We start from the raw sequence: 57,081 nt of genomic DNA on the forward strand, positions 1-57,081 counted from the left end.
TTTTTTATCTTGAGGAATGTTCGTGTGTACAACACTAGTTCTTGTTCTCCCTTGTTGCGCATCATACAATTGCGCGAGTTTTACAGCGTCACGTTGCGTTTGATTAACAGGTGGCATTAGCCCTGAATTGGTCGATGCAATAACGGTTTTATTCGTCAGCGTGTTATTTGTTGACGCGCTTGCCCGTTCCACTTCATTATCAGGTACGCCAACCTGCGCTGAAAATGAATTATTTTTCAATTGCATGGACTTCAGCCTTCCTAAATCGGCTGATACAGTGACATCCTGCCCCTGCATTAATCGCCCAGCACCTAATACCAAGTGGTGATTACCTAAACTTTCTGTCGGATGAGCCGCTGGTACAGAATAGGTGTAGGGCTTTTGCAGTGTTAATACCTCTGGACTTAAAGCCCTACCGCCCCTAATATCCGATAATGAACGCTGGATGGATTCTTTTAAATCTTTGTTGTCGCCTAACACATCTTCCTGTTCCGGCAGATGTGTTAACACTACTTCCGGTAAATCAGTCTCCACATTCGTCTTTAACCCCCAATACCCCACACCAAAACACAATAACACGGCCGCAGCAGCACTCCAGTATTTCCAATTCGAAGAACGATGTGCTGAAACGCCATAACTAGAGGCAAATTTCTCCCAGGAACCTTCTTTATAAGGTAGTTCATGGTCTTTTAATTGTCCAATGATCTCTTCTATCAATTCCTTTTTCTTATTGTCTTTCATCGTAACAATACTATTTATCTTATTTCTTGAACTACGCCTGTATAATCCAAGTATAATTTTCTAAGTTTTTGTTTCGCTCGCGTCAGATAAGTCCTTGACGTACTATCTGGTATGTTAAGCATTTGGGCTATTTCATCATGTGAATACCCCTCAATCTCATAGAGATTAAAAATAGTTTTTTGAATTTCGGGGAGCTGATCGAGCAGACGCATAATCTCATTGACCTCTAGTCGACTGTCCAATTGTACTGCCGGAGTATGCATATCCCCTTCTCCTAAATCTTCAACCGAATAAAACTGCTTTTTACTTCGTAAAAAATCAATCGAAATATTGGCAGCAATTCGTCCTATCCAGGCTCTAAACGATTTTTCGAGATTTTCATCATCAATATCCCTATTAAATGACTCCAATTTCCGAAATACCCTAACAAAGCTCTCATTCACAAGCTCTTCCGCATCCACGTCCTGTTTTACATAACGAATAATAATAGCCATGAGATAACCATAATACTTCTTATAAACGAAGGCCTTGCCATCCTCACGATCGCGTAAGCAACGTTCTAAAGCATCCTGTAAAGATGATAGCTTCTTGTTATAAAAATATGACCGAATTATACCCACTTAAACCATTTAATTATTAAGTTTCAAACTTAGACAAATTGCCTTTCATATGCAATCAATAGCACATCCTATGTAAACAATCTATCGAATCCTCCCCTTCATGATGAACGTCTTTTTTCGAGGAGATTACGAAATTAAAATTATAAAACTCAACATCAAATAGTCGAATGTCCCCTTGTAATAATATCACTATTTAACTATTTTTATCCATATAACGAAATGCCATTTCCTTTCGCTACAGCGTTTTCAAAAAAAATCCATAAAAAGAATTGAAAAAAATGGCTATTTTTGCGTGATTTTCACATTTTAAATATTATTCATACCGAATGAGTACTGTATTATCCGAACAGGAACAACTTAGAAGACAAGCGATGCAATCGTTGTTGGATATGGGAATTGATCCATTTCCAGCAAACGAATTTGTCGTCAATGCACATGCTGCTGATATTTTAGAAAATTACGATAGAGATAAATTGAATTATAAGAACATCACCATTGCGGGACGTATCATGAGTCGTCGTGTGATGGGTAGTGCTTCATTTTTTGAAATTCAAGACTCCACCGGACGTATTCAAGCTTATATAAAGCGTGACGATGTCTGTCCTGATGAGAATAAAGACCTTTACAATGTAGTTTTCAAAAAGCTATTGGATATTGGCGATATCGTTGGTATCAAAGGCTATGTCTTCACGACACAAACCGAGGCCATTGCAGTACACGTAGAAGAATTTACTGTTTTATCCAAATCACTGCGCCCCCTACCTGTTGTTAAATCGGCAGAAGGTAAAACTTTTGATGCCTTTACAGATCCAGAACAACGCTATAGAATGCGTTATGTAGATTTGATCGTAAATCCAAGTAACAAAGACATATTTATCAAACGTACGAAGCTTTTCAATGCGATGCGTCAGTTCTTTAACGACGCTGGATATATGGAAGTAGAAACACCGGTCCTGCAATCCATCCCAGGTGGTGCTGCAGCACGTCCGTTTATCACGCATCATAATGCTTTAGATATTCCATTATATCTTCGTATCGCCAACGAGCTTTATCTAAAAAGACTAATCGTTGGTGGATTTGATGGTGTATACGAGTTTTCTAAAAACTTCCGTAACGAAGGAATGGACCGCACCCACAATCCGGAATTCACCGCAATGGAAATTTATGTAGCCTATAAAGACTACAATTGGATGATGAATTTTACAGAACGTTTGTTAGAACATTGTGCGTTGGCTGTAAATGGTACGACTGAAGCAACCTTCGGTGAACATAAAATTGACTTTAGAGCACCATATAAACGGATATCGATGACAGATTCCATTGAGGAATTCACTGGATTTGATATTACTGGAAAATCTGAAGAAGAAATCCGTATCGCTGCCAAAGGAATGGGCATCGACGTAAACGAAACCATGGGTAAAGGCAAACTGATTGATGAAATTTTCGGTGCAAAATGTGAAGGAAACTATATCCAGCCTACATTCATTACGGATTATCCAAAAGAAATGTCTCCTTTAACGAAGAAACACAGAGATAATCCTGATTTAACCGAGCGTTTTGAGCTGATGGTTTGTGGAAAAGAGATTGCCAATGCTTATTCAGAACTTAATGATCCAATTGATCAACGTGAACGATTTGAAGATCAATTACGTCTTTCTGAAAAAGGTGATGATGAAGCCATGTTTATAGATCAGGATTTCCTTCGTTCATTGGAATATGGAATGCCACCGACCTCTGGACTTGGAATCGGTATGGACCGTTTAATCATGTTCTTGACCGATAATGCGTCAATCCAAGAAGTTCTTTTCTTCCCACAAATGAGACCTGAAAAAGTTGTCAAAGTAGCAGAAGTAAAAGATTATGAAGAACAAGGTATTCCTGCAGCTTGGGTTCCCGCATTACAAAAAATGGGCTTTACAACCATTGAAGCTTTAAAAGAAGCCAATCCGAACAAGGTTTTTAATGACCTTGGTGGTATGCGTAAAAAACTTAAACTGGATATCAATATGCCAACGAAAGACGAAGTATTTGCTTGGTTCAATTAAATCGGTATTTATGCTAGCTAAAAAAGCTGTCTCAAATTTTATTGAGGCAGCTTTTTTGTTTAGGACAAATTTGTAAAAGTATTTACAACAGTGCATACGCCCCACAAACCCGGAGATTCTTTTCTGTAGTGTCCCTCATTCGATCAGATTTTGTATAGTGCGCCCATCAGTTCCTATGTTATCAAGGGTATTACTGGGGGTTAACAGGGGGTTAACAGGGGTATAACAGGGGTAAATCCCTGCTAACCCCCTGTTACCTCCCTATAAACCGTATAATAAATCCCCATCAATTTAGAAACTGTTAAGCGGGAAGAACGATGCTGTCCAAAGTGATACAGCGAAATAGATTCGCTATGCATTGAAGCACAGGATCGCTGACAATTGTCACCAATATATGACTCCTGCCAATTGTAGACATTTATTATATTTACATATCGTTAACTAAATCAGTTTTTAGCTTATGAAGAATATTCTCGCGCTTGACGGCGGTGGTATCCGGGGTATCATTCCTGCAATGGTTCTTGTGGCTCTCGAAGAGAAGTTGCAAAAGCAGACGATGGATCCTAATACACGGATTGCCTCCTACTTTGACTTTATTGCGGGTACAAGCAGCGGCGGAATTCTAACGAGCATTCTCTTGTATCCGGAAGAAGGCAATCCCACGCATCCTAAATTTTCAGCTCGAGATGCGTTAAACTTATTCGTCAACCATGGAACTGAAATTTTCACGGCCTCCAAATGGCGTCGATTTCTGAGTGGATTTGGCCTGGTCAGTGAGCTGTATTCGTCGAATCCATTATCGAATGTCCTGGATGAATATTTTCAAAATGCACAATTGAGCCATCTTATCAAACCATGTATCATCACTGCATATAACATTGAATTACGGAAAAATCATTTTTTCAGGCAGCAAAAAGCAATTACGCATGGCGAAGCACGGGATTTCTACCTCAAAGACGTCTGCAAGGCGACATCCGCTGCGCCCACATTTTTTCCTGTTGCAGAGATCTATTCCCTTTCAAAAACAAGATATCCGTTGATTGATGGCGGTGTGTTTGCTCAAAACCCCTCCATATGTGGTTTACTTGAAGTTTTAAAGGCTTTTAACAGCACGCAGATAAACGACATGTTTATGGTATCCTTAGGTACGGGAATGTCAAAGACAGCTTATAACTACGAACATTTTAAGAAGAAACTTGCTATACAAATCGGCCCCGCTTTAGTTGACATTATGACAAGTGCATCTTCCGAGAGTACCGAATTTTTTATTCGGCAACTATTCCAAAATAATGGCAAGCAACAAAATTATCTGCGCATAGAGCCTTCCAACTTGTCTAGTATCAATGCGTCGCTAGATGCAGCCTCGCCCAATAATATACAGAAGTTGATTTCCCTATCCGATAAAATGATCAGTGAGCACGAGGATACATTGGATTATATCGTTGCACACCTCATTAAGGAAAAGAGTCAAAATAAGAAGAAAAATCCATGGAGCCAGTTGATGGATAAGTTCTAAAAGATTACTTTTACGCATATTTTAAATCTATATGGCATTAAACTACGTTTGGGTTGCATTTTTTTTAATCACATTTGCCGTAGCCCTTGTAAAACTAATCTTTTTCGGAGATACGGAAATCTTTCAGCAAATTGTAAATTCAATCTTTGACAGTGCAAAAACGGGGGCGGAAATCTCTTTAGGGCTGATCGGCATGATGAGTTTTGCCCTTGGAATTATGAAAATTGGCGAAAAAGGCGGTATGATCAATATTTTTGCAAAAATCGTGGGCCCTTTTTTCCATAAACTATTTCCGGAAATACCCAGAAATCACCCGGCACTTGGCTCAATTCTGATGAATTTCTCGGCTAATGCGTTGGGATTAGATAATGCGGCAACGCCATTGGGCCTTAAAGCGATGAAGGAACTCCAGGAGCTCAATCCCAATAAGGAAACCGCTACCAATGCACAGATCATGTTTATTGTCCTCAATGCATCTAGCTTAACCCTATTGCCTATTTCAATTATGGCTTATCGGAAGGAAGCTGGTGCTCCAGACCCTTCAGATGTATTTCTGCCAATTTTGATCGCAACCTTCTTTTCCACATTGGTGGCTTTGATTCTCGTTTCCATCTATCAAAAAATCAATTTATTTAACCGTGTAATTCTAGGATACCTGGGTGCAATGGGATTATTTATCGGTGGACTACTTTATTACTTTTCGGGACTGCAACAAACAGAAATTGAAATATTCAGCAAAGTATTTGGTAATGTTATTTTATTCAGCTTATTTACCTCTTTCATAGGTTTGGCTCTTTTCCGTAAAGTAAATGTGTACGATTCATTTATTGAAGGTGCCAAAGAGGGCTTCGAAGTTTCTGTAAAAATAATCCCCTATCTTGTCGCCATGCTTGTTGGTATTGCGGTATTTAGAGCATCAGGAACGATGGACTATATGGTCGCTGGAATTTCCAAAGCCATCGCATTATGTGGTCTAGACACATCTTTTGTAGACGCTTTACCGGTAGCCTTTATGAAACCGCTTAGCGGCTCCGGTGCACGTGGACTTATGGTCGATTTGATGAATGCCAAAGGTCCAATGGACTTCGCAGCCAGGGTTGCTTGTGTTATACAGGGATCGACAGAAACTACTTTTTATGTCCTCGCCGTATATTTTGGTGCAGTGGGCATAAAACGTACTAGGCATGCCTTACCATGTGCATTATTAGCCGAATTAGCCGGTGTAATCGCAGCAATAATTATCTCATACATATTTTTTAAATAACATACTTATACTACAGAAAGGTCTGCTGTTATAACAGTGTCAACTATTTACAAATTATTATATTGTGATGAAAAAAACAATCGCACTAATAGCCCACGACGGCAAAAAACCTGAAATGGTCGCATTTGTCAAAGACCACCAGGAATTATTGGAGCGCGCCAATATCATTGCCACAGGTACTACAGGCTCTTATGTCAGGCAGACAGGACTGCCTGTAGAATTAAAATTAAGTGGCCCCATGGGTGGTGATGCACAGATCGCAGCTTTAGCCGCCGAAAGAAAAGTGGACGGCATTATTTTCTTTCGCGATCCACTAGGAAAACATGCACATGAACCAGATATTCAAATGCTTATGCGTGTATGTGATCTTTACAATGTCCCTTTGGCAACAAATCCTGCAACTGGGAGCCTTATCATTGAAGGTCTATTAGAAGACGTTGAATCCTAATTTCTATCGCTTATGGACAATGAAGTAATCGTTTCAATAGGGAAAATCCCCTATACAACTACAGTACAATACGGAAAGCATCAAATAACGGTCGATGAACCTGAAGATATAGGCGGTGAAGATCAGGGCATAAACCCTACTCCATTACTGTTATCATCCTTAGGGAGCTGCAAAGCCATTACCGTCAAAATGTATGCGGACCGCAAAAATTGGCCGCTGGAAGAAGTACAGGTGCGTTTATCTTATGAGGTGCAAACAAGTGAGCAGCAGCAAACGACCTATATACAATGCTTTATCAGCTTTAAAGGAGATTTAGATGAGGTGCAAAAGCAACGGTTGTTCAAAATTGCTGAAAAGTGCCCCGTTCATAAGATATTATCAAATCCTATTGTAATAACTTCAAATCATTTATAATGTTTCTTGGGATAACGGATAACACTATTTATATTTGTCCGCGCAAAAAAGACCTTTAATAGCTCCTAGAATCGAATAGAAAAGGTTACTTGTCCTGCAATATAGATAATTGGAATAAAAATAAAGCAAACAATGCAATTGGATCCACAAATAGCAATAGACTCGCCTTTTAGATCGATCAAACGTGAAGACTGGAAAAATTTAAACGGAAAAGTATTGCACAATTTCAGTGTCGAAGATCTGGAAAATCTCCATGCACTGAATGAGCCCTTGACAAATCAGGAAATAGAAGAAGTCTACTTTCCCTTGAGTCATCTACTTGAGATTCATATTGATCGTTTCCAAAGTCTTCATCAGCGTACAAACCGCTTCTTTGGCAAGGAAGTGAGCAAACTGCCTTATATCATCGGTATAGCTGGGTCGGTTGCTGTGGGAAAAAGTACGACAGCCCGTGTGCTACAACGTGTGCTTAGTTTACTCCCGTCCAAACCGAAGGTCGATTTGGTGACCACAGACGGTTTTCTTTACCCGAATCAATATCTTATCGAACGTGGTATTCTAAACCGAAAAGGCTTTCCTGAAAGCTATGATGCTAAAAGATTGATTCATTTCCTTTCAGCAGTGAAATCAGGAGCTCCAAAAATTACGGTTCCAGTATACAGCCACCTGGTCTATGACGTGTTGCCGGACGAACAGCAACAAGTGATTGAACAACCCGACATCCTTATTGTAGAAGGGATAAATGTATTACAAGTCAATTCCCAGCGACCACGAAAGGGACATAGCGTATTCGTTTCCGACTTTTTTGATTATTCAATCTATGTACATGCCAGCGAGAAAAATCTTATTGAATGGTATACCAATCGATTTGAGTCACTGCGTGCCACTGCATTTCAAAATCCGGCTTCATTTTTCCATAAATATGCTAATATGACAGCTGATGAAAGTCACACCATGGCTGTAAATATCTGGAACGAAATTAATAAGCCCAATCTAATTAAAAACATTTTGCCAACGAGATATCGCGCCGATCTTATTTTGGAAAAAGGAAGCCACCACTTTGTTAAAAATGTCAAAGTAAGAAAGATTTGACCCTACAGTCTCGTAAACTGCAGGATTTCATTTAATATGCTGCTTTGTACCTGTTGATGTACTTTATTGCTGGACGAGATTGCACTAACCTCAACTTTATACTTGATATAATCTTTAGTCATATCGGCGACCTTAATTGTAAAACCTTGGGAATGATCTAAATTTGGATTTTTTTGTAATAATGGACTTAAATACTGTTCCAATTCCGCCACTGCAAACGAGCGATCAATCGGCAATTCGAATTTTACAACAATTTTATTTGACTTTTGGGAGGTCTTATTGACCAACGTTGCAGTAAACACCAAATTATTGGGAATCATCACAGCGTCGTCATCTTCATCGCGCACAACCAGATTAGCCAACGTAATATCCACAATTTTCCCCTGATATTCGCCGATTTTTAGGCGATCTCCTACAGAAAACTGATCCGAAAACATAATAATCAAACCAGATATCATATTCGTGATGTATTCTCTAAAAATCACAGCAATGGCCATTGCGACAATTGTCATGCTGGTGATAAAATCTTTTGGGTTAATCCCAACCGCTATCATTAGGCTGACAATAATGAAAAAGACATTGCCTACCGTGGCGACACGCGTAATTCCGAGCACAAAATTACCCCGTACAACCTGCTGCTCATTTCGGCTATTGTATAGTTTTACAAGGATAAAATGACCAATGGAGATCAGGACACTAGCTGTTAGAAAAGTATTTAAGCCGTATGCCATATTCTGGATGATCTCCCGCTGCTTATAAAAGGTTTCAAATTGAACAAAGGATGCCGTTAGCGCAATTAACAATATAATTCGGACGATAAAAGAAATTGAAATCGGTTTTGTCATTTTTTACACAAGCTTAAGTTGTCTATCTAGTCAAATTTAATGTTCTCCCATTCACTATTCACGATATTTCATATAAAATGGCTTCAAACAGGCTTGCTAAACTAAACAATTTTACTTTACGTAAAAAGCATTATCAGGAAATAGCTATCTTTGCCTAAAGACATTACATGCTATTAAATGAAGGAATCGAACGTGCAAACTGAACTTAACGTAAGCGGAATGCACTGTGCAAATTGCGCTATTTCAATCCACAAATACCTAGAAAACAACGGTGCTAAGGATATCTATGTCGATTTTGCATCAGATGAAGTGAAATTTTCGGAGATACCGCTGGAACAAATACCTGTGCTGGTCAAAGGCATTGAGTCTTTGGGTTACAAAGTTATGGAGGGTAAGGATAAGAAACCTAGCTTTTGGAAATCTATCGAGCTTAAGTTCCTCTGCTGCCTCATCTTTACGATACCCTTGTGGAGTCACATGTTTACGAATTTACCTATTCTGCATGATCCCTTTATCCAACTCGCGCTTTGTGCCCCAGTTTACATCATTGGTTTTTCCTATTTTGGCATCAGTGCATTTCGTTCCATCTGGAACAAAATGCCCAATATGGATGTACTCATCTTTATTGGATCTACAGCTGCTTTTGCCTATAGTCTCATTGGTACATATTATAATCTAGGACATGATTACCAGTTCTACGAAACATGTGCAACAATCATAACATTGGTATTTTTGGGAAATGTCCTCGAAAAAAGAGCCGTTACCAAAACCACATCAGCCATCAAAGAGCTGGTTAAATATCAAGATATACCCGCTATCAAAATTGAAAATGACCAAGAAGTCGAGCTATTAGCCCGAGAAATTAAATCCGGTGATATTTTAAAGGTAAATTCTGGAAATCTCATCCCCGCTGATGGCGATATTTTGGAAGGACAGGCTTGGGTGGACGAATCTATGCTAACCGGAGAAAGTCTACCTATTGAAAAACTTAAGTATGATGCCGTCATTGGCGGTACCTTACTAACCGAAGGAAATATCAGAATCGTGGCGACCAAAGTTGGGTCTAAAAGTGTACTGTATCAGATTATCCAATTAATTAAAGATGCGCAGAGTAAAAAGCCACCTATTCAAAAATTCGGTGATAAAGTAGCTGCTTATTTCGTTCCAATCGTTGTGACGATATCATTTTTCACTTTTTTTGTTACTTATTTTATCGCACAATTGCCGCTGCAGCAATCCCTCATGAATGCCATAGCTACCCTTGTTGTATCCTGTCCATGCGCCATGGGGCTAGCCACACCTACTGCCGTCATGGTTGGCCTGGGAAGAGCTGCAAAAAGTGGAATACTGATCAAAGGCGGAAGCACCATCGAGGAGATGTCCGATCTCAAACAGATGGTATTTGACAAAACGGGGACCCTAACGACAGGCGATTTTAATATCAAAGCGATTCAGACCTTTGGTATCGAACAATCGCAAGTCGAATCGATCATCGCACAATTGGAGAGTTATTCGAGCCATCCGATCGCCAAGTCGATCCGAAAACAGCTCAAGGAGATAAAATCTTACCGCATTATCTTTAAAGAAGTCAATGAAATAAAAGGGAAAGGAATCTTTGCGACCGACACAAATGGAAATAACTATTCCATTTGTAATGCAAAACTTGGCGAAAAAGATTACTCCAATCGCTACGACCTTACCTTAACCATCAATGGCGTTGTAATTGCAGGCATTGTCCTCGAAGATCAGATTAAGCCCTACGCAAAGGAACTGATCCAATACCTCAAAGATAGAGGCATACGGCCTATTCTTTTGAGTGGGGATCGACAAAGCAAATGTGAACGCACAGCACAGAAGCTTGGTATTGCGGATGTATATTGGGACAAATCGCCAGAAGAAAAATTAGCAATCTTGTTCAAACTCAAAAAGAATGGCCCTACCGCAATGGTTGGTGACGGTATCAATGACGCTCCTGCATTAGCTGCTGCCGATGTTGGCATCTCGCTTGGCGATTCGACACATATTGCCATCCAATCGGCAAAGGTGGTTTTATTAAACGATGAGCTCAAATCTATTGAAAAGCTGCTGAAAATTGGTCACCATACCCTATTGACGATAAAGCAAAATCTCTTTTGGGCGTTCGCGTACAATATTGTGGCCATACCGCTTGCTGCGGTTGGCTTTCTCGGACCTATGCTTGCAGCCCTAAGCATGGCCTTTTCAGACTTAATTGTCATCGGCAATTCGATTCGGCTCCGCTTTAAAAAAATCAAATAAAAAGGATACCCCATAAGTACCAAGACAATCCATAAAAGATTGTCTTTTTTGTGTATATTAGGGCTTAAATCATTCGCTTTTGAGGTTAAATTTTTGTAACTTCGCATGCGTGGCAAGCCAGTTTAGAGGGCTTGCATACTAGTTTTATTGAAACCAAATTCATATGGCTGAAGAAACAGAAAACGACAACAATCTTGTTCCGGCAAACGACCGGATTATCCCAATTAACATCGAGGATCAGATGAAGTCTGCCTACATTGACTACTCCATGTCTGTCATTGTATCAAGAGCACTTCCTGATGCGCGTGATGGCATGAAGCCAGTACACAGACGTGTTCTTTATGGCATGCTGGACTTAGGGGTTACCAGTGGCAAGCCTTACAAAAAGTCTGCCCGTATCGTTGGTGACGTATTAGGTAAATATCACCCTCATGGTGATTCATCCGTTTATGACACCATGGTTCGTATGGCTCAAGATTGGAGTTTACGTTATCCTTTGGTAGATGGTCAAGGTAACTACGGTTCCATCGATGGCGATCCACCTGCGGCGATGCGTTATACGGAGGCAAGATTAAAGAAAATTGCCGAGGAAATGCTATCTGATATCAACAAAGATACGGTTGATTTCCAAAATAACTTTGACGATTCCCTACAAGAACCAACAGTCCTTCCCACCCGTATTCCAAATCTCCTGGTCAACGGAGCTTCGGGGATTGCAGTGGGTATGGCTACAAATATGGCCCCACATAACCTATCCGAGGTTATCGATGGTACAATCGCTTTTATTGATAATCGTGATATCGAGGTTTCGGAATTGATGCAGCACATCAAAGGTCCAGACTTCCCTACAGGTGCATTAATCTACGGCTATGCTGGGGTTCAAGATGCTTGTAATACAGGTCGTGGCCGTATTGTTATGCGTGCAAAAGCTGAAATAGAAGCAACCAAATCGGGTAGAGAGCAGATTATCGTCACCGAAATTCCTTATCAAGTGAACAAGGCGAATATGATCGAGCGTACAGCCGAATTAGTTAACGAAAAGAAATTAGAAGGAATTTCTGCTATTCGTGATGAATCTGACCGTACCGGGATGCGTATTGTGTACGACATCAAGCGCGATGCAAATGCAAATGTTGTTTTAAACAATTTGTTTAAATACACAGCGCTACAAACTTCATTTTCAGTAAACAACATTGCTTTAGTTAAAGGAAGGCCAATGCTGTTGAATCTGAAAGACATGATTCACGAGTTTGTGGAGCATAGACATGAGGTAATCGTTAGACGTACACGCTATGAGCTGGCGGAAGCTGAAAAACGTGCTCATATTCTAGAGGGGTATTTAATTGCCTTAGATCATTTGGATGAAGTCATCAAATTGATCCGTAATTCGGATACTCCGGAAGATGCACGCCTTGGATTAATGGAGAAATTTGGCCTATCCGATCTTCAGGCTCGCGCGATCCTTGATATGACTTTACGTCGTCTAACAGGACTAGAACGTGATAAGATTAAAGAGGAATATGCTGAATTGATGAAAACAATTGACTATTTAAAATCGATATTGGAAGACGAGGGACTTCGTATGAAAATTATCAAAGATGAGTTAATTGAAATCAAAGAAAAATACGGTGACGAACGTAGATCCCAGATTGTACACTCTGCTGAAGATATGCGTATGGAAGATTTTATTGATGATGAAGAAATCGTTATCACAATCTCCCACAACAGTTACGTAAAACGTACACCATTATCCGAATACAAACGTCAAGGTCGCGGTGGCCGCGGATCAATTGGCACAAATACACGCGAAGAAGATTTTACCGAACATATCATTACAGCCTCGGCACATAATTATATGCTGCTATTTACAGAGGCAGGTCGCTGTTTCTGGTTGCGTGCATTTGAGATTCCTGAAGGAAGCCGTACTTCTAGAGGTCGAGCACTTCAAAATATCATCAACGTTCCAAAAGAAGAGAAAATAAAGGCCTTCATCCTGGTGAAGAACCTGAAAGACCAAGATTATTTGGAAAACAACTTCATTATTATGTGTACCAAAAAAGGTACGATTAAGAAGACGTCTTTGGAAGCCTATTCTCGTCCAAGAGCAAATGGTATCAATGCGATCAATATCAATGAAGGCGATCAATTGATTGAGGCTTGTTTGACTACTGGAAGCAGCGAAATTGTCATGGCACTCCGTTCTGGTCGCGCAATTCGTTTCAATGAATCTACGGTTCGTCCAATGGGCAGAACGGCAACAGGTGTACGTGGTATTACCTTGGCAGCGGAAAGCGATGAGGTGATTGGCATGATTAGTGTGAATGATTCGGAAACTACCGTGTTGGTCGTTTCTGAAAAAGGATACGGAAAACGTACAGATATCGAGGATTATCGCGTAACGAATCGTGGTGGTAAAGGTGTGAAAACAATTAATGTCACCGATAAGACAGGCGAACTCGTTGCAATTAAAGGCGTTACAGATAACGAAGATTTAATGATCATCAACAAATCTGGTATTGTTATCCGCATTGCTGTAGAAGAATTAAGAGTAATGGGACGTGCAACACAAGGTGTAAGGCTCATTAATTTGAAAGATAACGATGAGATCGCGTCTATTACGAAAGTCGATCGTGAAGAAGAGTCTGAAGAAGAGTCTGAACTGACCGAAGAGTCAACAGAAAATGGCGATTCGACTTCTGAAGAAAACACGGACTTAAACGAAGAATAAATAGTCTAATGAAAAACTTACTGATATCATTGTTAATATCTGCAAGTAGTTTAACTGTTGTTGCCCAATCCAATTTGAAAGAGGGCAGCAACAGTTTTGCTTTATATACCAAAACTGGCGAGTTCAAAAATCTCGAAAATGCGCGAAAGTTTGCAGACGCTGCCTTCCAATCGAAAAAAGATTCAGCTTCTGTCAACAATAACCTTCTGAGAGCCTTGGTATATAGCTCCTTGGCAGTTGCAGATTCGACAAGGAAGCAGTCGTATAAAATGGATCCTATCGACGTATCCATCAAATCACTCAAGCTTCTGGATCAAAAAAAAGCACGTCGAAACTTTCCTGCGGAGATGGATTATATTCGTCAAAATCTTGCTGGAGCGATCTCCTATCAGGGGGCTTTGGCTTTAAAAGATGGCAAATTTGATAAAGCTTATAAAGCTTACCTTCGAATAGATTCACTTGGCTTCAAAAATAATGATCTCAAATATAATCTGGCCGTACTCTCCGGCAAGAATAAAGATTATATGAATTCGATCAAATATTATGACGAACTCATTAAAAGTGAACATCCAAAGCCTAATTACTTTCTTGAATTAGCACAGATTTATTCGCTCGGAGGTACTAAACAGGATGTCTTGAACGTTCTTGAAAAAGGACATGCTATATTTCCTGAAAATAAACAGATACTTTTTAGATTAATTGATGTGTATTCAGCCAATAATTCTTATGACGCTATCTTAAATGTCATTGCTGATGCCATCCGTTTAGAACCTGAAAATGTCGAACTGAATTATATTGCAGGCTATTCTTACGAAAATGCCAATGATATAAAACGAGCGAAAGAATATTATAATAATGTATTACGATTGGATCCGAATAATTATGAATCTAATCTTGCATTAGGGCTAATCAATCTGGAGACTTTATTGAAGGAACCTTCCAACCAGGATATACAAGAGTTGACCATCGAGTATCTGTTGAAGGCAAATGAGATTAAACCCTATGATGTCAATGCGCTTAAAGCTTTGGCTAAATATTATAAGCTTATTGATGACGCATCACAATTAGACAGAGTGAATTTATTATTGAATCAATTAACAGTTAAATAGATATGAATTTAAAATCTCTATTATTATTAGCAGCAATAGGTACTGTATCTACCTCAGTTTCTTTTGCGCAGACGGGCAATGTTAAAAAGGCAAAATCTGCCCTAGCGAAATTCCAAGAATTGAAAGACGCTGGTACGGTTCAATTGGGTATTCCTAATTTGAAATCGGCGAAAGAAGCTATTGACGCAGCTGTTGTCAATGACAAAACAAAAGATAATGCGGAAGCGTGGACGGTATATGCATTGGTAAATGCAAACCTATCAACAATAGATAAGTCATCTGAATTAGCGAAATTGGCGGAGGACGGAATTGCAAAAGCAAAACAGCTGGATACGGACGGTGCGAATAAAGCGAATATTACTGTTGCAGAGCAAATTCTGGGACAATATAATTTCAATTTGGGAGCAGAAGCATATCAAGCACAAAAATATGCTGAATCGTACAGCTCTTTTACAAAAGCGTTGACCTATCTTCCTGGAGATACATTAGTTACTTATTACAGCGGTGTTGCAGCGCTATCAAATAAGGATTATAAGAATGCTGTGGAACGCTATAAGGAACTCATTCCAAGAAAAGATTTCTCTTCGCATAAAACAATTATGGTCGATCTACCGAAATTGTACCTCTCTATGCAAGATACAACTTCAGCACTTGAATATGCCAAAAAAGCGGCTGAAGCTTATCCAGATGACAATGCGGCGATGACTCAAAACATCGAATTGAATCTGATTACAGGTCACGAAAAAGAAACAATTGATGCTATCACTGCACAATTAGCAAAAGATCCAAACAATAAAAGCTTAAATTATTACTTAGGCATAGCCCAATCTTCAGCGAAAAACGAAGAAGCAGCAGTTGCAGCATACAAAAAAGCATTAGAGATTGATCCTAACTTTTTTGAAGCCAATACAAATTTAGCAATCACGTTGATGAACAAAACACGTGAAAAATTAAATGTTGTTAATAATAACAGAAAATTGACGCAAGCACAATATGATGCAGAATTAAATAAAATTAAAGCTGAATTAAAGCCAGTGCTTCCTTACTTAGAGAAAGCAGTTTCTTTGCAACCAAAAAATGTAGATGCTTTAACGAACTTAAAGAACTACTATATTTTTATGCAAGACGAAGCTAAAACTGCCGAGATCAATGCTAAGATCAAAGAAGTGGAGTAAAAAATAAACTTCCATAAAAAAGCCCGCGTCATCAGATGCGGGCTTTTTTATGGAAGTTTTGTAGGGTTAAGCTAAAATCGCAATTAACTCAATCTGAAATATCAACGTACATTCTCCTCCTTTTCGAGGTAACAACTCTTCCTTTCCATAAGCCAGTTTTGGTGGAAGGCACACCTCCCAGATTGATCCAACCGGCATCATTGAAATCGCTTCTTGCCAACCCACAATGAGTTCATTAATATAAAACGTTTCGGGGCGCTTCCGCTTATACGAACTATCGAATACAGTTCCGTCTAAAAGCTCGCCTTTATAATAGCAGATAACTTTAGCCGACTTCTTGGGAATTTGCCCCGCCCCCTTTGTTAATACCTTATAATGCAAACCCGATGCGCATACGACTACTCCTTCTTGCTGGGCATACTTTTCCAAAAATGCCTTTCCAGCTTCCAGATTCTTTTCCGCAAGCGCTGCTGAACTTAACTTATTTTTCTTTCTCTGAACCAAAACTCAATGGATTAAAATTCAATATTGCTAATTATTTATGTTAGCCTCAAAAATAACAGCTTTTTCTCCTTTTAACGAAAAAAGACCAAGTTTTTGTTCGATAGAATATCTTTATGAAAGGAGCTTTGCATCCAAGGTTTTTTCGAAACTGAATGCCTTACTCACCGGACAGTTTTCCTTCGCTTTATGCGCTATTGTTTGAAACTCAGTTTCGCTTATCGTTGGCACCTTTCCGTGCAGTTCAAGTTCAGATCGCACAATTGAACCATTCTCGAACACGATTGTCGAAACTGTTGTTAGTTCTTCCGGAACAAAACCGGCCTCAGAAAGAAAAGCACTCAATTGCATGGTGAAACATCCTGCATGTGCTGCTGCCAATAATTCTTCGGGATTTGTCCCCACACCATTTTCAAACCGTGTCGAAAATGAATATTGCGTATGATCCAACGCTGTACTGTCTGTAGTCAGGCTACCTTTTCCTTCTTTCAGATTGCCGTTCCATTGGGCGGTTGCTTTTCTTCTCATGTTTTCTATGCTAATTATTTAATTTTTCTAACGTTAATTTCTCCTGTCGCGATTCTAGCCTTTCAGGTATCTTTTATAGAACAAATAGCCGATCAAAAAGTTGTACACTATTGAATAATTGATGTCGCATTTTGAACAGCGCTTACGTTAACAATTGTATTAAAACTAAACTCATGAATAAATTATTGTACCTTTTTATCCTTGTAATCGCCTTTAATTCATGTAAAACTCGTCAAGTCAAAGAACAGGCTTTGATACAGGACTGTCCTGAAGAGAAGATTGTCAATAAAATACCTGGTCCCCCAGTAAAGGGCGAATCTGAAAAAGTTTACTATATCTATCAAGGCAAAAGAATTTCACCAAAACAATTTGACCAAGAATGGCTCGAGAAAAATTGTGATATTAAAGAGACAGTTGTTTATTGATTTTATTTCTTAAAACAAGCATAAAGACGTAATTTCGCCTAAAATTTTTATAATGACAATTACTCTTCGGGAGGTCAATCAAAAGATTTTAGGCTACGTCTCTTTAACTTTCCTTGGTTACCTCACAATCGGCCTATCGCTTGCTACCCTCCCCATCTTTATTCATCAAACTTTAGGATTTAATACAATTATTGCGGGACTGGTTATTAGCGTTCAATATATCGCTACTTTCCTACTACGCGGTTATGCAGGAAAAATTGTGGACACCAAGGGCCCCAAGATTTCCGTTCTGCGCAGCATGTTATTTTTTGCATTATCGGGACTCCTTTTACTGCTTGTTTTTCTATTCCGGTCTCAGCCTCTGCTCAGTTTGGGTCTCCTACTTATTACCCGCTTGTTTACTGGAATTGGAGAGGGTCTAGTGGGTGCGAGCCCTATAAATTGGGCATTAATGGAGCTCGGCGACGAACATGCCGCAAAAGCGATCTCTTTCAACGGAATAGCCAGCTATGGTGCATTGGCTATTGGTGCGCCCTTGGGTGTGTTGCTGGTGGATCATATCAATTATGAAGCTTTGGCTCTATTGACCAGTGCTATTGGTCTGCTCGGCTATTTTTATTGCCGCGCAAAAACACCCTATCAAGTGGCGGGTAAAAAGGCTGAAAAAGTGAGTTTTAAACGCGTATTGCTTTTAGTAGCTCCCTTTGGAATTTGTCTTGCTTTAGGTGGTCTGGGGTTTGGCAGTATCTCCACTTTTATGACGCTTTACTATGAACATTTCAATTGGGAAAATGGGGCAGCGTGCTTAACTTTATTTGGCGTATTTTTCATTTTAACACGGCTAATTTTCAATAAGGTCATTGACCAATATGGTGGGCTCAAGGTTGCCTTAGTTAGTCTTTTCGTTGAAACAGTAGGCCTCACGGTTATCGCCGTGGCAATTGATCCCTTATGGACCCTATTGGGCGCTGCGTTAACGGGTTTTGGCTTCTCACTGGTATTTCCTGCGCTTGGCGTCGAAGCCATTAAACGGGTAGACCAAAGTCAACAAGGCTCTGCTCTGGCTGCTTATGGGCTATTTATTGATATTTCACTTGGCATCACAGGTCCATTAATTGGCTTTGTGGCCAATAATAGGGGGATGACAGCGATATACCCATTTAGTACCATGATGGTCTGCATTGGTTTTGCCGTTGTTGGAAACCTACTCTATCAAAAACAGCGGGAGCTGACACCATAGTCTCCACTAAACATCCGTACATCGTATCAAAGATATACCTACAAAAAGAGCGGTGAATGTTTAAACATTCACCGCTCTTTTTGTAGGTATATTCGTTAAAGTTAACCTTCAATACTAGGTACGCCAACAACTTCATTGGTATCAGCATTGTAATCGATACCCTCAAAATTGAAACCGAACAAATTGAAAAACTCGTTACGATAACCTTCAATATCTGAAATTTCGGCTAAATTTTCAGTTGTTGCTTTCTCCCACAATGCTGCAACTTCAGCCTGAACATCTTCACGCATTTCTAAGTCATCAACACGGATACGACCTTTCTCATCAAGCAATACCTTACCGTCAGCAGTATAAAGTCGCTCAGCAAACAAACGTTGCATTTGCTCTATTGTACCTTCGTGAATTCCTTTTTCCTTCATGACTTTATACAATAAAGAAATGTATAAAGGAACAACAGGAATAGCTGAGCTTGATTGCGTAACCAGAGCTTTATTTACCGATACATAGGATACACCATTAATATCGCTCAAAATCGCGTTTATGGCAGGCACTGTGCCTTCTAAATCGTCCTTCGCACGACCAATCGTACCATTGCGGTAAATTGGATAAGTAAGTTCAGGACCTATGTAAGAATAGGCAACTGTTTTCGCTCCATAAGCTAACACACCAGCAGCCTTAAGATCTTCGATCCAAAACTTCCAGTCTTCTCCACCCATAACAGCTACAGTATTCGCAATATCTTCTTCATTTTCAACAGGCTGAATGGTAATATCTGAAATTACACCCGTATGGAAATCTACCGTTTTGTTGGTAAATGGTTCTTGTATCGGTTTCAAAACAGAAGCATGTGCTACGCCTGTTTTTGGATGCGTACGGCGTGGTGATGCCAAACTGTAAACCACTAAATCAACCTGTCCCAGATCCTTTTTAATAAGTTCAATAGTTTGTTTTTTCACTTCGTCCGAAAAAGCGTCACCATTGATACTTTTGGCATATAATCCCGCCTCATGGGCTTCTTTCTCAAAAGCTGCGGAATTGTACCATCCCGCAGTCCCGGGCTTGCCTTCTGCCGCAGGTTTTTCAAAAAATACACCGATTGTAGCAGCTCCAGAACCAAATGCTGCAGAAATCCGAGATGCAATACCAAATCCAGTAGAAGCACCGATTACCAATACTTTCTTTGGACCATTCGCGATCTCACCTTTGGATTTCACGTATTCAATTTGATTTTTAATGTTTTGCGCAGCCCCTTGTGGATGCGAGGTTAAACAAATAAAACCTCTAGTTCTTGGTTGTATAATCATCTTGATTAATTTTCTTACTACTTGTTTTATTGATTAGGCAAAATAAGGAATTTTAAATGAGAAAATCGCGATAAAAATCAATTAGTTTTTGTTTCATTTTCATTTAAACGGACATTTGCTTACTTTCACAAAGTTAAGTATACATCGCATTCCACTTATTTATGCCAATCCAATTTACAATAAAAAAGAATAAAAAAAATGCACTTTTTTTAGGAACGCTAGCCGCCTTATTTTTTGCCAGTACCTTCGTTCTAAACCGCATTATGGCCGTGTCCGGTGGAAGCTGGCAATGGACAGCCTCCTTACGGTTTATTTGGATGCTCCCAGTCTTACTTATCATTGTTGCCATAAGAGGAAACCTCATCGATTTACTTAAAGAAATCAGATCCAACCTTTGGCAATGGCTTCTTTGGAGTACCATCGGATTCGGACTGTTCTATGCGACGCTTACCTATGGCGCAAATTATGGCCCATCTTGGCTCGTAGCCAGCACTTTCGAATTCACCATTATAGCCGGCATGTTTATTGGTCCGCTGCTCGAAAAGAAAGGTCAGCGAAAAAGCATATCAAAAGCTTCACTCCTCTTCTCCATTCTAATTTTTTTAGGTATTCTTTTGATGCAAATTTCAGAAGCCCAGTCAACCTCCTTAAACAGCATGTTATTGGGAACCATCCCTGTATTGATCGGTGCCATTGCCTATCCCTTAGGTAACCGTAAAATGATGAAAATATCAAATAATAGGTTAGATGCTTTTCAACGCACGCTCGGGATGACGCTCTGTAGTATGCCATTTTGGATTATCCTGAGTCTATTTGGCTATTCTGATCATGGTTTACCAACTGATAGCCAGCTCTTCCAAACCTTTTTAGTGGCCATTTGTTCGGGGGTGATCGCAACACTTTTATTTTTCTCAGCTACTGATTTCGTTCATCACGATCATAAAGCCTTAGCAGCTGTAGAGGCAACACAGGCCATGGAAGTTATTTTTACGCTGCTAGGCGAAATTCTCATCTTGCAGGCGGCACTTCCAAATGTATATTCCTGTATGGGTATTGTATTGGTGGTCATTGGCATGATACTCCATAGTCGCACAAGTTAATAATGCCCTACCTTTCATCTGCTTGTAATGTTCTGCTTATTTTACTCAGGTTTAAGCTGTTGGCCATTGCCGAGAAAATATCATAATAGGTTCCTTTATGTGCGTATAGATCTTCGTGTTGTCCTTTCTCCACCACCATCCCCTTTTCCATGACCACAATAGCATTGGAATCGATGATCTGGGAGATACTGTGGGAAACGATAATTACTGTACGGTCTTTCTTTATGGCATCCAAACTATTTTTAATCTGTTCGGTCGCAATGGCGTCCAAATTAGCCGTAGGCTCGTCGAGAAAAATAATCGGTGGATTTTTTAAAAACAAACGAGCTATAGCGATCCGCTGCTGCTGCCCCCCTGACAGCGATTGCGCATCTGAATCGTAACCTTTGGGCAAATCCATAATCTGCTCATGGATATAGGCCTTTTTGGCCGCTTCAATGATCTCTTCCCTGGAACTTCCCATTTTACCATATTCAATATTTTCAAAGATAGTTCCTTTAAAAATATGATTCCGTTGCAATACCATACCGATATGTCGACGGAGAAACGCTGTATCGTATTTTGCCAAGTCTACCCCATCCAAAAAAATTTGCCCACTGGTGGGTTCATAAAATTTATCCAATAAGTTGATAATCGTACTTTTCCCGGCTCCACTCAGCCCCACTAATGCCGTAATTTCATTTGGCTTGATCTCAAAATTCACATCCTTTAAAGCAACCGTCCCATTCGGATATTCAAAAAATACATTCCGTAGCGCCAAATGTCCTTTTATCTGTGCCGGCTTATAATCTCCCTTTGATTCTATATACTCGTCAGATTCCAAAATTTCAAAGAAAGATTCCGAATAGACCAGGGCATCGTTTACCTCATCATAAATCCGGTGCAGCTGACGAATCGGCGCCGAAACGTTATTAAATAACATAATATGAAACATAATCGCACCAATGGTAATTTGGCCGGAGAGAACAAGATAGGCCGTTAAAACAATAATTATGACAACGGCAATCTGTTCTACGAAATTTTTAATGCTATCGTAAAAAAAACTTGTTTTTCGAGTTTCCATTTGATTCTCAGTCATTTCATATTGAATCTTTTCATGACGTTTCGCTTCTTCTGGCTCTCGAACGAAAGACTTAATTACCAAAATTGAATCGATCAAACTAATGATGCGATTATTTTTCGACTCCCGGTATTTGCGCATCTGCCTCCTAAAGCCCGTCAATCTGGAGGCTTGGGTCTGACTAATATAAAGATACAAGGGAATAACAGCCAATCCCACTAGACCTACGTATACATTAGCGTAGAACATACAGATTAATGCAATGATTGCATTGGCAAACAAAGGCAGAATATCAATAAAGAAATTTTGGACCAGACGTGTCAACGAACTAATCCCGGCATCTATCCGGGTAGCCAATTTCCCACTTTCATTGTCGGTTGAGGTATAGAAGGCTAACTTATAGGTTAAAATACGGTTTACAATGGATTGAGAAAAGTCACGTGCGATATAAATGCGAAGTTTCTCCCCGTAAAATTTCTGACCAAATTGCACAAAAGCGTAGACAATTTCTTTAATTAGTAAAATAATACTGATTATACCAACAAGATACATGCCTTTCGATAAAGGCTCCTTGGCGACCATCAGCTCATTAATTTGATCTACGGTATAACGTAAAATAAAAGCGTTTATTTGCGCCGCGAAAGACCCCACTACCGTTAATAGCAACGTATAAATAATCAACTGACGATAAGGTTTGGCAAAGGGAACAATTTTCTTAAATAATTGTGGGATAGTCATTGAAATCGATTTTAATACACAGAAAACAATTAAGTTACGGACATTGTTTAACTGAAAGCATACAATCATTTTGATCGCAGCGCAGGGCTGACCTAAATTAGGAAGATATCCAAAGCGTGAAGCCAGCTTCTTTGATAATCGAATAACTTAAACGGTACTGTCAGGAATAGGTTTGGAATTACATAAAACAGGGCTATCCAAAATAGATAGCCCTGTTTTATGTCAAGTGATAGCCCCGCTACATTAACCAAAAATCCGATTTAACACTTTGGCAAGGCGTAAACCACCTTTGAGCATACATTGCTCCATAATATCTTTGTTTTGATAGACATAGGAGTAGGATAAATTGGCATTATTAGCTACGTCAGCGTAAATCTTTTCAGCTAATTGATTTGATTCATACAACCAATTCGAGAGTTCTCCAGCCGCTAACTGCGCATTCTCTTTTTTATTGTTCACATCTAAAACAGTTGCAAACTCGGTGTAACTATACTTCTCATTATCAACCAAATCGCTATCCCATACACGGTGAATATTCGATTTTTTTCCAAACCAGCTTACTTCAATCTTATTGCCTCCTTGATCCTCAGCACGGCTAACGTGCATGGGTTGATGCGCATCGCCCAAAATATGGATCAAGAAATAGAGGTTTTGCTTTTGCTGATCCATTGGAAGAGTTTTATCTGCAAACGACTTCTCAATACGTAGCGCTGTCTTATAAAGATTCTCGTCGGCTGAACTTTCTAAACCCAATTGAAAATCAGCCCAGGGTAAATTCGAGTTTAAATTGATAAAATGGGAATTTCCCAGTTTTTTAAATTCAGGATTGGGATCTGATTTAATAAAATCTCCCCAGTTGGCCCAATAAGCCAGTTTCTGTTTTCCAATAATTTTCCCTATATTTTTTTTGGCTTTTTTTGTCAAATGGCGTTCCGCAATTTCGGCCACGACACGATGTCCTGTTGTACCCCACGCAAATACCGAAGAAAGCTGAAAACACATTGCCATTGCCAGCAAACCCTTAATCATTTTTTTCATTAGATTGTTGTTTTAAATGATGACGAAGTTCTTACCTGTAAAAAACGCTATTCTCTTCACAAACTGGAGTTGAAAAGCGGAATCAAACCTGTAATAACTCATCTTACTATACTAAATGTTAATTATTTGAAAATATCGAAGGTATACTTCGCTGAGGACCAAAACTCATCCAGCGCAATTATTCGAGGCTTAAAAAAAGAAATGAGCTCAGCCCAGTCTGTCTCTTTAAAAACGCTGTAACCTGTTAAGCTTGTGTAGATCCGACAAATCGGTTTCCCATATTCGTCCGTTCCGTCCATGTCCCAAATCCACTCCTCTTCAAGAAGATCCTGCAACAACTCTTTAAACTGAAAAAATTGTTCTGCCATCAATGCCCTCAGTCCAGCATCAGGTTGTGACCACTGTATCGCAACAGTTGCCACTTTGTTATCCGCATCCATTTTGAAGTATAAATGCTTAATGCCTGTCTTGTAGTTGATCCAATTTACCTTATCCCCATCTGCAGATGCATGTAAAGCCATAAATTGGCCAAACTTCGTCCAGAATAACTGTTTTAACTGTTTTATCTCTTCCCTTGAATACACCGATACAAATTTTAGTCAACAAAATTAGCAAAATAGCGCGGTATGTCTAAACCTTATTGGTATCAAAATTGTTGTTTTAACAATATATATTCGAAAGATGAACATGGATAAGAAAAAATCACTGTTACTGTTAGCTGGTGTTGCACTTAGCGCTGTGGCCTATAATGCCTTTAAGCCCGTCATCTCGCGACCTGACGTCGTCGATCCTTTTGACTTGGATAAATACCTTGGAAAATGGTATGAAATAGCTAGACTCGATTTTTATTGGGAAAAAGGCTTAAGTCAAGTTTCGGCAGAATACAGCAAAAATAAAAATGGTACAATACGTGTCAATAACCAAGGGTACTCCAAAAACAAAGAACGCTGGAAACAGTCTATCGGAAAAGCTAAATTTGTCAACAGCCCCAATGAAGGTGCACTTAAAGTGTCGTTCTTTGGACCGTTTTACAGTGGCTATAATATCGTAAAAATAACGTCGGATTATAAGTATGCACTTATTTTTGGAGACAACCTCGACTATATGTGGATTTTGGGCCGTGAGAGGGAAATTCCAGATAAAATAAGAAATGAATTTTTAACCTATGCCCTCCAATGTGGATATAAAACAGGCGATCTGGTGTGGACCAAGCACTAATCCTGTATAGATCAAACCTTAGTTAAAGATCGGGGCCAATAGCTGATAGTTTAACGTCTTGTCCTGCGAGAGCACATCGGCTATTTCTTCAATATCCTCTGGGGTAATTGCATTTCTGATACCTGCATTGTAAAGGTTCGTAAGGAAAAATGCAGCTTCACGTTTTTCGTTAAGCGGCAAAATTGAACTCCCGACATAGAAATTTAATACAGATACAGCATATTCGCCAAACAGGTTAAAACCGAAATCACCATTTTTCTGGAGGCAATAACGCATCATTTTTTCAAAATCAGAACGCAAAGTATCTTTAATCTCAGTGGTCATTGAACATCTTTTTAGAGGCATAGTTGCCGAAAATAGTGTATAACAACATACACTCTTCTCCTGGCAGGACAAAAATGCAAAAAATATCCCAAACAATGTACCGCGAAGCAGTAGATTGTTTGGGATAAATGAAGCGTTATACCACGAATGGTTTACAATGCTTCTGCATGTTGAGAAACATCCAAGCCAAGCTCTTCATCTGTTTCTTCGACGCGCAATGGAGCGATAAGATCGGTGATCTTCAATAGTACCAATGAACCCACGAAGGCAAAAAATGACACCGCAAATAACGCGACCATATGGACAAAAAACAATTTCGTCTCGCCAAAAAATAGGCCATTGTCCACAACAAGCGGATTAACATTATGATGAGCAAACACACCGGTAAGTACCATACCAACCATACCGCCTACCCCGTGACAAGGGAACACATCCAACGTATCGTCTATACTTGTTTTGCTTCTCAGATATACAACCAGATTACTAACCAAAGCACCAACCAAACCAATGATCATCGCATGTGGAATACTGACAAAACCAGCTGCTGGAGTAATTGCAACCAAACCAACAACAGCACCGATACATGCCCCCATTGCTGAAGGTTTTTTTCCACGTATGATATCAACAAATATCCATGCCATCGCGGCCATAGCCGATGCTGTAGTTGTGGTCGCAAAAGCATATGCTGCCAACGAATTTGCTCCACCGGCAGAACCGGCATTAAATCCAAACCAGCCAAACCATAAAAGTGCTGTACCCAAGATCACGTAGCTTATACGTGCTGGATTATGACTTTGTGTCTTACGTCCTTTTAAATAAATAGCAGCTGCCAACGCCGCCCAACCAGCCGACATGTGTACAACTGTACCACCGGCAAAATCAAGAACACCAAATTTTGCCAATATACCTTCTGGATGCCACGTAGCATGTGCCAATGGCATATAAATAAAAATACTGAACAGGATTATGAATAACATAAATGAATTAAAACGGATACGTTCTGCAAAAGCCCCAGTAATTAATGCCGGTGTAATAATCGCAAACTTCAATTGAAACATGGCAAACAAAACCAAAGGTATAGTGGGAAGCGCTCCCCAAGCAACATTCCCTAATGTACCTTTCATCATAAAAAATGTACGCGGATCACCCACAATACCACCGATATCATCGCCGAAAGCTAAACTAAAGCCAACAATGACCCAAAGGATTGTCATTAAACACATACATATAAAGCTTTGCATCATCGTTGAAATTACATTCTTCTTGCTAACCATACCGCCGTAAAAAAAGGCAAGTCCAGGTGTCATAATCAACACCAATGCAGAAGAAGTCAACAACCAGGCCGTATCTCCCGTATCAAATTCTGTCTTGTTTAAGTCAGACAAGTCAATCGAGGGAAATACAAGTCCTAATACTCCCAAAAGAACTAGAACAATGAGTGGAATAATTTTTTTCATTTGTTTAAACTGATTAGTGTTTTCAATACATTAATAAAATTGTTAAAAAAATACAAGAACAAAACAAAAACCTACTTTCGCTTATAATTTTTTCAAATATAAAGTCTTTTTATTAAAAAAATACTATGTTATTTTATTTTTTATGATTTTTTTTACATAATTTCACAAAAACAAATACAAAAACCACAATAATCACTTAATTTTTCAACCAAAAACCAAACACAACAAGTAAAACAAAGATAATTACACCTAAAAACATCAAACAAATCAAACTTAAACCCAAAAAAAACATGAAAAGACTTCTAACAACTATCATCCTGTCGACATTTCTAATAAAAACAGCCACGTGCCAAGAAGAAACAAAAGAAAAAGGAATAGAAATATCCGGATCAGTGGACACCTATTGGAAATATGATTTTCAAAACAAACCCAACATCAACACCTATTTTACGGAAGACAACAACTCTGTGTCTATTGGCATGGTGGATCTGGCTGTAAAAAAGAAGTTTAAAAAAGCATCATTTGTCGGAGAATTATCTTTTGGGCCCAGAGGACAGTATCGATCCATTATGAACGGTGATGGCCAGGCCGGCGATGACAAAAACAGTTTCCACATCCAAAATTTATATGTAGGCTATGATCTAACCGAGAAGCTCAATCTTACTGCAGGATTCATGGGAACATTTGTGGGTTTTGAAGTAATATCGCCCACATACAACTTTCATTATTCAACTTCCTATTTATTTGGCGCCGGCCCCTTTCAAGACGCAGGTTTAAAAGCTACCTATAGTTTCTCAGACAAAGTAGCCTTAATGGTCGGACTATTTAACGACTGGAACGTCTATCAAGATATGAACGGAGTTTCCCATGTCGGATCACAACTGGCCTATACCCCCAATGACAAAAGCAGCTTCTATCTCAATTTTCTGACAGGATCGTCCGCTGGCGGTAAAAATAATTACAGTTCCGGGACCTTGGTCGATCTCGTTGCCAATTATGACTTCACCTCGAAATTTTTCCTTGGATTAAATGCTACAAATTATAAAAAGAGAGATGGTGGCGGTTACTCTGGAATAGCACTTTATCCAAGAATTCATTTTTCAGAAAATTTTGGTCTAGGATTACGCGAAGAGTTTTTCCAAACGCATAAAGAGGAAGAAAATGGAATCCCTAGCTCCAATATCCTCGCAACCACCTTAACAGCAGAATACAATTACCATGGATTCAAATTTATTCCCGAAATCAGAATTGACAAAGGAAATGCCGAACGATTCATCAAGAACGACTTAAGCCCAACTAAATCTGCAGGACAATTTCTATTGGCCTGTGTATACAGTTTCTAAAGAGCATTCCATTACACCAAAGAAAAGGGCAAGTTACACTGCAATGCCCCCAAAAGCGAGACACTTTCTGGGGGCATTTTTATGAGAAAAAACATAGTTTGGAATTCAAACTTAGTCTTGTCGATCGGATCGTTCAAGGTTATTGTTCAGCAAAAAACACTTACCGAACACTTACAGAAACATGCCGATCCATAATACGATCGGATTCGGGCGCATCTGCCTTATACTTGGCAAACTGTGAACCGTACCCCTCTGCACCGATTACCTGTTTGGAAAGCTGCTCTTTACCCAGGTAATCCTTTACAGCTGTTGCGCGCTCAAGCGATAACTTTTTATTAAAATCCTCATTACCTGTTTTGTCGGTATAACCACCGATCTTAATATTGGCTGCAGGAAAAGCCTTTAATATCGCCGCAAGATTACGCAGTTGCACCTGGCTTTCAGGCAACACCTCGGCTGTACCTGTTTTGAAATTCAGGTTATCGAAATCAAACCAGGTATTTTTCAGGGAATCCTCACCGATCGACTTATAATCGGATTTTAGAAATTGGACCAACTGATCTTCTATCCCGCCTTTAAATGCAGCAAGTTTGACACCATCTGGCAAGATGACCTCCGTCTGCTCGCGCTCCACTACACTGGAACCTGTTTTCATCGTACTTGAATCCACCATTGCACTGTTCACACTGGTGTCGGTAGCACCGTCTTGCTTACTGCCACTGCAGCCTTTTCCAAATAAAAACCAGAGTAGAGCCAATATAACCAAGGCGATTAAAATCTTCCACCAACCGCCACCGGAACCGCTTCTGGAACTGTTTTCAGCTATTGCTGCCCGCGACTCGCCTGTTCTCGGCAATGACAAAGGCTCTTTATGTGCTTCCAACTCATTTGCTGGATTAATGGAGCTTGACTTATGACTATCGACCTCCCTGACAACATCGGCAGGAACTGCATGTTCAGTCACCGACTCCGCAGGTGGAGAAAAATGCGCCCCATCGAAAAGCTTTCCAAAGGCACCTAAACCTAAACCCGCTGGCACAGCCGCAGCAAAAGCTGTTTTATTTTCCTGCAAAACATGACCGATACGTTCAAAATCCCAATTTTGTCCCTTATTTGTTAAACTGGAGAATATCGCTGGCAGAGAAAAATTCATTAATTTCCCAATGGAACTACCATCGTAGCCCAAATAACCGGCAACGGTACTCAAAACGGTATCCAGGCCACCACCAAATATTGATCCCAGTAGCCCAGCCGAATTCTCACCTTCCACCGCACGAGCCCCTGCAGACTCATCCGCGTTGGCGACACCGCCGAGAAGACCTTTGAGATCAAAATCCGCAAAATGCTGCTTGGCCTTTTCAAGTATTGCCGAAATTCCACCGGAATCGGAATGTTGGCTTAAACCTAAAAACAAGGCGGGAATTGTTGCATTCAACCCCTGCTTCACCCCCTCTTTATCCTGGTTTAAAACTTGCCCTATCTGAGCGACCGCTTCTTCGTCAAAAAAGTCCTTCGCCCCTTTTAAAAGCTGATTTTCCATAATCTTCGTTTATTTTTAGTTTTTATAAAACTCTAACAAACAAAGGTTTAATTTGTTTACTCAATACGATTTACTGATCAAAATCACCCGAAAGCCATTTCGGAAGAACAAACTCGGATGCCAAATGAGCCCATCGGTAGTTCTGCCAATTAGCTTTACTGATCCACAGCACTTCGTCCAGCTCTTCGTAAGCCTCAAATGCATGACGCTCTGCCAGTTTAATTAAATAGATATAGCCCACGACAACCGTATTAAGCTCATTTACGGCTTGCGTACTGTGGCTTCCGATAAACCGTATTTCCATCCCGCCCACGTCATACTGAAGCTCCTCCTTGAGTTCGCGAATTAAGGTCTCCTCACGGCTTTCTTCCGGAGCTACCTTCCCTCCGGGCAGCTGAAAATAGCTAGAACCTTTTTTACGAACCATCAGCAAATCTCCTTCCGGGGCAAGCATCACCCCCGAGCAAATAACAATTTTGTCCATATCACTTATTTCACACTGATTATTTCAGACCACAAAACTAACTTTTTATCATCAGCTAAGAAATATATCCGACGAACGTCAACACAGTCCTTCAGCACTACATTTAACCTAAATTAACTACCGCTGCAGTAGCTGACCCTTGAATAGTTCTTCAAGTACACAAAAGGAATAGCTAAAGGTTTAACGGTAATTCTTTTTCTTTCAACTGCAATAAAATTGCAAATAATAAACTAATTATCTAAGTTTAAGGTATAAAACGATAATCTATACATCCATATATGAATCGAAGATTAACCTGTTTCATACTAAGCATGTTGTTTCTATTGCCGGGATGCCGGCAAGATAAGAAAAACACAACAAAGACCAATCAGCAAACTGAACAGCGAAAACCTACACCTCCTAAAGAGCAGGTTGAGAAGAAAAAAGTATTTACGGCTGATGATATTATTCTTAAAAAAGAGCTGCTTTACAACAAATACACCCTGGAGGACAGTTATCCCTACAAAGATACCACGCGAGGTTTTCAATGGGATAAAATCAAGGAACGCCTGGCTTTTATCGAAAATTTTCAACAGTCTCCATCGCTGTACGGCGTTCTACAAAATTATCAAAATGAAAAGGGCGAAGCGCCAACAATCCAGAATTATAAGCGGGACTCTTATAAACGCGTGTCCGACAGTTTCAATGTCGAACGCTATCAAGCGGCACCACTCTACGATCTTAACAGCGCCAAGGCCGTTCGTTATGGTCGGGATGGCTGGCTCGTCCGCGTACAAGGTCCAGACAGCATCGCACGGATTCCGATTGAGGGTATTTCATTCGAAGGAAAATATACCGTACCCAAAAGATATCTTCGCATCATTAGCGATACCGTACAGTTCAACATTATCAATGTTGTCGATGTGAAGAACCAAAATATCTGCACCTTGGAGAAGGTCGGTAAGGAATGGCTTGTCCGAAGCATGAACCCCGTGACGAGTGGCCGACACAAACCTCCCCATGCCCAGGAAACACCGACAGGCCTCTTTGTGGTCCAGGAACACAAATCCAAGATGTTTTATTACGAAGACGGTACCAAAACTTATGCCGGATTCGCCCCCTATGCTACCCGATTTACCGCCGGAGCCTATATACATGGGGTGCCAGTTAACAATCCCAATGGCAGCATCATTGAATATAGTGAGAGTCTGGGCACAATACCCAAGTCCCATATGTGCGTCAGAAATGCGTCATCTCACGCTCAATTTGTCTATAAACGGTCAAAAGACCTCGCTTCGCTGGTTGTTGTTATTGATTAACAATATTTAACATTCTGTAAATCAAATATGTATTAACTTTAATCATTAATTTTGTAAACATCTACACAGAAAAGGGAGAAGAATGGGAAATACGTTTATGTTTCTTTTGATGGCACTTAATACAGCACTGTCCTCACAAGAAGAATTAAAAACAACAAATCAACAAACCACCAGCACTCATCGTATCAATGTCGAACGTCAACACACCGAAGTTGACTCGTTGTATGATGAAATGAATCTAGGCAAAGTATTAAAATACGAAGCATTTCGTCAAGCAATGGAAGGCAGAAAAGAACTTCCGATCCACAACAAGGACATCATGACCGTCATCGATTTTTCATTGGCATCAACGGAAAAGAGGCTTGTAGTACTCGATCTTGCGCACAAAAAAGTACTATTCAACACGCTGGTCGCACATGGAAAAAATAGCGGTGAAAACTATGCCGTCAATTTTTCAAATCAACAGGAGTCACTTAAAAGTTCTTTAGGATTCTTTACAACAGAAAACACCTACAATGGCGAGAACGGCTACTCTTTGGTGTTAAATGGTCTTGAAGAAGGGATAAATGACAATGCAAAAGCACGATATGTTGTGATGCATGGCGCCGACTACTGTAGCACAGGAACAATAGCAAGTTTAGGCAGACTTGGCAAAAGCTACGGCTGCCCCGCGGTTCCAAGGGAATTTGCAGGTCCAATCATTAACACAATCAAAGATGGAACGTTGTTGTTTATTTATGCCGACAACTCCGAATACCTCGCAAAAACACGTTTGATCCATCAACCCAATATATTAATGGCTCAATTTCAAAAAAGACAGTCTGCCTTTGATCACGAAGGCTAACAACAAAAAAGCCTGATAGAAATATTTCATCAGGCTTTTTTATGTTATAAATCGCTGTCCGACAGACCACCTTCGCATTCACGCTAAGCTAAGATTTATGCTTTTTCTTAAATTTCAACATCCAATTGTAAATTGCATCGTCATGAAACAATCGTTCCACGCTTCCGTGTGTGCCCCCTTTTATTACATTTAAGCTCACATTCGCTTCCGGGTCCTCTCTTTTTATCGCATTCATAATTTTTCGGGATTCCGAAATTGGCACAGCACGATCAGCAGTACCATGATGAAGCCATATCGGCACCTGCGTCAGGTTAGATGCATACTGACTCGATCCACCACCACATATTGCAACGGCAGCAGCGACCCTTTCGGGATATTTACCAGCCACATCCATGGTGCCATAGCCTCCCATACTCATGCCGCAAACGTAAATACGGTCGGGGTCGGCATTGTAATGTTCAATAACATAGTCAACAATTTCGATTACTTTGTCTGGATCCCATCCTCCCCGGGACTGTGGTGCAACAATTATCCCAGGTACATCCTGCCCTTTATTGATGGCATACAATACACCGTAACGCTTTACACGGTCTAAATTTGTCCCAGACAAACTTCTTCCGTGCAAAAACACAAACACAGGCTGCTTTTCAGATTCCAATGAATCCGGTGCAGCATCTTTCAATAGAAAAGGATAAGCAGTCTCCCCTTTTATAGCGTGTATTTCCTGCGCGTTTACGCGCATCAACAGCATAAAGAAAAAACAGATATACAGGTAAATTTTTCGCATATTTCTTGTCTATGACTATCTAGCTTAATTTTGGAGCACTAAAAATACAATTAAATGACTTTTATGGTATGCATTTAACATGTTTTAACATTTCGATTTCGAGAACATGGCCATTCAAACAAAAGAAAAGCTTCATTCCTTATTAGCACAAATTGGTCATTTGAAAGATTCCATCCAATTATAATTGCATTTCATGCCAAATTTATCTTAGTTTGTAACATTGAAGCAAAATATCCAAGCTCTCACATGAAAATATTGCATACCGCCGATTGGCATTTAGGAAAAAGATTGGACAGTTTTTCCCGGATAGATGAACAAGTACTGGTCATGGATGAAATCGTTCGTATCGCAGATCGGGAAGACGTGGATCTGGTGATCATCGCAGGAGATCTGTTCGATGCCTTCAATCCAGGTGTGGAAGCCATTGAGTTATTTTACCGAACCATCAAGCGTCTTACAAAAAATGGCATGCGTCCTGTAATAGCAATCGCAGGCAATCACGATTCACCTCATTTGATTGATGCGCCCGATCCTTTGGCAAGAGCGTCGGGGATCATCTTAATCGGGCATCCTCATGCTGTGGTCACTCCTTTCGCAACAGAGGGTTTCACCGTGTTACAGTCAGATACAGGCTTCATCGAATTAAGCTTGCCGCAATTTGACTACCCGATTCGTATTGTTCACACAGCCTATGCCAATGAAATACGCTTAAAACAGTATCTAGGCGAAGAGAAAGAAAGTAAATTGAATGAAGTTTTAGCGGCAAATTGGCAAAAAATAGCCAATACCTATTGCGATGATAAAGGCGTCAATATATTGACGGCACACCTTTACATGAATAAATTGGGCAGTCCACTTTTAGAGGAGCCAGATGGCGAAAAACCGGTGAAAATTGGTAATGCAGACTTAATCTATTCAGAGGCCATCCCGCCGCAGGTCCAATACACGGCATTAGGACATCTCCATGGCTATAAAAATATCGGTTCGGCTGAGAAACCGGTGATTTATGCATCTTCGCCCCTATGTTATAGCTTTTCGGAGGCTGGGCAAACTAAATACGTTGCGTTGGTGAATGTATTGGCCGGCGAACAAGCAATTGTCGAGCGCATTCCATTGACTCAGGGCAAACCGCTGGTCAGAAAATCATTCGACGATATTGAGCAGTGTATATGCTGGTTGTCTGAAAACCCCGATGCATTGGTGGAGCTCACGTTGAAATCAGAGACCTTCTTAAAAGCCGAGGACCGCAAGCGAATCTATCAGAGCCATTCGGGAATAATCTACCTCATTCCGCTCGTTAAGCAAGATGAGCAAGAGCTGCTTGAAGCCAAAGAAATTAATCTTACACAAGACATGTCGACTTTATTCAACGATTATTTTAAATCCAAGAACGGCAACCAGGCACCCAATGATGATATCCTTAATCTTTTCCGCGAAATCCTAAACTCATAATCCATGATTCCATTACAGCTAACTCTAGAAGGGATATACTCTTATCAAGAACGTCAGACGATCGACTTCTCTGCGCTTTCTCAAGCAGGTCTTTTTGGTATCTTCGGTGCTGTGGGTTCCGGCAAATCATCGATATTGGAAGCGATTACCTACGCCCTATTTGGAGAGACGGAACGTCTGAATGCACGGGATAAACGCGCTTATAACATGATGAATCTAAAGTCTAACCGATCTTATATTGAGCTTGATTTCGTCAACTTTGAAGACCGTACATTTAGAATTACCCGCGAATTTAAACGCAATTCCAAAAATTTCGATGATGTGAAATCGCCCACGGTTGTACTCTACGAAAAAATCAATGAAGCATGGGTTCCACTAGAAAGCAGCAATACACAGCATATCATCGGATTAAGCTATGAGAACTTCAAGCGAACAATCATCATTCCCCAAGGACAGTTCAAAGAATTTATAGAACTCGGCGCCAAGGAACGCACGGATATGATGAAAGAAATTTTTCAGCTGCATCGATTCGACCTGCAGGATAAAGTTTCCAACCTCTATAAAAAAAATCAGTCCGAACTGGATCACCTCAACGGTCAATTAATCGGATTTGATGAGGTCACAACCGAACTGATAGAAACGACCGAAACAAATCTCCAACTGGCAGTCGAGTCTTTTGTCGTCATTGAGTCGTCGTACAAGGCGCATCATGAAAGGTTCTTAAACCTCAAAAAACTCAAAGAGGATTTCTTAGAACTCCGAACAGTGAAAGCACTCTTTCAGCAATTGCTAGAACAAAAAGATGAAAAAGAAACTTTACGGTTAAAGTTAAATCGCTTTGAGGAAGCGCAAACCAACTTTCTACATATTCTTAAAACCAAGGAAAAATTAGCGGCAGAAGGCCTAATTGCACAGAAAAGAGTAGAAACCGAAAAGCAGAGACAGGCCGAAATTCAACAGCTGATCCAGGAGCATTCCTCAAGTCTAAATCTGTTGAAATCACAATATGAGCTGCTACCACAGCGTCGTATTCAGGAATTGGACCTGGAATTGATAAGCCAATTGATTACGTTTTCAAATGAAATCAAGAGTTTACAGGATCGGGCGCAGAAGGGACGCAATTTTGTGCAGGAAACGAAAGATCAACAACGACATTGTAAAGCCAGAATCCAGGAGACAGAAATTCAGATCGCTAGCCTAAAGCAATCAAAACCCTCAGCCCATGAACTCATGGAACTTGGGCAGTGGTATACGAAACAGCAGGGCATCCAACAACTGGAAGATGACCTGAACAAACAGGCCATTGATTTAGAAAAAAGCATAACCATGCTGAACCAGGAACTCCATACTTTCCATCCTAACCTCGAAGAGTTCCGATCAAATCACCTTCTTGTGGTCAGCGCCCTCGAGCAAAAACTTCAGGCCCTCCACGAGGAAAAATCACATCTTCTCCTGCAGCAAAGGTTGACCCAATATGCTGAAAACCTTAAACCAGGATCCCCATGCCCACTATGTGGAGCTTTGGAACATCCCGCCATCAATCAAGGACAGGATATTTCCCAGGACATTGCCGCCAATGAAAAATTGATTACCGAGACAAATGAAAGTCTTAAGCATCAACAGGATCAGCAATTTCAAGTCGAGAAACTCCAGCTACGCCTGCAGTCATTGCATGATCAGCAACAAGATCTATATACAAAAATTCAGCTAAATGCCCGTAACAAAATTGCCCATGTGCAGCAATTTACATGGGCTGGTTATAGCGCTACCGATGAATCCAACTATATCTCAAAGAAGCAGGATCTCGCTCGGATCGATACACAGATAGCAGCGTCGGAGCAGCTGCTCGTCGAACATCAGGCTACACTCGCCTCCGTTGAGGAAAAGCTGGAGAAATACAATAAAGCACTGCATCAGTTTGAACGTGATGAAGCAAGCAAACAGGCCCAGATTAATCAAAATATGGGGAATCTAAAAACGCTGCGCTGGTCCGACTATAAAATGCGGGAGTCCGAAGCAGTCGAACAGGAATATACTGCACTGAAAAGATCGAATCTTGAGATTGAGCGCGACTACATTGCTTTAAGCGAACGATTAAATGAGTTAAACAGTCAATTTGCAGCCCAAAACAGCTTGGTACAGACCATTGTTGAACAGCTCGGACATATCGAACGTGAAAGTCAAGAGGCCGATGTCACGCTCCAACAGCTACTTGAGGCGTCACCCTTTGAAACGTTGGAAGAGATTCGGCAAATACTCGCGGAGAATTTGTCTGTCACACAGATCCGACAAGAGCTGGAGCAATTTCAGATCCAATTTGAAACGGTGAAGGCACAAATCAGTCAGTTGGAAAAGAAACTCGTCGACCAGGTATATGACGAAAACCAATATCTCGCCCAGGAAAAAATCCTGGATGAGAGCGCCCAACAATTGAAAGCAAGCACAGAAAATGTTGCCCGACTTCAACAAGAGCGCGATCAGCTAAGAATCGCCTATGCTAAAAAGGAAAATCTCCTGCAACAACAGATCAAACTAAGTTTACGCCACGAGAATTTGAAACAACTTTTTAATTTATTTAAAGGAGCGGGCTTTGTGCAATATGTTTCTTCGATTTATTTACGGCAGCTGTGTGATCATGCGAACATTCGTTTCCATCGCATGACCCGCAATCAACTCAGCCTGCAGCTGAATGACAACAATGAATTTGAAATTATCGATTATTTGAACGAAGGAAAAAGTCGCAGCGTAAAAACACTGTCTGGTGGACAGGCGTTTCAAGTATCCCTAAGCTTGGCTTTGGCCTTAGCAGAAAGTGTACAGTCAAATTCGCGTGCGGCCAGAAACTTCTTTTTTATCGATGAAGGCTTTGGAACACAAGACATTACTTCTGTTAACATTGTTTTCGAAACGCTATTGGATTTACACAAAGAAAACCGCATCGTCGGCATTATTTCACATGTTGAAGAGCTCAAAGAACGTATTCCAGTGTCCCTTTCGATAGAAAAGGATGAAGAAAGGGGCAGCCAAATTTTTATCAATTAATTCCGTTTTATTTTGTATATTAGTTATAGCGGTTCCGCTGAACGAGCCTGATCGCTATAACCAACAAAAACAAAAGATTATGGGCTTATTTTCAAACAATAAAAAAGAAAAAGGGTCTCATCCTTTTTTTCATAAGGCAACCAAAACAGTAAGCTGCACGGCCTTTTCAGCTAAAGAAACCCGTCAAACAAGGACGGTACAATCCATCCTTTTTGTCAAACAATACGATATACTAACGATCTTAAGGGAGGTTTTAATGCCGCAGAATCAAAACTAAAATTAAACAGATTTCCATCTTCCATAGTAACGTGAATGATGTTGGCCCTCCATGTAAACGTAAACAGACTATGTTTACTACGCACGATTACTGCCTAGGTTAAAGAAAGTCTAGGTACAACATAGCGAATAAAGCTATCAAAATTTAGCAAAACAACATGATTGCTAATCCCTGGGAACCAGAACTTCACAATTGGCTTTAGGGCAGAAAAAGAAATACAATAAAACATTGAAATTATAAAAAAGAAAGTTTATTTTAACAAGACAAAACTTTTTCCAAAAAAATATTGTCATACGATAAATAACAATCGATAGACAGTATATTTGTCAGCTATATGAAGTACAAACAAATCAACAATAATTCCATCAATCAAATCATGCTAATCGTCATCATATTGGCGATATGTATATTGATATTTACAAGCCTATTCTACTATCTCCCCGGTTTCTTGGGAGCAGTTACGTTATATATTCTTTTTAGAAAAATCAACTTTAAGCTGACTGAAGAAAAAAAATGGAATAAATCTTTTGCCAGTATTTTATTGATATTATTAACCATCATATTCTGGGTAGGGCCACTCTATCTGTTAATCAACTACATGGTACCTCAGGTAACAGAAGTCATTAGCAACAAAGACGATCTGATACACAAGTTTGATTCGATCAAAACGTACTTTAAAGACAGCCCCTATTTAAGCAATATCGATCTTTCTGATACCGCCTTAATGGGAACGCTTCAAAAAGCAGCTAAATTTATACCCAATATTCTGAATTCCGTTGCGGAAGTTGGTGTCAATATACTGGTGGCGCTATTTGTGTTGTATTTTATGTTGGTTAGCAGCAAAAAACTAGAACAAACCATTTATCAAGCTATCCCTTTCACCCAAACCAGTAAAGCCGAGTTGTGGAAAGAGTTTGACATGATGGTAAAATCCAATGCAATCGGCATCCCGATTTTGGCCATATGCCAAGGTATTGTAGCGGGTCTTGGCTATTGGTTCTTTGGCTTAGAGAGCCCGATCTTTCTGGGAATTCTTACCGCAGTTTCCACTATAATCCCAATTTTGGGAACCATGGTGGTGTATCTGCCCGCAGCGCTTTTTCTACTGGCGAATGGACAGTCCGGAAATGCAATAGGTCTTGCCTTATATGGTATCATTATAATTGGTAGTATTGATAATGTACTTCGATTTACCATATTGAAAAAGTTGGGTGACGTTCATCCCTTAATAACGGTATTCGGTGTTTTGCTGGGATTAAACCTATTTGGTATGCTGGGATTAATATTTGGTCCACTAATCCTATCTTGTGTTGGCGTGCTACTGAAAGTGTACAGCATTGAATTCGGACGAAGTACACCTGATATTATTCAATCTACCTCATTGACAGACACAAAGTCCAGGCATGACGGTCCTGACATCATAGAATAAGGGAAGTGCAACAGGTTAAATTGTTTTGATCACAACATGCATTAATATCCAGTATACTGTCATAAATGAATTTCTACGATTAAGAATCCCTTTTTTTTCATAGTTTTGATCATTAGTATAATAGATTCTTCAATACTTTCTACGCAAAAATTGACGATGTATTAAGCATTAAAATGATAAAATCACGAAATTGATTTAAAAGCAAACGTATTCTATGAACAAAAAGATAATCTTAGGAGTGACAGCGGTATTGACTGCCGGGATTCTTTCCTCATGTAACAACAACAAAACAAAATCAGATCAAACGGCAAATACGACGCAGGAAGCCAGTGCTGAAAGCCATGACCATGCAGGCCATGATCATGCAGACCACAACCCTAGTCAAGCTGCGCCAAAGCAATCTTCCGACCCTGCAGCCATTCTTCCTAATTTCACATTTTATCAGCTTCGTTCGGGCATCCGTGTTACGCAGGAAAACGTCGCTAAAGACAAGAATACCGTTTTTATTCTATTTGATCCCGGGTGTAGTCATTGCCAACATGAAGCTACGGAGCTTGAAAAGAATATTGATCGTATAAAAGACGTCAATATTTATTATATTTCCATGAATGATCCGGCCTTAATATTAGGTTTTTTTGACACCTTTGCACCTAAACTATCCAAAGCATCCAACGTAGAAGTATTGATTGATAAAGACCAAACGTTTATACAGACCATCCACGTACCTTCACAATTTCCCGCAAATTACGTCTATGGTGCGGACGGAAAACTAAAAGCACATTGGGAAGGTGAAAAAAATATTAACGAAGCAATAAGCCAATTTCATAAATAATCTGAAATGCTAAACATAGCAATCAATGGATTCGGACGCATCGGTCGGAATACACTACGTAATATTTTTTTACGGGAGGCTTTCGATGAACTGCAGGTCATTGCCATCAATGACCTGACAGATACGAAGACCTTAGCCCACCTATTTAAATACGATTCTGTACATGGTCCTTTTCCTGGCACCGTGACACACGATGAAAAACATATTATTGTCAATGGTCTTTCCATCTTGGTTACCAATGAAAAAGATCCTGCAGCACTGCCTTGGCAGGAGCTTCAAATTGATGTTGTCATCGAATCTACAGGGTATTTCACCAGTCGTGACAAAGCGGCTCTCCACCTGGAAGCTGGTGCAAAAAAAGTGATTATCTCCGCCCCGGCACAAGATAAAGACATTCCAACAGTGGTATTGGGCATTAATGACAGTGTCATTGATCTATCCGCTTCGATTTTATCCAATGCTTCCTGTACAACAAACAATGTTGCTCCACTTGTTAAAATATTGGATGAAAAATGGGGCATCAGAGATGGCTATATTACCACGGTTCATTCCATGACGGGAGATCAGAATCTTCACGACGCACCACATAAAGATTTGAGGAGAGCGCGGGCAGCATCGTCGGCGATCATTCCAACAACTACTGGTGCCGCTAAAGCGATTACCAATGTTTTTCCGCATCTGCAGAATAAACTTGGCGGAGCCGGGATACGTGTACCCGTACTCAATGGTTCATTGACGGACTTTACCTGTACGCTCGAGAAAGAAACCACCGTAGAGGAAATCAATAAAGCGTTCAAAGCTGCAGCAGAAAACGAATTAAAAAACGTATTATTTTATACAGAAGACCCTATCGTTTCGGTCGATATTATCAATAACCCCTATTCATGTGTATTTGATGCGCAGTTAACCTCGGTGGTGGGCGGTCTGGTCAAAGTTGTGGGCTGGTATGACAATGAATTTGGTTATTCCAATCGTTTGGTTGACCTTCTGATCAAGATCGACAGGCTCGTATAAGTTTGCTACCTCATCATCATCTTAGGATAGGTGGCGGCATAAAAAAAGCGTCCTTGCCAATTATAATTGGCAAGGACGCTTTTTTTTCTTCATGCATTAATTTTACATTTCCCCTTCAACGCCTAATCCAAATAACGCAAAATCATATTTGACCGGGTCCAGCGGATCCAGTAAGCGCAGATTGGCTGTTAATTCCTGGGCTGTTTTCCAATTCACTTTATCCAGCGTAATTAGACCAAATTTGCGGGCAACACGCTCGACATGGACGTCGCATGGACAGATGAGATCTTTTGGGGACAGGCGGTGCCAAATACCAAAATCTACACCTTTTGTATCTTTTCTGACCATCCAGCGTAAAAACATATTGATCCGCTTAACGGTCGACTTCTGTGCTGGACTACTAATGTGCTTCCGCGTGCGAACAGGATAATCAGGCAAGGAAAAGAAATAGGTTTTAAAAGCATTCAATGCCATTTCTAGGTCGACCTCTTCCCTGTTCTCCTGTCCTACGAGAAAAGCATCCTCCAAAGATTCGAAATGCGCATAGTGATGCTTAAAAAAAGAAACAAAATAAAGAATGTCGGTATCATTGAAGGTACGGTGCTTAAATCCCAGTAAGGTCTTTAAATCCTGTTCCTGGTGATTAATGATATAATCGTATGGCGAACCATCCATACGAGCCACCAGTTCATTACATTTATTGATAATCGTCTTTCTTTGTCCCCAAGCCATGATGGAAGCCAAAAATCCCATGATCTCAATATCCTGCTTCCGGGAAAATTGATGGGGAATCGATATGGGATCATTTGGAATAAAACCAGGTTGATTATATTCATCAACTTTCTTATCCAAGAAATCTTTCAGATCAAAATCAACTGCCATGCTAATCCTTATCTTCCTGTCTGCAGGATACCTTTACAAATTTTTGCAATCAAGCCTGGGCCTTCGTATATAAAACCGGTATAAACTTGAATGAGACTGGCTCCAGCATCTAACTTCTCAATGGCATCTTTCGCCGAATGAATACCCCCTACACCGATGATGGGAAATGCCCTGTTGGACTTTTCACTTAAGTAGCGAATCACTTCCGTTGAACGCTTTGTCAAAGGGCGTCCACTTACCCCACCCGCTTCATTGATCAGCTCCTGTTGGCTCTGTAAGCCTTCTCTTGAAATCGTCGTATTTGTTGCGATAACACCTGCAATTTGAGTTTCCAAAACGATCTCGACGATATCATCCAATTGACTATCCGTCAAATCGGGCGCTATTTTAAGCAAGATAGGCTTCGGAGCCGATTTTGCGATATTGAGGCTTTGTAAAGTATTCAATATATGTTTTAAAGGCTCCTTTTCCTGTAAATCCCGTAAGCCCGGTGTATTCGGAGAGCTCACATTAACAACAAAATAATCCACGTAGTCAAACAATGCATTGAAGCAATAAATGTAGTCGTTGACAGCTTCTTCATTGGGTGTCACCTTATTCTTACCAATGTTCCCCCCTATTAACAATCCTTTTCGATCCTTTAGATTTTTCAACCTTGTGGCGGCAACATCTGCCCCCTGATTATTAAATCCCATTCTATTGATCAACGCTTCATCGGGAACAAGGCGGAACATCCTGGGTTTATCGTTGCCCGGTTGCGGCTTAGGAGTTACCGTTCCAATTTCGATAAAACCAAATCCCAAATTAGTCATATCTGCAATATATTCCGCATTTTTATCAAAGCCAGCAGCAAGACCCACCGGATTTTTAAATTTCAATCCAAAGACTTCGCGTTCCAAACGTGGATCTTCCACGGTAAAAAAAGCATTCAATAATTGTTTGGCGCCCCAAATTTTTGAGAAAACATTCAATCCACCGGTCACTTTATGGTGAGCCGTCTCCGGATTCATTGTAAAGAATATAGGTTTGACTAATTTATACATAATCGCAAAGTTACTCAAAGAAGAAGAAATATTCATTACTTTTGTACTTTTGCAGTTGAAATGATATCAATAAATAATTTAACATTTGAAATAGGATCTCGCGCTTTATATGACGAAGCAAACTGGCATATCAAACCAGGAGATAAAGTTGGCTTGATCGGTGCCAATGGCACAGGTAAATCGACTTTACTTCGCCTTATTGTCGGTCAATATACGCCCACATCAGGAACGATTTCCATGGCGAAGGACCTTAAGATTGGTTATTTAAACCAGGACTTATTGTCGTACCATTCTGACAAAAGCATTTTGCATGTTGCCATGGAAGCTTTTGAGCGCCAAAATCAATTACATGCCGAAATCGAGGACTTACTCCACAAATTAGAAACAGATTATTCGGATGACATCCTGAATAAGCTAAGCGATAAACAAGTAGAATTTGAGGCTTTAGATGGTTATAACATCGAATTTAAGGCCCATGAAATCCTTGCCGGTTTAGGTTTTTCTGAAGAAGAACAGAAAAGACCATTGGCCACTTTCTCCGGAGGATGGCGTATGCGGGTTATGCTTGCCCGTATCCTATTGCAAACTCCAGACATTCTGTTACTGGATGAGCCAACCAACCACATGGACTTACCTTCCATCAAATGGCTGGAGAATTATCTTCAAGCATTCGACGGTGCCATTGTGATTGTTTCCCACGATCGATACTTCCTTGACCGCATCATTAAGAAAACGGTAGAATCACGCAAAGGAAAATTAACGCTTTATGCAGGTAATTACAGTTTTTATCTTGAAGAGAAAGAACTACGGAATGAATTGCAAGCCAATCAGTTCAAAAACCAGCAAGCCAAGATAAAACAGGAAGAACGTCTTATTGAGCGTTTCCGCGCTAAGGCCTCTAAAGCCAAAATGGCGCAGTCGCGCATCAAGGCATTGGATCGCTTGGAGAGAATTGACGATGTGGACGATGACAATCCTACGGTCAACTTCAGCTTTAAATTTTCAAAAGCTTCGGGGCGCCACGTCGTGACATTGGAAAATATTTCTAAGTCCTATCCTAATCTGGAGATCTTAAAAAATACTTCAGCAATTATAGAAAAAGGGGATAAAATTGCCCTGATTGGTGCCAATGGTAAAGGTAAATCTACCCTCTTACGTATCGTAGCCAATGCAGATCATGAGTTTGAAGGAAAAGCTGAACAAGGGCACAACGTTTCGCAGACATTTTTTGCGCAACATCAGCTAGAGGCTCTACACCTGGAAAATTCCATACTTGCCGAGTTACAAGCTTTTGCGCCGAAGCATACAGAGACTGAATTGCGCTCCATCCTTGGGTGTTTTCTATTCACCGGTGATGACGCTTTCAAAAAAATCAAAGTACTTTCCGGAGGTGAAAAATCACGGGTAGCCCTTGCAAAAGCATTAACCGCGGACGCAAACTTCCTGGCGCTTGATGAGCCTACCAACCACTTGGATATGCAGTCTGTCAACATTCTGATCCAGGCTTTACAGCAATACGAAGGTACATTTATCGTTGTCTCCCACGATCGTTATTTTTTGGACAATGTAGCAAACAAAATTTGGTACATTGAAGACAAACAGATCAAGGAGTACCCAGGTACTTACCAGGAGTATGAAGAATGGGCTGCAAAACGCGTTGTGAAGACGGAGGTAAAAACGGAGAAAAAAGTTAAGGAAGAACCCAAAGTAAAGAAAGAAAAGCAACCGCTTACGGAAGATAAAACACGTTTGTTGAGTAAAAAAAATAAGGAGCTAACGTCTTTCGAACAAAAAATTGAGGAGCAGGAAATTTTAGTTAAAAATTTAGAATCAAAGCTTGCCGACGAAGCAGTGTATTCGGATGCGACTAAGTTACAGGAAACTACACGCTCTTACAACTCAGCGAAGGCATTATTGACGCAATTTCAGGAGAGTTGGGAGCAGCTGGCGGAAGAAATCATGGAATTGGAAAATGGTTAATTTTTTTGGCTTAAAATCAGCTTATTAAACCTCAAAGCGTGATTTTAAGCCAAAATTATTTGCAGGAACAGGATTAAAGCCCTACTTTTGCATCACTTCAAACAAGGAACGACAGTTCAAAAACAAAGAAGTAAGATTCCGTAGCTCAGCTGGTAGAGCAATACACTTTTAATGTATGGGTCCTGGGTTCGAATCCCAGCGGGATCACTGAGAAAAGCTAATCGCAAGATTAGCTTTTCTTTTTTAAGCGTATTACCTTAGATTTTCAAAGACACATAATTATCAATGTGGAATTTGTTTATCAGGTTATTCTACTTCGATTTAATGATGTCATTTATTTTCACGCAATGACTTTAATCCTTTAATTCCGTTCAAAATACCTCCTTTAATCATATTTCCATATCCAACAGCCGATAATTCTAAATGTATATGGATTAGTTTTAAAAATGTAAGTAGTCAACGTTAAAACATTCCAGTTTTAGATGCTTTGAAATAGGTCAAAAGATCATTTCGCTTTATCTCTATACCTAAATGAACTATTACCGCGAAACAGTTTTTTTTGTCACAGAAGTGTAGTTCCTTTTCCTTTTTTTTGTTTGATCTTTAATTGCAGTAAATGAGGATCAAAGAGTGATCAGATTCTAATTTAGTACAGTGCTTGTTCAGTGCTTGTTCAGTGCTTACTCAGTGGGAACTGAACAAATACTGACTAATCACTGTCTAAAAAATGATTGAAAACTGTTATTACCTCCAAATTGGTATTAGAATGCATCAGTTTTAATGCCTCCTTAGCTATTTATTATCAGCCAAGTGTGGCAGCCATCAAAAAGGGATCAAGCTAACCATATTAATAACGCTGCTGTCTACCTGGGCGTTTAGCAATTTAGCCCCATATTTACATGAACGAGCAGAATAAGTGCTGGACCTTGATCGATGACATCCTTGACATTGCATGTAGTAATAAACAACGTGGTTTAATTGCGTATAGCGATTAAAGAAAACCTTTGTGAATCGGACAGCAAGATATAAAAATTTGGAGTATTGAATCCCGCGATGCTTCATCGACAAGAAAATAAGCTGGCTAGCTGTATAGACCAGTAACAAGAATAGTGAATCCGTATAAACGAATCTGCGTAACAGCAAAATGAGACTAACCATCGGGATTTTGATACAATATGACCAAAATCAAATGTGTTATTTCACTATTTTCACCCATTCATTCGATAACATGTATAAACAATTAGCAAGTCCATCGACATCTTCGAAATACAATCAGAAGCCATGAATAATAAAAACCTTTCTACAAAACCACACTATCCCATTTTAGACGGACTACGAGGATTGGCGGCGATTATCGTTGTCACCTTTCATCTCACCGAGCCATTGGCAACAGGTCACCTCGATATCTTGGTAAACCATGGCTATTTGGCAGTTGACTTTTTCTTTCTTTTATCTGGCTTTGTAGTCGGTTATGCTTATGATGATCGCTGGCGTACAATGTCGATTGGCACTTTCTTTAAACGCCGTATTGAACGCCTTCAGCCCATGGTTATACTGGGTATGACTCTTGGCGCGATAGGCTTCTACTTTACAGATTCCACCATCTGGCCACTTATTCATACCGTCCCGATTTGGAAAATGCTTCTCGTAATGCTCATCGGTTATACGATTCTCCCCGTCCCCCTCTCTTTGGATATTCGTGGTTGGCAGGAAATGCACCCGCTCAATAGTGTTGGCTGGTCATTGTTTTTTGAATATATTGCCAATATTCTCTATGCTATCGGTATTCGTAAATTATCCAAAACAGCCTTAAGCATTTTGGTCATTATCGCAGCTGTGGCGCTCGCGCATTTGGCGATTACAAGTCCCAATGGTGATGTTAGTGGTGGCTGGACGTTAAATGTTGAGCAAGTGCGGATAGGAATCACCCGCACCATGTATCCCTTTTTTGCGGGCCTTTTGCTATCCAGAATAACCAATCCCAGCCGTATCCGACATGCATTTTTATACTGCAGTATTTTAATCGCCATTGTGTTGTATATGCCTCGTATAGGCGGAGCAGATCAGCTTTGGTTGAACGGGATATATGAGTCTGTATGCATTATCATTGTATTTCCCTTGATTGTTTACTTGGGAACAAGTAACATATCAAGTAGCAGAATAGAAAATAAGCTCTGCAAGTTTTTGGGTGACATCTCCTACCCGCTATACCTCGTACACTATCCTTTGGTCTATTTTTATGTTGCCTGGATCAGCAATAACAAGGATGTGACGCTAGTGACAGCCTTGCCTTATGCCCTATTGATTTTGCTGACGAGTATTGCACTGGCCTATGTCAGCTTGAAATGGTATGACGAACCTGTCCGTACATGGCTCAGAAAGAAATTGGACTAATCATTGTTTCTATAGCTCTGCTTTGAGCTTTTGCAAGAGATGGGGTAACTTTTTGTGCAACTGCTTTTTCCAGCCCATTTCCATAATAAAACTGATCAAAACCAGCTTAATGCCTTTATAACCGGACTGTTTCACTTTCAAAAGAGTCCCACTACAGGTTGGTTCTAATGAAAAGCTCAACACTGTATCCAATTTTGTGAAGATTCCTTTCGTTAGTTTATCTGCCTTATCCGAATGAATTCCGGCACAGGCCAATGCTTTCTCACCAGTAGCTTCACCCCGGTAGCTATACGCAAGATATTGCTTGGGTATTGCCGAAATAATTTCGCAATGCGTAATACCATCCCAGCCCTTCTGGGCTTTCATCCTAAACGTAAAATAATGTCCTGTCTCGGCTTCGATGTCGTTTGGCATAAACCAAGCCCCAAGCAGGTCTGCTTCCGTCAATGCACGCCACACCAGATCTTGGTCATAGGGCAAAAATACTGTCAATTTAATTGTTCTCTCCATTTTTTGCATAGCTAAAACTGCTGGCCCAACAGTAATATCAGTTTTTTGATTTTTTCCATACGATTTAATTATTCATGCAATCAAATGTAATAAGACCACGATGAAAGCCAAGTACACCATCGGTTAAAGATCGTCCATTTCCTATTAATTCTTAATGATTTCCTACCCAAACGAATTAAAATGTTACAAAACAATTTCCAAAGCTGATTAATCAATCGATTGACTAAACTAATTATGATAAAAGTTTATTTTTTTTACACACCATAAAAGATACCTTATTTATATTTATTGATACACAATATAAACCATTATGAGAAAACTTTTAAATTTAATGCTTGCAACCCTCGCACTAGGGGTTGCATCCTGCAACAAGACCTTGGTTAACACCGAAGAAAGTGTAGGAAATCTAAAGGCAAACGCAGCAACAACTTCGGTAACCAATGAATGGAGCAGTAATCCCTATAAGCTGAATGTCATCTATTTTGTTCCAAATGATGTTGACTCCATTCCCAATTTCAGAAAGCGTCTTAGCAAGATCCTCTTAGATGCCCAAAATATGTTTGCAAATAATATGGATCGCGAAGGCTTTGGTAGAAAATCTTTCGGATTGGATCTACTCAATGACAGTTTGATTAATATCCATTACATCACCGGAAAATACGGCAAAGCTACTTATCCATATTCGGGGGGTAGCGGAGCAGTGAAGGCAGAAGTGGACAGCTATTTTAACCAAAATCCGTCAGGAAAAAAAAGCGAGCACAATCTAATCATTATTCCAACATATAATACAGATCCAGCTAATCCCGGAGGTCCGCCGTTCTATGGTACAGGCACCAGCTGCTACGCCTTAGATTATGTAAATCTGGACGCTAAAAACTTAGGAATAGGCGGCGATATTGGATGGAAAGCAACTGTGTGGATCGGTGGAATGATCCACGAACTGGGCCACGGATTAAATGCCAGTCACAATAGGATGAACAAAACATTAGCACCAACTTTAGGTACGGCTTTAATGGGTTCAGGCAATTCAACCTATGGAATCTCCACAACCTCATTGACCAGTACCACAGCAGCAACATTTAACAATAGCCAAGTATTTAGCACTGTGGTAAGAAGTGACTGGTATGCATCCGCTTCTGCAGAAATTACATCCTTGTCATCAAGCTTTGTGAACAATAAGATTATCATTTCCGGGAAATTTACGACAACAAAACCGGTCAATGACATTGTTGTCTGGCATGATAGAGAGCCTTTTGGCGTAAACAACGATTATGATGCCGTACAATGGGCCACAAAAATAATTGGCCAGGATAGCTTTCGATTCGAGTGTCCATTAGCTGATTTTTATGATCTGACAGGGAATTACGAAATGAGAATAGGGTTTCTCCATGCCAATGGAAGCCGTACAACCTTAGGGTACGCTTATAACTTCGTTAACAATGTACCCGATCTATCCAAGGTTGTTACCTATAAACTTTTACCGACAACAGGTTGGTCAATTGTCGCTAGCGATAGTAACGAGCCTGGATCACCGGCGAGCAATGTATTGGATATGAATAGAAGTACAGTGTGGCATACGCCCTGGTCGTCCACTCAAACTCCGCAGCCTCACTTCTTCTCCATCAATATGGGGGCATTACGCACCGTGAAAGGAGTTGCTTTCCGTAACCGCGACAATTTAAATGGAGCGATGAAAGATGTCAATATTTACTCAAGTACAAATGGTGTAAGCTGGACATTAATCAAAACGACGCAGCTGAGCAAAGTTGCTGGTTCCTGGATCAATGTCGATCTGAATGCCTCCGTTAACACCCAATACCTTAAAATAGAATCGACAAGTTCCTGGGGTGATTTCTTCTATTCTCATCTTGCAGATTTTGGTGCATATTAGTTTTTAAACCAATAGAATAGGCGGCCGGTATAACAAACAATACCGGCCTTTTTTGTTTTGATCACCATGAATAAGTGAGTTTCATAAGTGTGGTTAGCAAATAATTTTATATTTTTAGTACGGCGTGCAGGCTTTGACTTATCAATAAGCGAGAATAAACGACCGAAGTAAACACTTACCAAAAAAAAATAGGATGAATCGACAAGAACTGATCAAAACTTTTTCTGACAACCATCATACGGTTATTGCCTATATCCAGGCATTACCTGATCCCCTTTTTTTATACCGTAATCATGAAAAATGGACAGCTGGTCAGCAGCTAAAACATATCCTCTTAACGCTTCTACCCTTTCCAAAGATACTGCAATCAAAAGAGTTCATCGTCCAAAAATTCGGCACCCTACAACGTACATCTTGGGACTACGATACAGTACTTAACAATTATCTCAAAACAAGCCTACAGGCGCCAGGTCAATTTTTGCCTGATGAAATCCTGCCTGCACAAAAAGAAGGCCTTATAACGCAATTAGAAGAAGTAATAACCACAATTAATCAATTATTCGCACTGTACAATGAAGAGGAGCTCGATAGCCTGGTCTTACCCCACCCTTTGCTCGGAAAACTCAGTATACGTGAAATGTTTTACCTGATGAGCTATCATCCCCTACACCACCTGAATCAAATTAAGGAAAACTTGGCGTCATTAAACCACTAAGTAGCAACCTATTTTTCAACATGTCGCCTGACCAGCATTCAGTCATTTGTCTATTCTCTTGTATGGACCATATCATATAAATCAAAGCCTTCAGCCCAATAATCTTTATGGATTTCCCGTAGTACAAAACCATTTTTCTTATAAAATCCAAACGTAAATTGAGAGGTGCCGACTTCGATCTTTTCAACCTGATGATGGGCGTAAAGAAAGTCAATACGATGATGCAGTAGGGTTTTTCCAAAACCAAATCCATGATATTTTGGATTTAAAAAACTCCAGCTCAAATATCCTGTGCGTTCATCATCGGAAAAACCTACACCACCGCCACCAATAATTTGTCCGTTAACCAGTGCAACAAAATAGGTTTCCATTTCCTGATCCAGATATTCCCTGAAATCGGCAACCTCGCTCTGCGCAAAATACTTCGGTATATTCAGATGAAGAATATCGATCAGCTTATTGGTGTCCTCAACATCATATTTCCTAATTTCCAAATACTTATCCATAATTGGCATGATTACAAATCCCTGTCTATTTTTAACTTACATCTCCTGTGAAGTTTATTAAATATAAGAATAATTCAGTGGGTTTTTATTGCGCAATTTCGAACCCCACTGACTGATCGTATTTTTCCCAAAAAACATAAAAAACATCGCTATTGGCTTGATTTTTGACTACCTTTACGATCGCTCTGTGGTAAGCAGATGATCATTAAATACCCAATATGCAAAAACCTCAAAAGGATTTTCCGATTTTTTTTGAAGCATTAAATCAGATGCCGATTGCAACGGCCATTTATAATAATTCGAATCTCAATATCGCATTCGCCAATTCACGTATGCTAAATATGTGGCGTACAGAGAACGAGATCGTTGGACATTCCTTTGGAGAGGTTTTTCCGGTTTTTACCGAGGAAGGATTTACAGATATACTTCGTAATGTCTGGGAAAGCGGCGTTACCTACAAGGCAGTTGAAACTCCCGCAACGATAGTTGACGGTGATTTCAAAATCAAACGTTATTTTGATTTTGAGTATAAGCCCCTTTTTGATAAACGCGGACGAACCTACTCCATCCTCCACACCGCCACCGATGTCACGCATAAGATACACCATGAGATATCTTTAGATCAAGAAAATATAGCGATCAATCCCGCAACCAACCTGCGCATGGTATCCTATACGCTATCACATGATGCAAAAAATCCCTTGGCACTTGCTAAATTGGGTATAGGTGTTCTAAAAGAACATTTGGATATGCAGTCCAATAGGCGGCTCGAATTGTATGAGGTCATCGATCAATCACTTGAAAACATGGCTGATATTATCGACAAAACGGTAGAACTGAGCCTTGCTCCAATGAATAAGCTAAGGAAACAACCTGTCCGTTTAGACCTTACATTGCCCAATTGGTGCCGAGAAGCGAAATTATTATACCGTAGCCCACATACAGAACTTATCTTTGGCGACCTATTTTCGGTAAACAGTGATCAAAATGGAACCTATCAAATCTTTACAAACTTGATCAACAATGCCATTAAATACTCTTCGGCCAATACGAAAGCAGCGCTGCATATTTATAGTGAAAAAGTAACGAACGGTGTGTTATATATTATTAAAGATAATGGTATCGGTATTCCGCAGCATGAACTCGAGAATATTCGCATGGAAAGGCTCCGTGGCTCAAATTCAGCGGATTACGAAGGAAAGGGTATCGGATTGTTTATCGTTCAGGAAATTCTGGAAAGACTGAACGTACAGATGACCATCTTTAGTCAGGAAAACCAAGGGACCGAAATTCGTTTGTTTTTTCCAAATTAATAGCGTGACGTAGCCTTTTATCTTCCTTTCAGGACAGATTTTGCCAATCTTATCCTGCTATTCAAGAAAAATCATTGTTGGACTCCTGATTTATGGCTAATTTTGAACCTTTAGAAATTGTAAGCAAATCAGACACGTCTCTATGAATCACTTTCGTAAATATTGGAAACTACTTTCCCATATTGGTGCACATCCGGGCATGTCATACATCGATTTCAAACGCGTATATATGATCAATCTGATTGCATTGTTATGTTTGTTTCCGACAATTTTCTTCTCAATCCTCAATCTTATCGACCACCGTTATATTTTAGCAGCGATTAACTTCTGCAATTCAATATGTGCGCTTACGGTCCTTCTACTTCAATATTATGAGAAGCATACTATTGCTAAGGCAACACTGTTAACGAGTAATGCTGTGTTTTTCTTCGCTGGGGCATTACTTTATAAAAATGGTGGCGAATACTTTTTGTTGTGCACATTGATTGTCTCCATGTTGATGTATGATAATCGAAAGATCCATATAGCCCTCTGTATTACGGTAGCTTTTTTAATTTCACTCTTATATCTACTTCCCGATATACTCCCCTTGAGCCAGCAAGTGCCTCGATCTAGATCGGTTTTTAATATTATCAATGCACTTGCTTTTATGGTCGTTGCGGTCAATTTCTTTCTTGACATCATCTATAAAAACATAAAAAAGATTGAGCAGCAACGCCGCAATTTAGAATCCATGAATCGGGACAAAGAAAAAATCTTTTCTATTATCGCGCACGACATCAAAAGTCCTTTTGCCAACCTGGAAGCACTGGTCTTTATGTTTCGTAATCAGATGCTCGACAGCACAAACTCCCAGGAATACATCCAGCAGATCTTTCAACAAATTACGCAGCAAAATCAGGCGTTGGATGATTTATTGCAATGGGGCAGCAGCAGTATGCAGGGGATGAATACCAAGGCATCCCCCCAATTGATCAAACCCATGATACAACAAATTGTTGAAGTTTTTAATGAGAACACACAATCTAAACAACTAAAAATCAATATTGATATACCTAACAGCACACAGATAATTGCCAATCGGGATCATACCATCATTATTTTACGCAACTTGATCAGTAATGCGATCAAATTCAGCTATGTGAACGGGAATATCAACATCTACACCAGTATGGATGAAACCTATACACATATTCATATCCAAGATGAAGGAATAGGAATTAACCCCTCGAAGTCCGCCGCACTTTTTAATGAGATCCAGCAAAAGTCTTTCGGAACGGAAGACGAACCCGGATCGGGTGTAGGTCTTGTTTTATGTAAGGATCTTATTGAGCGAAACAAAGGTGTAGTGAACATCCAAAGCACACCCAATAAGGGATCCGTTTTTACGGTCGGGTTGCCATCCTGCCCCAGCAATAAGCAACAGAGCAAGGTTCAAGTACCCACATGCTGTTAACTCAACTATAGGTTTAGAAATTTTTTGGTGATTTCATGGAATCGTTGAATTGCTGATGAACAGAAAAAAAAATTGCATCTCCGCTTTTGTAATTAAAACGATATCTTTATAAAAAGAATTACACGGTCACTATGATAGAGAATACGTTTGGAATGGATATAATGCCTGAAAATGAACATGACCGACTGAATGCTCTCAGACGCTATAAAATAACGGGAACGCCTTCTGAAGCCAGCTTTGATGGAATTGCAAAATTAGCCAGCCAGATCTTTAATGCCCCTATTGCATTGCTATCATTGGTCGATGCAGAATCTGTTTATTTCAAAGCAAATATTGGCATGGGTGCCACAAAGGAAACAAATCGGGGGCAAAGCCTGTGTAGTCTGGCTATTCTGGACAAGAAAGTAACGGTCTTTGAAGATACACTGAAAGAAGATATGCTACTGACCAATCCAAATGTAATTGGTGACTTTGGCCTACGGTTTTACGCAGGTGCACCGCTTATTACACATGATGGCTTTATGATCGGTTCACTGTGCGTTATCGACAAACATCCGCGCGCTTTTACCGCAGCTGATCGCCAGATATTAGCCGGTCTTGCGCGGACAGCGATGGATCAAATCGAGCTTCGAAGTTCTTCCCTGGATAAAATTGATGAGCTTGAGGGCGTCAATATTACCATGGCAACCATGCAACAACGACTGCTCGAGCTTAATGATGAAATGGAGCTTGCCAATGATGAACTTTATCGCACCAATAGCCAGCTCAACAAATCCTATGATTTGACAGTGCTACTCAATAAAAATCTCAAAAAAAGTGAACGTCGATTCAGATCCTTTATAGATAAAGCCCCGATAGGCTTTGCGATTTTAACAGGCCGTGAGTTAGTTATTGAAGTTGCCAACGATAGGATGCTCAAGCTCTGGCGCAAAACCGAAATTGTCCTCGGCAAACCGCTTGCACAAGCGCTTCCAGAACTACAGGGACAGCCTTATTTAGGGATATTGGACGATGTCTTTACTACCGGCCAAAACTACATTGGAGATACTGCCTACGCAAGACTTGAGTCTATGGGGGTATTGGGCGATCATTATTTTGATTTCACTTATGAGCCGTTAAAAAATGATGAAGGTGAAACGGAGTCTATTATTGTTATCGCCAATGAAGTTACCGAGCGTATCAAAAGAAACGAACACCTTGAAGCTCTCAACTATCAGTTGGAAATTGCGTTAAAAGCTGGTGAACTCGGCTCCTACAATCGCGATATCAGAACAGGAAAAATGGACTGTTCCGAAACCTGTAAACTCAATTTTGGTCTCACCAAAAACGACCGCTTTGACTATGAAGACCTCATGCGAAGCATCGTCCCTGAACACCGCGAAATGGTCTATCAAAAAGTGCAGGATGCTATCCAGAACAAAACCACTTATCACGCCGAATATCTCATCCGTTGGCCTGACGGATCGTTACACTGGATCAATGCGTCGGGTCTTCCCAAATACGATCCAGAAGGCCATGCAACTCACCTCATCGGCGTAGTGGCAGATATTACAAAACGGAAAAATTATGAATCACAAAAAGATGACTTCCTGGGCATTGCCAGCCATGAACTAAAGACGCCCGTCACAGGCTTAAAGGGAACGATTCAATTGCTGGAACGATTTAAGGACAAAACTGGAAGTGACATCATTTCAAGGCTTATTGATCAGTCTGCTGTCAATATCAAAAAAATCGTTACACTTGTTGATGACCTGCTCAATATGCACCGAATCAGTGAAGGACAGCTTCATCTCGAAAAAACAACCTTCAAAGCATCAAAGATTCTTGCCTCCAGTTGTCACAATATCATATCCCAAGGCAACCATCAAGTTAATATTACGGGCGATCTCGATGCAACTATATTTGCTGACGAGCAACGCCTTGAACAAGTGCTTGTTAATTTTGTCAACAATGCCGTTAAATATGCACCAGAATCGAGAGAAATCAATATCTCTGTGGAACAGCTGCAAGATTGTATCAAGATAGCCGTCAAGGATCAAGGTGAAGGTATTGATCCGGCAGTACAGCCTTTTATTTTTGATCGATATTATAGAGCAAACCATGAAGGCAAATCGTACTCGGGGCTCGGGCTCGGACTCTATATCTCCGCTGAAATTATCAAAAAACACGCGGGTCTGATAGGAGTTGACAGTACGGTAGGCTTGGGCAGCAGTTTTTGGTTTTCAATTCCACGTCCACCAGCGGAAAGATAAACGCAAAAGAGCCGGTTTTATACCGGCTCTTTGCTATCAACTCCTATGCGCTTCTATTTACAGACTGTCTACCTGCAGCAGATCGACATTTCAATATAGACTTAGGCTATCTCCTCGACTGTCGCTTCAGGCGCATTCTTCTTGACAGATTCAATACCATTTTCCATACCACTAGCGCTTTCATACATCTCGCTGCTTCCGATAATTTGACCATTGGACGCCTTGAGATTGAAGTAGTACTTACCGTTTGTAGAAGTTTTACGATCAAATTTGTTATCGTCCTGAGCATTCTTTTTAACAGATTCAACGCCATTTAAACAGTTTGCTTTAGTTGTATAACCTTCACTGCTTAAAATCACCTGTCCGTTTCCAGCTTTTAGATTAAACTGAAATTCGCCATTTTTCCGTGTTTTTACTTCAAATTTACCCATTTTCTCAATTAATTAAATAAATATGTGGTTATTGGAATGAAATCCATACTACAATATAATACTTTTCCATGTTTTTATTGTAAAACAACGATTAATTTTTTATCCGCAATAACGTACATGTTTCTATCTGTCTATCTATCTGTCTGTCTGTCTGTCTGT

48 protein-coding genes and 1 tRNA gene (1 of these 49 cut by a window edge) are annotated in these 57,081 nt (G+C 40.1%); 30 read left to right on the plus strand and 19 right to left on the minus strand.

The features are described from left to right. Both AAW12_RS10440 and AAW12_RS10445 read right to left on the minus strand, forming a co-directional pair. Positions 1–741 carry the 5' portion of a hypothetical protein gene (locus AAW12_RS10440; RefSeq protein ID WP_046673557.1) on the minus strand. 621 nt of this gene lie to the left of the window's left edge, so the window shows 741 of its 1,362 coding nt (coding positions 1–741); the start codon lies at positions 739–741; its stop codon lies beyond the left edge, outside the window. Between the two features lie 14 nt (positions 742–755). Further along, complete coding sequence (locus AAW12_RS10445) at positions 756–1,361, minus strand: RNA polymerase sigma factor (protein ID WP_046673558.1); 606 nt, start codon at positions 1,359–1,361, stop codon at positions 756–758. Positions 1,362–1,687: 326 nt separating this feature from the next. Here AAW12_RS10445 and lysS point away from each other — a divergent pair, with 326 nt between their 5' ends. The 6 genes from lysS (at position 1,688) to coaA (ending at position 8,140) form a co-directional block, all read left to right on the plus strand. Further along, positions 1,688–3,406: a lysine--tRNA ligase gene (gene lysS, locus AAW12_RS10450; protein ID WP_046673559.1), complete on the plus strand. Its 1,719-nt coding sequence runs from the start codon at positions 1,688–1,690 to the stop codon at positions 3,404–3,406. A 460-nt stretch (positions 3,407–3,866) separates the two neighbouring features. Then, positions 3,867–4,922, plus strand: a complete 1,056-nt coding sequence (locus AAW12_RS10455) for a patatin-like phospholipase family protein (protein WP_046673560.1) — start codon at positions 3,867–3,869, stop codon at positions 4,920–4,922. 31 nt (positions 4,923–4,953) lie between these two features. Continuing rightward, the gene (locus tag AAW12_RS10460; RefSeq protein WP_046673561.1) at positions 4,954–6,186 is read left to right on the plus strand and encodes a nucleoside recognition domain-containing protein; all 1,233 of its coding nucleotides are present in this window, start codon (positions 4,954–4,956) and stop codon (positions 6,184–6,186) included. Positions 6,187–6,253: 67 nt separating this feature from the next. Then, positions 6,254–6,634 carry a methylglyoxal synthase gene (locus AAW12_RS10465; RefSeq protein WP_046673562.1) on the plus strand — a complete coding sequence of 127 codons (381 nt, stop codon included), beginning with the start codon at positions 6,254–6,256 and terminating at the stop codon, positions 6,632–6,634. 12 nt (positions 6,635–6,646) lie between these two features. Beyond that, a complete protein-coding gene (locus AAW12_RS10470) occupies positions 6,647–7,048 on the plus strand; it encodes an OsmC family protein (RefSeq protein ID WP_046673563.1) in 402 nt (133 codons plus the stop codon). A gap of 132 nt (positions 7,049–7,180) precedes the next feature. Beyond that, a complete protein-coding gene (coaA, locus tag AAW12_RS10475; RefSeq protein WP_046673564.1) occupies positions 7,181–8,140 on the plus strand; it encodes a type I pantothenate kinase in 960 nt (319 codons plus the stop codon). Between the two features lie 2 nt (positions 8,141–8,142). On the opposite strand, the gene AAW12_RS10480 is transcribed toward coaA, so the two are convergent. Next, the gene (locus tag AAW12_RS10480; RefSeq protein WP_046673565.1) at positions 8,143–8,985 is read right to left on the minus strand and encodes a mechanosensitive ion channel family protein; all 843 of its coding nucleotides are present in this window, start codon (positions 8,983–8,985) and stop codon (positions 8,143–8,145) included. Positions 8,986–9,162: 177 nt separating this feature from the next. Between AAW12_RS10480 and AAW12_RS10485 the strand changes: the two genes are divergently transcribed. The 4 genes from AAW12_RS10485 (at position 9,163) to AAW12_RS10500 (ending at position 16,274) form a co-directional block, all read left to right on the plus strand. Next, entirely contained in the window at positions 9,163–11,262 is a 2,100-nt protein-coding gene (locus tag AAW12_RS10485) for a heavy metal translocating P-type ATPase (protein ID WP_046673566.1), read from the plus strand. Positions 11,263–11,425: 163 nt separating this feature from the next. Beyond that, positions 11,426–13,990: a DNA gyrase subunit A gene (gene gyrA / locus AAW12_RS10490; protein ID WP_046673567.1), complete on the plus strand. Its 2,565-nt coding sequence runs from the start codon at positions 11,426–11,428 to the stop codon at positions 13,988–13,990. Positions 13,991–13,998: 8 nt separating this feature from the next. Beyond that, a complete protein-coding gene (locus AAW12_RS10495) occupies positions 13,999–15,099 on the plus strand; it encodes a tetratricopeptide repeat protein (protein ID WP_046673568.1) in 1,101 nt (366 codons plus the stop codon). 2 nt (positions 15,100–15,101) lie between these two features. After that, positions 15,102–16,274, plus strand: coding sequence for a tetratricopeptide repeat protein (locus AAW12_RS10500; protein ID WP_046673569.1), 1,173 nt, complete (start codon positions 15,102–15,104; stop codon positions 16,272–16,274). A gap of 66 nt (positions 16,275–16,340) precedes the next feature. Here AAW12_RS10500 and AAW12_RS10505 read toward each other — a convergent pair whose 3' ends face one another. Both AAW12_RS10505 and AAW12_RS10510 read right to left on the minus strand, forming a co-directional pair. Next, complete coding sequence (locus tag AAW12_RS10505; protein ID WP_053003617.1) at positions 16,341–16,778, minus strand: FKBP-type peptidyl-prolyl cis-trans isomerase; 438 nt, start codon at positions 16,776–16,778, stop codon at positions 16,341–16,343. Between the two features lie 111 nt (positions 16,779–16,889). Then, on the minus strand, positions 16,890–17,303 hold the full coding sequence (locus AAW12_RS10510) for an OsmC family protein (RefSeq protein ID WP_046673570.1): 414 nt from the start codon (positions 17,301–17,303) through the stop codon (positions 16,890–16,892). Between the two features lie 173 nt (positions 17,304–17,476). Between AAW12_RS10510 and AAW12_RS10515 the strand changes: the two genes are divergently transcribed. Further along, the gene (locus AAW12_RS10515; RefSeq protein ID WP_046673571.1) at positions 17,477–17,728 is read left to right on the plus strand and encodes a hypothetical protein; all 252 of its coding nucleotides are present in this window, start codon (positions 17,477–17,479) and stop codon (positions 17,726–17,728) included. 52 nt (positions 17,729–17,780) lie between these two features. After that, positions 17,781–18,968, plus strand: a complete 1,188-nt coding sequence (locus tag AAW12_RS10520) for an MFS transporter (RefSeq protein WP_046673572.1) — start codon at positions 17,781–17,783, stop codon at positions 18,966–18,968. A gap of 101 nt (positions 18,969–19,069) precedes the next feature. On the opposite strand, the gene fabV is transcribed toward AAW12_RS10520, so the two are convergent. Beyond that, on the minus strand, positions 19,070–20,272 hold the full coding sequence (gene fabV, locus AAW12_RS10525) for an enoyl-ACP reductase FabV (protein WP_046673573.1): 1,203 nt from the start codon (positions 20,270–20,272) through the stop codon (positions 19,070–19,072). A 161-nt stretch (positions 20,273–20,433) separates the two neighbouring features. Here fabV and AAW12_RS10530 point away from each other — a divergent pair, with 161 nt between their 5' ends. Further along, entirely contained in the window at positions 20,434–21,372 is a 939-nt protein-coding gene (locus tag AAW12_RS10530) for a multidrug resistance efflux transporter family protein (RefSeq protein WP_046673574.1), read from the plus strand. 7 nt (positions 21,373–21,379) lie between these two features. Here AAW12_RS10530 and AAW12_RS10535 read toward each other — a convergent pair whose 3' ends face one another. The 3 genes from AAW12_RS10535 to AAW12_RS10545 all read right to left on the minus strand — a co-directional run bounded on the left by AAW12_RS10535 (position 21,380) and on the right by AAW12_RS10545 (position 24,792). Then, positions 21,380–23,170 carry an ABC transporter ATP-binding protein gene (locus tag AAW12_RS10535; RefSeq protein ID WP_046673575.1) on the minus strand — a complete coding sequence of 597 codons (1,791 nt, stop codon included), beginning with the start codon at positions 23,168–23,170 and terminating at the stop codon, positions 21,380–21,382. Positions 23,171–23,413: 243 nt separating this feature from the next. Further along, a complete protein-coding gene (locus AAW12_RS10540) occupies positions 23,414–24,208 on the minus strand; it encodes a S1/P1 nuclease (RefSeq protein WP_046673576.1) in 795 nt (264 codons plus the stop codon). 122 nt (positions 24,209–24,330) lie between these two features. Continuing rightward, the gene (locus AAW12_RS10545) at positions 24,331–24,792 is read right to left on the minus strand and encodes a DUF4268 domain-containing protein (protein WP_046673577.1); all 462 of its coding nucleotides are present in this window, start codon (positions 24,790–24,792) and stop codon (positions 24,331–24,333) included. A gap of 103 nt (positions 24,793–24,895) precedes the next feature. Here AAW12_RS10545 and AAW12_RS10550 point away from each other — a divergent pair, with 103 nt between their 5' ends. After that, positions 24,896–25,426: a lipocalin family protein gene (locus AAW12_RS10550; protein WP_046673615.1), complete on the plus strand. Its 531-nt coding sequence runs from the start codon at positions 24,896–24,898 to the stop codon at positions 25,424–25,426. An 18-nt stretch (positions 25,427–25,444) separates the two neighbouring features. On the opposite strand, the gene AAW12_RS10555 is transcribed toward AAW12_RS10550, so the two are convergent. Both AAW12_RS10555 and AAW12_RS10560 read right to left on the minus strand, forming a co-directional pair. Then, positions 25,445–25,750 carry a hypothetical protein gene (locus AAW12_RS10555; RefSeq protein ID WP_046673578.1) on the minus strand — a complete coding sequence of 102 codons (306 nt, stop codon included), beginning with the start codon at positions 25,748–25,750 and terminating at the stop codon, positions 25,445–25,447. A 152-nt stretch (positions 25,751–25,902) separates the two neighbouring features. Continuing rightward, entirely contained in the window at positions 25,903–27,207 is a 1,305-nt protein-coding gene (locus AAW12_RS10560; protein WP_046673579.1) for an ammonium transporter, read from the minus strand. A gap of 290 nt (positions 27,208–27,497) precedes the next feature. On the opposite strand from AAW12_RS10560, the gene AAW12_RS10565 reads away from it, so the two are divergent. After that, the gene (locus AAW12_RS10565; protein ID WP_046673580.1) at positions 27,498–28,550 is read left to right on the plus strand and encodes an outer membrane beta-barrel protein; all 1,053 of its coding nucleotides are present in this window, start codon (positions 27,498–27,500) and stop codon (positions 28,548–28,550) included. Between the two features lie 160 nt (positions 28,551–28,710). On the opposite strand, the gene AAW12_RS10570 is transcribed toward AAW12_RS10565, so the two are convergent. Continuing rightward, positions 28,711–30,090, minus strand: coding sequence for an OmpA family protein (locus AAW12_RS10570; RefSeq protein ID WP_046673581.1), 1,380 nt, complete (start codon positions 30,088–30,090; stop codon positions 28,711–28,713). A 70-nt stretch (positions 30,091–30,160) separates the two neighbouring features. Beyond that, a complete protein-coding gene (locus AAW12_RS10575) occupies positions 30,161–30,574 on the minus strand; it encodes an NUDIX hydrolase (RefSeq protein WP_053003618.1) in 414 nt (137 codons plus the stop codon). 278 nt (positions 30,575–30,852) lie between these two features. Between AAW12_RS10575 and AAW12_RS10580 the strand changes: the two genes are divergently transcribed. Then, on the plus strand, positions 30,853–31,872 hold the full coding sequence (locus AAW12_RS10580; protein WP_046673583.1) for a L,D-transpeptidase: 1,020 nt from the start codon (positions 30,853–30,855) through the stop codon (positions 31,870–31,872). Positions 31,873–31,954: 82 nt separating this feature from the next. Continuing rightward, entirely contained in the window at positions 31,955–32,716 is a 762-nt protein-coding gene (locus tag AAW12_RS10585; RefSeq protein WP_231585251.1) for a murein L,D-transpeptidase catalytic domain family protein, read from the plus strand. Positions 32,717–32,804: 88 nt separating this feature from the next. Here AAW12_RS10585 and AAW12_RS10590 read toward each other — a convergent pair whose 3' ends face one another. After that, positions 32,805–33,503, minus strand: coding sequence for a prolyl oligopeptidase family serine peptidase (locus AAW12_RS10590; protein WP_053003619.1), 699 nt, complete (start codon positions 33,501–33,503; stop codon positions 32,805–32,807). Between the two features lie 246 nt (positions 33,504–33,749). Between AAW12_RS10590 and AAW12_RS10595 the strand changes: the two genes are divergently transcribed. The 5 genes from AAW12_RS10595 (at position 33,750) to gap (ending at position 41,549) form a co-directional block, all read left to right on the plus strand. Further along, a complete protein-coding gene (locus AAW12_RS10595; protein WP_046673585.1) occupies positions 33,750–34,955 on the plus strand; it encodes an exonuclease SbcCD subunit D in 1,206 nt (401 codons plus the stop codon). A gap of 3 nt (positions 34,956–34,958) precedes the next feature. Next, a complete protein-coding gene (locus AAW12_RS10600; protein WP_046673586.1) occupies positions 34,959–37,997 on the plus strand; it encodes an AAA family ATPase in 3,039 nt (1,012 codons plus the stop codon). Between the two features lie 611 nt (positions 37,998–38,608). Then, positions 38,609–39,703, plus strand: a complete 1,095-nt coding sequence (locus AAW12_RS10610) for an AI-2E family transporter (protein WP_046673588.1) — start codon at positions 38,609–38,611, stop codon at positions 39,701–39,703. Between the two features lie 214 nt (positions 39,704–39,917). Continuing rightward, entirely contained in the window at positions 39,918–40,535 is a 618-nt protein-coding gene (locus tag AAW12_RS10615; protein ID WP_046673589.1) for a TlpA family protein disulfide reductase, read from the plus strand. A 6-nt stretch (positions 40,536–40,541) separates the two neighbouring features. Then, on the plus strand, positions 40,542–41,549 hold the full coding sequence (gene gap / locus AAW12_RS10620) for a type I glyceraldehyde-3-phosphate dehydrogenase (protein ID WP_046673590.1): 1,008 nt from the start codon (positions 40,542–40,544) through the stop codon (positions 41,547–41,549). Positions 41,550–41,651: 102 nt separating this feature from the next. Here gap and AAW12_RS10625 read toward each other — a convergent pair whose 3' ends face one another. Both AAW12_RS10625 and AAW12_RS10630 read right to left on the minus strand, forming a co-directional pair. After that, on the minus strand, positions 41,652–42,431 hold the full coding sequence (locus AAW12_RS10625) for a TIGR02757 family protein (protein ID WP_197084011.1): 780 nt from the start codon (positions 42,429–42,431) through the stop codon (positions 41,652–41,654). Positions 42,432–42,439: 8 nt separating this feature from the next. Beyond that, positions 42,440–43,474: a quinone-dependent dihydroorotate dehydrogenase gene (locus AAW12_RS10630; RefSeq protein ID WP_046673617.1), complete on the minus strand. Its 1,035-nt coding sequence runs from the start codon at positions 43,472–43,474 to the stop codon at positions 42,440–42,442. A gap of 60 nt (positions 43,475–43,534) precedes the next feature. Here AAW12_RS10630 and AAW12_RS10635 point away from each other — a divergent pair, with 60 nt between their 5' ends. The 3 genes from AAW12_RS10635 (at position 43,535) to AAW12_RS10645 (ending at position 47,848) form a co-directional block, all read left to right on the plus strand. Next, positions 43,535–45,454 carry an ABC-F family ATP-binding cassette domain-containing protein gene (locus AAW12_RS10635; protein ID WP_046673592.1) on the plus strand — a complete coding sequence of 640 codons (1,920 nt, stop codon included), beginning with the start codon at positions 43,535–43,537 and terminating at the stop codon, positions 45,452–45,454. 134 nt (positions 45,455–45,588) lie between these two features. Next, positions 45,589–45,661: transfer RNA gene (locus AAW12_RS10640), tRNA-Lys, on the plus strand. Between the two features lie 1,074 nt (positions 45,662–46,735). After that, positions 46,736–47,848: an acyltransferase family protein gene (locus AAW12_RS10645; RefSeq protein ID WP_046673593.1), complete on the plus strand. Its 1,113-nt coding sequence runs from the start codon at positions 46,736–46,738 to the stop codon at positions 47,846–47,848. Positions 47,849–47,857: 9 nt separating this feature from the next. On the opposite strand, the gene AAW12_RS10650 is transcribed toward AAW12_RS10645, so the two are convergent. Further along, entirely contained in the window at positions 47,858–48,358 is a 501-nt protein-coding gene (locus AAW12_RS10650) for an SRPBCC family protein (RefSeq protein ID WP_046673618.1), read from the minus strand. Between the two features lie 310 nt (positions 48,359–48,668). On the opposite strand from AAW12_RS10650, the gene AAW12_RS10655 reads away from it, so the two are divergent. Next, positions 48,669–50,249, plus strand: a complete 1,581-nt coding sequence (locus tag AAW12_RS10655; RefSeq protein WP_084823136.1) for a discoidin domain-containing protein — start codon at positions 48,669–48,671, stop codon at positions 50,247–50,249. A gap of 193 nt (positions 50,250–50,442) precedes the next feature. Then, a complete protein-coding gene (locus tag AAW12_RS10660; RefSeq protein ID WP_046673594.1) occupies positions 50,443–50,964 on the plus strand; it encodes a DinB family protein in 522 nt (173 codons plus the stop codon). Positions 50,965–51,014: 50 nt separating this feature from the next. Here AAW12_RS10660 and AAW12_RS10665 read toward each other — a convergent pair whose 3' ends face one another. Beyond that, entirely contained in the window at positions 51,015–51,470 is a 456-nt protein-coding gene (locus AAW12_RS10665) for a GNAT family N-acetyltransferase (RefSeq protein WP_046673620.1), read from the minus strand. A 218-nt stretch (positions 51,471–51,688) separates the two neighbouring features. Here AAW12_RS10665 and AAW12_RS10670 point away from each other — a divergent pair, with 218 nt between their 5' ends. From AAW12_RS10670 to AAW12_RS10680, 3 genes are all read left to right on the plus strand, one after another. Next, positions 51,689–52,783: a PAS domain-containing sensor histidine kinase gene (locus AAW12_RS10670; RefSeq protein WP_046673595.1), complete on the plus strand. Its 1,095-nt coding sequence runs from the start codon at positions 51,689–51,691 to the stop codon at positions 52,781–52,783. Between the two features lie 142 nt (positions 52,784–52,925). Further along, positions 52,926–54,239 carry a sensor histidine kinase gene (locus AAW12_RS10675; RefSeq protein WP_046673596.1) on the plus strand — a complete coding sequence of 438 codons (1,314 nt, stop codon included), beginning with the start codon at positions 52,926–52,928 and terminating at the stop codon, positions 54,237–54,239. Between the two features lie 131 nt (positions 54,240–54,370). After that, positions 54,371–56,491 (plus strand): ATP-binding protein, encoded by a 2,121-nt coding sequence (locus AAW12_RS10680; RefSeq protein ID WP_046673597.1) that lies wholly within the window; start codon positions 54,371–54,373, stop codon positions 56,489–56,491. A 101-nt stretch (positions 56,492–56,592) separates the two neighbouring features. On the opposite strand, the gene AAW12_RS10685 is transcribed toward AAW12_RS10680, so the two are convergent. Further along, positions 56,593–56,922: a YegP family protein gene (locus AAW12_RS10685; protein WP_046673598.1), complete on the minus strand. Its 330-nt coding sequence runs from the start codon at positions 56,920–56,922 to the stop codon at positions 56,593–56,595. Positions 56,923–57,081: the final 159 nt, after the last annotated feature.

This window comes from Sphingobacterium sp. Ag1 (genome assembly GCF_000988325.1).
Lineage (GTDB): Bacteria > Bacteroidota > Bacteroidia > Sphingobacteriales > Sphingobacteriaceae > Sphingobacterium.

Excerpts from the sequence above, each read along its gene's own strand:
- AAW12_RS10625 (WP_197084011.1), bottom strand. The coding sequence starts at position 42,431 with ATGGCAGTTGATTTTGATCTGAAAGATTTCTTGGATAAGAAAGTTGAT.
- AAW12_RS10560 (WP_046673579.1), bottom strand. The coding sequence starts at position 27,207 with ATGAAAAAAATTATTCCACTCATTGTTCTAGTTCTTTTGGGAGTATTA.
- AAW12_RS10650 (WP_046673618.1), bottom strand. The coding sequence starts at position 48,358 with ATGGAGAGAACAATTAAATTGACAGTATTTTTGCCCTATGACCAAGAT.
- fabV (WP_046673573.1), bottom strand. The coding sequence starts at position 20,272 with ATGATTATACAACCAAGAACTAGAGGTTTTATTTGTTTAACCTCGCAT.
- AAW12_RS10565 (WP_046673580.1), top strand. The coding sequence starts at position 27,498 with ATGAAAAGACTTCTAACAACTATCATCCTGTCGACATTTCTAATAAAA.
- AAW12_RS10630 (WP_046673617.1), bottom strand. The coding sequence starts at position 43,474 with ATGTATAAATTAGTCAAACCTATATTCTTTACAATGAATCCGGAGACG.
- lysS (WP_046673559.1), top strand. The coding sequence starts at position 1,688 with ATGAGTACTGTATTATCCGAACAGGAACAACTTAGAAGACAAGCGATG.
- AAW12_RS10540 (WP_046673576.1), bottom strand. The coding sequence starts at position 24,208 with ATGAAAAAAATGATTAAGGGTTTGCTGGCAATGGCAATGTGTTTTCAG.
- AAW12_RS10675 (WP_046673596.1), top strand. The coding sequence starts at position 52,926 with ATGAATCACTTTCGTAAATATTGGAAACTACTTTCCCATATTGGTGCA.
- AAW12_RS10570 (WP_046673581.1), bottom strand. The coding sequence starts at position 30,090 with ATGGAAAATCAGCTTTTAAAAGGGGCGAAGGACTTTTTTGACGAAGAA.
- AAW12_RS10495 (WP_046673568.1), top strand. The coding sequence starts at position 13,999 with ATGAAAAACTTACTGATATCATTGTTAATATCTGCAAGTAGTTTAACT.
- AAW12_RS10685 (WP_046673598.1), bottom strand. The coding sequence starts at position 56,922 with ATGGGTAAATTTGAAGTAAAAACACGGAAAAATGGCGAATTTCAGTTT.
- AAW12_RS10550 (WP_046673615.1), top strand. The coding sequence starts at position 24,896 with ATGGATAAGAAAAAATCACTGTTACTGTTAGCTGGTGTTGCACTTAGC.
- AAW12_RS10465 (WP_046673562.1), top strand. The coding sequence starts at position 6,254 with ATGAAAAAAACAATCGCACTAATAGCCCACGACGGCAAAAAACCTGAA.
- AAW12_RS10480 (WP_046673565.1), bottom strand. The coding sequence starts at position 8,985 with ATGACAAAACCGATTTCAATTTCTTTTATCGTCCGAATTATATTGTTA.
- AAW12_RS10670 (WP_046673595.1), top strand. The coding sequence starts at position 51,689 with ATGCAAAAACCTCAAAAGGATTTTCCGATTTTTTTTGAAGCATTAAAT.
- AAW12_RS10510 (WP_046673570.1), bottom strand. The coding sequence starts at position 17,303 with ATGAGAAGAAAAGCAACCGCCCAATGGAACGGCAATCTGAAAGAAGGA.
- AAW12_RS10575 (WP_053003618.1), bottom strand. The coding sequence starts at position 30,574 with ATGGACAAAATTGTTATTTGCTCGGGGGTGATGCTTGCCCCGGAAGGA.
- AAW12_RS10555 (WP_046673578.1), bottom strand. The coding sequence starts at position 25,750 with ATGACCACTGAGATTAAAGATACTTTGCGTTCTGATTTTGAAAAAATG.
- AAW12_RS10455 (WP_046673560.1), top strand. The coding sequence starts at position 3,867 with ATGAAGAATATTCTCGCGCTTGACGGCGGTGGTATCCGGGGTATCATT.
- AAW12_RS10665 (WP_046673620.1), bottom strand. The coding sequence starts at position 51,470 with ATGGATAAGTATTTGGAAATTAGGAAATATGATGTTGAGGACACCAAT.
- AAW12_RS10530 (WP_046673574.1), top strand. The coding sequence starts at position 20,434 with ATGCCAATCCAATTTACAATAAAAAAGAATAAAAAAAATGCACTTTTT.
- AAW12_RS10655 (WP_084823136.1), top strand. The coding sequence starts at position 48,669 with ATGAGAAAACTTTTAAATTTAATGCTTGCAACCCTCGCACTAGGGGTT.
- AAW12_RS10615 (WP_046673589.1), top strand. The coding sequence starts at position 39,918 with ATGAACAAAAAGATAATCTTAGGAGTGACAGCGGTATTGACTGCCGGG.
- AAW12_RS10520 (WP_046673572.1), top strand. The coding sequence starts at position 17,781 with ATGACAATTACTCTTCGGGAGGTCAATCAAAAGATTTTAGGCTACGTC.
- AAW12_RS10660 (WP_046673594.1), top strand. The coding sequence starts at position 50,443 with ATGAATCGACAAGAACTGATCAAAACTTTTTCTGACAACCATCATACG.
- coaA (WP_046673564.1), top strand. The coding sequence starts at position 7,181 with ATGCAATTGGATCCACAAATAGCAATAGACTCGCCTTTTAGATCGATC.
- gyrA (WP_046673567.1), top strand. The coding sequence starts at position 11,426 with ATGGCTGAAGAAACAGAAAACGACAACAATCTTGTTCCGGCAAACGAC.
- AAW12_RS10470 (WP_046673563.1), top strand. The coding sequence starts at position 6,647 with ATGGACAATGAAGTAATCGTTTCAATAGGGAAAATCCCCTATACAACT.
- AAW12_RS10635 (WP_046673592.1), top strand. The coding sequence starts at position 43,535 with ATGATATCAATAAATAATTTAACATTTGAAATAGGATCTCGCGCTTTA.
- AAW12_RS10485 (WP_046673566.1), top strand. The coding sequence starts at position 9,163 with ATGAAGGAATCGAACGTGCAAACTGAACTTAACGTAAGCGGAATGCAC.
- AAW12_RS10600 (WP_046673586.1), top strand. The coding sequence starts at position 34,959 with ATGATTCCATTACAGCTAACTCTAGAAGGGATATACTCTTATCAAGAA.
- AAW12_RS10460 (WP_046673561.1), top strand. The coding sequence starts at position 4,954 with ATGGCATTAAACTACGTTTGGGTTGCATTTTTTTTAATCACATTTGCC.
- AAW12_RS10595 (WP_046673585.1), top strand. The coding sequence starts at position 33,750 with ATGAAAATATTGCATACCGCCGATTGGCATTTAGGAAAAAGATTGGAC.
- AAW12_RS10590 (WP_053003619.1), bottom strand. The coding sequence starts at position 33,503 with ATGCGAAAAATTTACCTGTATATCTGTTTTTTCTTTATGCTGTTGATG.
- AAW12_RS10645 (WP_046673593.1), top strand. The coding sequence starts at position 46,736 with ATGAATAATAAAAACCTTTCTACAAAACCACACTATCCCATTTTAGAC.
- AAW12_RS10680 (WP_046673597.1), top strand. The coding sequence starts at position 54,371 with ATGATAGAGAATACGTTTGGAATGGATATAATGCCTGAAAATGAACAT.
- gap (WP_046673590.1), top strand. The coding sequence starts at position 40,542 with ATGCTAAACATAGCAATCAATGGATTCGGACGCATCGGTCGGAATACA.
- AAW12_RS10610 (WP_046673588.1), top strand. The coding sequence starts at position 38,609 with ATGAAGTACAAACAAATCAACAATAATTCCATCAATCAAATCATGCTA.
- AAW12_RS10500 (WP_046673569.1), top strand. The coding sequence starts at position 15,102 with ATGAATTTAAAATCTCTATTATTATTAGCAGCAATAGGTACTGTATCT.
- AAW12_RS10580 (WP_046673583.1), top strand. The coding sequence starts at position 30,853 with ATGAATCGAAGATTAACCTGTTTCATACTAAGCATGTTGTTTCTATTG.
- AAW12_RS10515 (WP_046673571.1), top strand. The coding sequence starts at position 17,477 with ATGAATAAATTATTGTACCTTTTTATCCTTGTAATCGCCTTTAATTCA.
- AAW12_RS10535 (WP_046673575.1), bottom strand. The coding sequence starts at position 23,170 with ATGACTATCCCACAATTATTTAAGAAAATTGTTCCCTTTGCCAAACCT.
- AAW12_RS10585 (WP_231585251.1), top strand. The coding sequence starts at position 31,955 with ATGGGAAATACGTTTATGTTTCTTTTGATGGCACTTAATACAGCACTG.